The organism is Pseudoalteromonas rubra, assembly GCF_005887095.1.
GTDB lineage: Bacteria > Pseudomonadota > Gammaproteobacteria > Enterobacterales > Alteromonadaceae > Pseudoalteromonas > Pseudoalteromonas rubra_E.
In genome coordinates this window covers 173,015-230,685 of sequence record NZ_PNCI01000001.1, presented here as the reverse complement: position 1 = coordinate 230,685, position 57,671 = coordinate 173,015, and the positions used below count along the sequence as shown (strand labels likewise).

The window sequence follows — 57,671 nt, the reverse complement described above, 5'->3', positions numbered from 1 at the left end:
AGCACTTTCTCCTGAGCCAAGTGAGGCAAATACGTGATGTGCTCCATACATTTGATCGATTGGCAGAAAATGGCCATCAAATTGTTCAGCCGCTTGCTGCTGTGTTAATTCGTAATGGAGTATGTCGAAAGACAATTTGGCCTGCCCAAAAAGCCCTTCCCTGTCTATCTTATCAAGCAGGCCAAGGTATTTAGCGGTAAATGCTTGCTGTTTTTTCAGAGTTTCAGGCCCAAGTGTCGATTCAAATTTGTCATTGTACTCAGACATGCCAAAGAAGGTGGCTGACAGTGGGCTCAATGTAACGCTCTCATTGAAGTATGCCTCTGCAAGCTCCATCATCTGTGCGTTTGCATCCACCTTTTCAGCGCTGACCTGATGGGAATGGGCATGTTGGGAAGTCACTTCACATCCGCTCAATGTTAAACCGACTACGAGCGCGACCAGTGTTTTTCTTATCATGTCTGTAACCTTACTCTTTAATAATTCGCGCGCAGTCTGACAGACATCATACAGATTACAACTGTTTTCTATGCCAATGCCAGATCGACTTCAGCTGTAGGCAGGATAATTTCGATGCACAGGCCGCCAAGCAGGCTATTATGTGAATCAATTTTTCCACCATGGCATTCTATTATTTTTTTGCACACGGCCAGTCCCATTCCTTTGCCACCACTAAGAGAACTGCGCGATGCTTCCTCTCTGAACAAAGGTTGGAACAGTTGTCGATGGGCATCATATGACAGCGGCATGCCCGAATCTTCAATACGCAAAACCAGGTTTCGCTCATTAACCAGTGCACTCATTTTGATATCTACGCCGTCGCCGCCATATTTGAGCGCATTTTTAACCACTTCTAAGATCGCGTTGCCAATAGAGCGTCTGTCAAACTGCATCGTAAAATGAGGGTCCAGTCGATTGATGATTTCGAGTCTGGCCTTCTTTGGATCGACATAGGTCATGCACGTCTGAAATGTTTCATTCATAAAATGTGCAACTTTAACCTCTTCTTTTTTCAAAATATTGGCAACCTCTTTATCGCCGGTTACCAACATTAGCTGGTCAATGAATTTGTGTAACTCATCAATCTTGGCCATCAGTTTGGCGTAAGAATCTTCTACGTTTTCAACAATGTTATACTGCAATGATTCAACCTGAATCTTCATCACGGTAAGTGGTGTACGTAATTCGTGCGACAGGTCAGTAAATAGCTGCTCTTCTTTTGCTTTAAGCTGATTAACCTGCTCGTTTACCACCTGACGTTCGCTGTCCACGGTGCGATTGAGTGCATTCACCTGCTGCTCGAGATGTCTAACCAGCTGGCCCTGAAGTGACTTATGTTGCAATGCCAGTGCAACAGTAAACAGCAACACTTCAATAAGATAACCCACCTTGATAAACGAAGTGATGTCAAAAACATCAATAAGATTACCATAGCTGGCACCCACTATGGTTAACAGGTTTAGAAACACCAGGTGGTTAATCAGACTGTAAGTAAACGTTCTCATGCCCGGCCCCCTTTGCCTGAAACTCCAAATACAGGTATAGACGAACAGCGGGATAACGAACGTACTGGCCAGTAAGTTGTAATAAACGCTTTCCAGATACAATGCGGTAGGGACCAGACCGATGTAAAGCCAGGTTGCTGCTATATAGACAGAGTTCAGTGTAGGGTGATAGTGCTTAAGTTGTAAAAAGCCACGAACGAATAACAAATGAAATATCGGCACTGTCGCCATCAGAGCGATTGAGAACTGACCGCTGAAGAAACCATGATTAGGCCAGAAATACTGAAAAGAAAAACCGGCCATATCGATTACGATAAGTAAGAAGAGTAAGGTCCATAACGCGTAAAAGACATTGGTTGTGTTGCGGTTAAAAGCCAGGTTCACGATGACAATGAGCAAAATGGCTGCAACCACTCCAGCCAGGCTGGCGTTAGTTAAAATGCTAAGTTGCGAAGTCGACAAGTAATGTGCGTGGGAATGCAGACGTAAGTTGGCTGGCGCATTTGCAAAAGTCTGGTACTCAATCAGGAATTCACTTTTGCCAGATTTAATGTCAAGGGGCAGGTACATTTGCGGGTCCTGAATAGGACGCTGGTTAAAGCTCGCATGCGCATCCTGCCAGTGCACCTGTCGAAGAATACCTTCGTCAAGCTGATAGACTGCGAGTTTAGGTAGTCTTGCAAAGCCAAATGACAGCACCCAGTCAGTGTTGCGACTTCTGTTATCGAACGTCAATCTTACCCATTTTGAATAAAGTGCATGCTGTGGTCGCTTCTCTATCCTGTCTAAAGGTACAAACTGCTCTGAATATCTGTATACATCTTCAGCTGTGTTAATTTGGTTATCATAGTCAAAGAAAAAAACGGCATCGTTCAGCGATCGCTGCGTTGTGCTGTCTCCCAACAGAATACTTTGCTGTTGATTTGCGCTGACAACTTTACCAGCGAACAAAAAATACCCCATTAAAAGCAATAAGATAAAACGCATGAACAAGACTCGGTAACCATTTGTAACTATCATAGGTCTAAATCGTGTAGGAAATGTGGATTCCGGACGAAATAACTTTCTCGCTCCTCATGAATGTAAACCAATGTAACACTGTTGCGAATTTCAAAATAGCACCATTTATTAGAAACTTAAAAAAACTTCCACAATTCCTTCATAGCCAAAATGCCAAACTTGCCCCTTAAACTTTGAGTACCTGGTTAAATGACAATCGCATTGAAATATTTCTGTCATATAACTTTGTTTTAATCCGCCCTGAAATAAAAACGTCATTAAAATGCCACATAACATGGCAAGACATAACTGAGTAAAATCATGAGTGAACAAAATCAAACCTCTCTTTTTGCAAAGATCTTAAACTGGACCGCGATTGCTTTACTGGTCTACCTCGTATTAGTTGCTGTTGGTACAGTCAGCGGTGGATTTAAGCTGGCTTCAGGCGGCACGGAAGGCGCAAAAGAAATTTTCGCATTTGCAACTAACCCGTTCGTCGCATTAATGCTGGGTGCATTTGCAACCGCTCTCGTTCAATCTTCATCTACAGTTACATCAGTTATTGTCGGCCTAGTGGCTGGTGGTCTGCCGCTGGGTATTGCTATTCCGATGATTATGGGCGCAAACATTGGTACTACCATTACCAATACCTTGGTATCGATTGGTCACATCCGTGATAAAGAAGAATTCCAGCGCGCTTTTGCCGCGTCAACGGTTCATGACTTCTTTAACCTGTTTGCAGTGGCTATTTTCCTGCCACTAGAGATTATGTTTGGCTTGCTGGAAAAATTCTCGGCGGCACTGTCTCACCTGTTCGTAGGCGATGCAGACTTGTCTCTTAAGAGCTACAACTTCATCAAACCGCTTGTCAAGCCAGCTGTCGGGGTAGTAAAAGATGCTGTCAGCTTCCTGGATGGTAAAGCCGTTGGTGTTGCTATGGTTGTCGTTGGTATAGCCATGATCCTGTTCGCGGTTACAACCCTTGGTAAACTACTTAAGAAAGCGCTGGTTGGACGCGCGAAAGAACTACTACATAGCGCAATTGGTCGTGGCCCTGTTGCTGGTATCAGTTCAGGTGCTGTAGTGACTGTCATGGTTCAATCTTCTTCTACCACGACCAGTTTGATGATCCCACTTGCAGGTAGCGGTGTGTTTAACACTCGTCAGATTTATCCTTTCACACTGGGCGCTAACATTGGTACTACTATCACAGCGCTACTGGCAGCGACCTCAATTACAGGTCCTAACGCTGAAGTTGCCCTGACGATTGCACTGGTACACGTTATGTTTAACGTATTTGCAGTTGGTCTGATATACGGTCTGCCATTACTGCGCGAAATCCCTCTGCAACTTGCTGAAAAGCTGGCTCAAATTGGTACGCGTAATAAATCAGCAGCATTTGGTTACGTGCTGGGCTCCTTCTTCGTCCTGCCAGGACTGTTGATGCTAGCCATCAAATAATGAGATTAATCTGACGTAATAACTCGTCAGAGTGTCATAAAAAGGGCTCAACTAAGAGCCCTTTTTAATAATTTTGACATATTGAACCTGCATAATTCGCCTAGTTTAATTTTTCGGCAAAATCATGAATACACGTAAACGGTCTTTGACTTTTGATATAAAGGACCAGGCACAGCAGTTGTTTTTTCTTGAGCATGGCTCACCGTTTGACCAGCTTGAGTTTTACATTGAGCAAGACGAACTGATTGTCTCTTGTCAGCTTCCAAAAGACGCTATAGCTGGGAATCAAATTAGGGCAGCAGCTAACCATCAGGACAACCGTAGCGTCGACTTTATCGGCCAAAGGCAATTGCAAGAGCAAGACATAATCAAAGGGACAATAGAGTTACGCCTTAGCGGTACAGGTAAATGCGGCCCATACAATTTACAATTAAGTTTACTGGGTCACAAAGAGCGCATTAAAAACAGTATGGACTATATGGCTTATTTGCCTCGTGAGATTCGCAGTTCCGATATAGACTGTAAATCGCACGCAGCGCCATCAGGTTCGACATCAGGTGTGTTATACATGGTTGCGAAATACATTCGCAACGAATTCAGCACCCTGTTTGGCTCATCCCGGCAGGCTTATCTTACCGAAAGAAAATAGTCCATCCCCAGCTACGCATTCATTTGCCAGGACCGCAAATAGTGCCGCTTCTTTGGAGTCTGCCTCTACCCCATCACTTGACAGTTTGGATACGTCAAACTCCTCGCAAAGCCGTGACTTTAACTTAGTTATCAGCAGCGTGTTATGGGCCCCCCCGCCACTTAACAATAACTCTGTGGGACCACGTAACCCCAAACGATTGATCTGTTCGATAACACACCAGGCCGTTAACTCATTCAGCGTTGCCAATACATCGTAATGAGACAAAGCTGAACCAAGACTCGTTATCTTGTCTTCCAGCATCGCTAAGCTGAACACTTCTGGCCCGGTTGTTTTGGGTGTAGCATAGTGAAAAAATGGAACAGACTTAAGTAACTCTAAGAGATCGTTCGACACTCTCCCTTGTGCAGCAAGCGCCCCGGCTTCGTCATAAGGTAGATTAAAATATCGCTGGCAGTATGCATCCATCAGAGTATTTCCGGGACCTAGGTCTGTACATTGCACATCCTCTATTTTTCCGCCAGCCGGCAGTACGGTATAATTGGCTATACCGCCTAAATTAAGCAAGATCCGGTGTAAATCTGATTTTTGATACAACAAATAGTCACCATATTGTGCAAGCGGCGCCCCCTCGCCTCCCCTGGCAATGTGCTTTTGCCTGAAATCAGAGATGGTAATGATCTGGGTTTGGGTCGCGACGTGATCGCCGTCCCCAAGTTGTAATGTCCCGTTTCCAAAGTCAGTATGCGAATGCTGATGCTGCGGACAGTGGTAAACAGTCTGCCCATGGCTGGCTATCAAATCAATATCCTGCGGCTCTAGCTGCCAGTGTGCCAGCGTTCGATTAATGATTTTCGCATGAAAGGATCCTATCCATGGATTCAGTAGCGTTAAATATTCAAAGTCGACATTGTCTTGAGCAAAGACCTTACGCACTTTTTCTTTGAACTCATTATCGTAAGGCACGGTTGTGAACTTGAGGAGCTTACAACGCGTCTGTGAACCTGCTCCACTCACCTGACACAAGGCCAGGTCCAGGCCGTCTAATGAGGTACCACTCATCAACCCCAAAATTATGCGAGAAGGTTTGTTTGCGATAGAACCCAGCTGATTTATTTGCTTAATGCCCATTGCCTAGTACCCGGAATTATTAGCGGCTACAACTGCCACAACAGGATAGTCATTCGCGCCGAGTTCTAGTGTGAAATTGCGCTTTTCATAGCCCTCTAACATTATCTTATGCGGTAAAGCACTGACTTGCTGTGCAGTGCCGTCGGCGTAGATGACCATAAGTTGCTCTGGCTCCAATATTCGCCGACCTGACGACAGATTTTCAAGGCTCAGAAGCACGGCCCTGTACCCATCGTCATTCGACATGGCAACACTGCGATTAATTTTAAAGTCACTTTTGGCGGGCCTTACTCTGTCGTTTCGGTCGAATAAAAATGTATCCAGCGTCATCTGCATGGTGTCAAAACGATATGGCTTTTGTTCTTTTGCTGCTGCACATGCCGAAACGACCATCAGGGTAGCTATCGCCAACCTTACTTTTCGCATTATTTGTACTCCGTAAAAAGATGTCAGGATCCAAGAAGTTAGCCTCTACCGGTTTCTAATCCATACTGCCTGACCAGCTCAGCTATCTCGTCTTGCAACGAATCTATGGCTGAGTTAATTTCTTCTATTTCTTGTTTATTAAAGGATTTACGACTTAACATAAAATGAATGGCGTTATCGTTGACAACATAGGGATGTATTTTCATCTCCCTAAACCCAAGCTTCTCTATGTAGTGATAACCGGAGAATTCATCTTCAATTAAAAAGTCGACTCGCCCGCGATTCACCAGCTGCATACGCTGACTGATACTGGGCACTTCAAGTAAGCGCTCTCTGTACCAGGCAATCTTGAGAATTTGTTCCAGCTCTCTGCCATAATAGGCACCAGGATTGGCAACAAATGTGCGCTCCGCCGCAAATAGCTCCGTCAGGCTTCTCACATCGCTTAGATCTTTACTTCTTGTAAATAAACGCATTCTTTCCCGCCGATAAGCTTGGCTAAAATAGGCCAGTTCGGCTCTTTGGGTGTTAAAACTTGCTGAAGGAAGGATATCGATAAAGCCTTTGGAAAGCTCTGTGATACCTCTGGCTGAAGAGGGCAGCTGAACAAAGTCTATACACAACTTAGCCTTACTGAACACCCTTCGGGTTATTTCAATATCCAGGCCATAGGGAACCGTCTCCCGATACATCACATAAGGGGGCCAGCTGGTGCCCACGCCAACTTTGTAGCGTGTATCACACTGGGTATTTGCAAACACCGTAGAAGGCAGAAGAAAAAACAGAAATAATAGTAAATGCACAACGTCTAGCAATCATTGATATTAGCTAGATTATGAAGTATATCGGCAAGAAAACAAAGGCGCGACAGCGCCTTTGTTCATTATTGTTGGCCAGTCCCTTGGTCAATCAGAAACAAAAACTTCCGCTTCTGATATCAACATTCATTAAAGTGCCTTCCACACCATCGCTTTTCCGGGCTCTTCACCACGAGTCCACCACTTAGCTTCGTATAACTTGCCTTGATAGCTAACACGGTCGCCACCGACATACACTTTACTACGGTCCCACGGATCAGCGCCTACTGTAGAATCCGTGACATTAACATCGAACGAAACTGTCGTAGTTGCAACACCGTCTGACACGGCAACAGTCACCTGGTAAGTCGTATCCTGAGTAACTTCTGGCGCAGTAATCGTCGCGCTGGCACCCTGGCCATTTACGCTCAAACCGTTGCTCGCCGTCCAGCTGTAAGTTAATGCATCGCCGTTAGGGTCTGTGGCATTAACCTGCACCGTTGTGCTGGTATTCTCGGCAAGTGTAACTGCAGAGACAGGTGTAACTACTGGAGCATCGTTACCAGTCGATGGGGCTTTAACCAGTACCTTTACATTGCGCGTTGTCGTCGCTTCTCCATCTGACACGGCAATAGTCAATGTATACTCAGTGTCTTGTGTTACAACTGGCGCGGCTACCGCCACAGTTGCACTGGTAGTATTCGTCAGGGTCAGTGCACTTGGCGCACTCCAGGCAAACGTCAATGGTTGGTTGTCGGGGTCAGACGCCGTTGCAGTCACGTTTACTGAACCGCCTGACTGAACAGTAACATTGCTGTCTACAGAGACAACCGGCGGCTTGTTAACTGGTACACCACCAGTCAAACCATCATACATAGCGTTCAGAATATCGCCATTATCAGCATCGATTTCCCAGGCAAATAATCCACCCAGGTCGTACAGGTTTACATAACGTCCTTTTGCTTCAACAGAGCGTGCACTATCGAAAGTCAGTAATTTTCCGTTGCTGCGGTTCCAGACATAAGCAGCTTCTGCCTGCTCGTCGTAACCAACCTCAAACCCGTTCAGACCTGTGCCATTCGGCCCAACCAAATTAGCAGCAATGGCTTTGTAATCCATGATACCCGGCTCCCATACCCCTTCTGAGGTAGAGCCTGAGTATTTACCATTACCTGGCGCTGTCATTGGATTGCCCGGGATAGTGGTATTCTGGTCCATCACACCTTCCCAGCCACGGCCATACATAGCTGCACCCATGACGATTTTCTTCGAGTTTACACCCTGTTGTAATAACAATTGTACTGCGTTATGTGCCGTGTAAGCTGGGCCTTTACGCGGTTCACCGTTGTCATCGACACCGGTACCATTACATTCGTCCTGACTTAGGTGAGAACCACAATACAAACCTGCCTGGTGGCCTGTTACATTGTTCCAGCCGCCATAAAAGTCATAGGTCATCGCGAAGATGTAGTCCATATATTGCTGTGCAGCCTGATAATCTACGTCTTCAATTTTATCGTAGCCAGAACCAATGGCTGACGTCAGCTCGTACGTACGACCCGTTTCGGCTTCAAGTTCATCTAGCATAGCTCTTAGCTCGGCCATGAGTGCAATATAAGCCGGACCATCATTGACTGGGTCGCCCAACCCCGGGTTTGGACCATCACCACCTGGGAATTCCCAGTCGATGTCTACCCCGTCATAGAACTTCCACGTTTTTAGGAACTTTTTCATCGAGGCGACAAACACATCACGATTTGCTTTGTTAGTGAACCCATGGAATGGGTCCGAGAGCGTCCAACCACCAACTGATGGTAAGATTTTCAGGTCCGGGTAGCGCTGCTTGAGTGCCATTAGCTGGGCATAAGTACCACGAATTGGGTCATTCTGACTTACACCTGGCAGTGTCTTCTGAATTGCAGCCCATGGATCGTGGATCACCACTTCATAATCAGGTGTTCCTGCACACGCTTTTTGCAATGCACGCCAGCTATTGCCATTTTCAATTTCTTTCAGTGATTCATTGGCTCCACAAATTGGAATGAAACCATATAACAGGTGGCTAAGGTTCTGTGCTGGGATGTTAGTCACGTCAAAGTCGCGACCATAAATGCCCCATTCTACAAAATAAGCACCCGTTACTTTGCCTGGGATAGTGCCGTTATTGCGGTTGTTAGGGTTAACATCCATAGGCAAAGGTTCTAAGTGACCACCATCTGTGTCTGCTATAACGATCTCTTTGCCTGCACTTCTCGCACAGCCGGTACTATCGCACAGTTCAACATACAAAGTATGGCGACCAGACTGAGTGTAAGGGAAAGTGATTGTGCCGCTTTTAGTTCCTGCTTCCAATACACCCTCATTAATCAGCTGATTATCGAAATACACTTTGTAGCTGTCACCACCGGTACCACTCCAGGCATTCCATTTTATCTGTATGTCTACCTTGTCTTTAGCAGTTACCAGGTCTTTGTATGATCCATTGCCATCAAGTAAAACATCTACAAAAGAATAGACCTGAGGTTCCCAGCTCAAGCTAGGTGTTGAAGGCGCAGCTAGAACTGAGCCACTCATTAGTGCAAGGCCTATTGCCGTACTGATCTGTTTAATCTTCATTACTTTCTCAACCTTATTTACATGTTATATCCAAACCCCAGAGGGTGATTTATTGTTACTGCTTAAAACTGACTGGCCTGGCTAAAGTGCTTTCCAGACCTGGGCTTTGCCGGGCTCTTCACCACGGGTCCACCACTTGGCTTCATAATTTTTGCCCTTGTGCGAGACTTTATCCCCACCTACATAGGTGTCAGAGGCTTGCCACTTTGGATACGTAGACACAGGAATATCTTTAACCGTTACGCTTAGATCTCTGGATGTGGTTAGCTCGCCATCAGATACTGCAATTGAAACCGTGTACTGAGTGTCTGCCGACACCTCACCACTTTGCAAAGTGACGGTTGCACCACTGCCTGTCATCGTAAGTCCGGATGGCAGTGACCAGTTGTAGGTCAGCTCAGTTTGCTCATCATCAAAGGCATGCACATGAACCTGAACTTGGCTATTTTCATCCAACACAATCGGATCTGGCTGATGAACCGTCGGCGGTGTATTCGGTGCTTTGGGCACGATTGTTAGGTTATAGGTAAAGGCAGCATCTGTTACGAATACTTCGTTACCCAGCAAATTAGCTTCATCAAATACCACATCACCGTTTGTTTGTTTCACTCCAACCTGAACATCACTGGCATACGTGGTATTAAGCTGACCTGCCAAAACGCTCGCCCAAGTTGCCTGGTTTTGCGCTGTCACAGCCAAAGAATGTTTTACTAACTCCTGGCCATTTTGGTCGAACACCCTTGCCCAGATCAGGTCGCCAACATTGGCTGACTGACCTCTGGTAACAAAGTAGCCAGCTGAAAACCAGTCGTTCGGTTGTGTATCAGTGACGATATTAATGTCGCTACAGTTATAGAATCCCTCGCCAACCACATCATTTCTCTGCCAGCGAGTATACAAAATCGCATTTCCACTTCGGCCCTGCGGGATCTGAATGGTCATCTCATATATGCGCTTTCCGTCTGGGTCTTTAACAAAATCGACGTTACCGACTTCAGTGATCAGATCCAGACTGCCCCAGGTCATCACGTCTGTCGCAGGATTAAATCCCGGCTTGGTCAGATAAAATTTCCAGAAGCTAGGGTTGTGAGGGGTAGTGGCATGGAATCGTATGGCCAGCTCCCCTGCTGCGTTTGGTCTGACTTGAGTCGTCTGCCAATCCGCAGACGGCAAGTTCATGCCCCGTTTTTCGTGCGAACCTGCTGCGCATAAGGTGCCATCAGGAATGTTTTTTTCGACCGCTTGTTGGTTGTTATAATCGGGTGTATTAACCGCGAATTCATGCTCCTGAATAAACTGGACATAACCAGACTCCAGGTAAGCTGCGCGACAAGCCGCATTGGGAATATTGGAACCATCTTCTGGCCACCAATAACCACCCTGGTCTTCACAGATAGCTTGTCTAGCCATAGGAAAATCCATATAGCCATGACTGGCAGCCAGTGCGCTGTAACCCAAAGCAGCCAACGCTAGAGCACCGATAGCGGTCTGTTTTGAAAAAGATGTACACGTCTTCATAGTTTGCCTCTTTCATAGGGGCCGAAGCCCCTTATCCTTGTTAGTTAGTCGGTTACAAACTACAAACCTTGGTGTAATCAGAGCTGGCTGATGGTTGCTTATTGCTCCACCACTTCGCTTTGTATACACCGTTACCATCGATGATGAGGTCTCCCTGAGCTGCGTGACTTCCCTTTGGAAACTCGGGGTAAACACTGATCTGTGAGATAGGCACGCCTTCACAGCTTGTGATTGGTCCACCGTTGCCGTCACCCGGTTTTGCATCCGGCAGTTTCGGATACTCAAACTTAAACGCGTAACGCTTACCATCTTTTTCCGCAACGAAGTTAACCGGACCTGTGATTGGCATGTAGTACATCACTTGTGCATTTACGGTTTCACCTGGTGCAAAAGACTTAGGAATATTCCCCCACTCATCTACCAGAGTGATTGAAAAGCGATGGAACTCGTTTTCAAATCCGCCGATGTTGTTACCAGCAGCGTTGGAGCGATTCACTTCAACTGCCATACCAAGTTTTTCCTGTGCATTCCAGTTAGACTTGAAGATTGCAGAAGTAGCAACTGGTACATCAAAGGTGATCTTAGCCCCTGACAGATCAATGGCCGAGTTATTGGTGAATGAGAACGTTGGCGCGATTGGATAGTTGTCATCGCCCAGCGGGAAGTCTTTTGCTGTAAAGCTAACGTCGACTGATTCCGCTGGCACCTGGAAGCTCACATCACCTGGGTGGATATCGTATGGCGCGCCAGATTGGTTAAACTTGTTATAGGCTAACGTGGTCAGGCTTGAACCCATAAAGTACTCACCCTTTGCCGCGTCGTAATCGAAATCCCCGGCCAGCTCCCAGAACATGATGCCGCCAAGTCCATTGTTGATGACATAATCAACCTTGGTACCCATAGACTCTTCATCTTCAATCGACAAAAATACTTTCTTCTCGGCATTCCACAACCAGGGGGCAACAGCTACAGAGTCATAATGACGGGCATAGGTACCAGTCAAGCGGTCTGCAGGATCGGTGTCTGGTGTCAGGCCGTAATCAGCCAGGTAGCTCGCAACAATACCTGATTGCAGGTTCTTAACATGCCACAACGGGTTAGAGCCAGCCGGCACTTCAAGGCCTACGTCATTTTTGTCATGCCAAAGATTGTCGATGCCGACAGCGCCGTTACCACATTTATTCTTTTCACCTTTTCCGGTGCCTGGTGGACAGTTCGCCTGGTCCGGGAATGCCGCCTGACCCCAAAGCCCGTTTGTACCGCCTTGTACATTTTGGAAACCACGGGTGTAGTAAGGAATACCGATATTGATACGACCACCAGACAAAGCACCACGGAAGTATTTTACTGCCCAGTCTGTGTTCAGATACCCAATACCTTCGAATTGCGCTGTGCCATAGACATTCCATGCTTTGAGCTCAGAGTCTTCCCCAGTGTCAAACAAAGAAGCATTGTGGCCTACATGCTGGTTCCATGCTCCATGTAAGTCGTAAGACATGATATTGACGTAATCCAGATATTTAGTGACCTGGAATGTCTCCATACCACGTAGTAAGTAGCCTGAAGAAGGTGACGCAATAGTTAACATGTAGTGCTTACCATCTTGTTGGCCTGCTTTATCAAGCTCTTCACGCAATCGCTTCATCAGCACCTGATATGAGGCATTCAATCCTGCGCGTAATGCGTTAGAGATTGGGAAGTCATCCGGATGGCCTGCATCGTTCATTGAAGTTGGGTATTCATAATCGATATCGACACCGTCAAAACCGTAAGTACGGATAAACTCCACAGCACTTGCCGCAAATGCGTCAATACCAGCCTGATTCACACTGCCATCGGCATTGGTCGTCATGGTGTAAAAACCACCACTGTTGACACGCTTACCATCGCTGCCGAAGTAGCCACCAGTTTCAGCCCAGCCGCCAACAGAGATCAGTGTTTTTACGTCAGGATATTGCTTTTTGTATTTGTTCAGCAGGTTAAAGTGACCTTTGTATGGCAGTGCAGGATCCATTTCTGCGCCAGCCTCTCCAGGCCATTCCATATTCGTTGCCGGATTACCAGCAGCCGTTGGGTCGCCAATGGATACCTTGTTGTTTGCATCAACGTGCGCAAAGGCGTAGTTAATATGCGTTATCTTGTCCCAAGGAATGTCATTAACCAGGTATGACGGTTGGCCATTTGCGCCATTTCTCCAACTGGTAAAGTAGCCGATCACGCGACGAGGATGGTCATTGCCCATCTTTTCTCGTCCGTTTACGTCGTAAATAGTACAGTAAGGCGTATTCACGCCCGGAGTCTGGAACAAGCCTTCTGGTTTACAGTCATCACGACCACCCTGCCCCTGCTCAACAACTGTCAGTGTCTGAGACACACTTGAAGTTGCCCCTTTGTCATCTGTCACAGTTAGTGTAAAGCTCACCGGACCAAGTTGTTGTGCGGTCCAGGTGTGATCGGTTGCGGTGCCATTTGTAGTAACAACGTCCACACCATCTACCGTAAACGTCAACTTAGTCACCTGACCGTCTACATCGCTTCCGGATAGACCAAAAACAACCTGTGAACCGACAACCAGTTCTGCTGGCTGGCTCTTTATTACTAACTGAGCTTCTGGAGCCTTGTTACCTGTATCAACCGGTTTAACAAGGATTTGGCTAGTCAATACATTAGAAGCAGCACCTTTGTCATCATATGCCGTTGCACTAATGTCGTGAGTACCGACACTGGCGCTCCACTGTGCGTCAAACATATCTGCGGTTCCGCTTACGTCAGTGGCAACCAAAGCACCATCGACAAAGAACTCAACTTTGCTCACAGTGCCATCAGGATCGACCGCTTTCACACTGATGGCAACGCTGTCATTTACGGCAAATTCAGAACCAGAAACCGGCTGTAAGTTACTGGCGACAGGTGGCTTATTTTCGACAACGCTGTCACACTGGCCCAACCAAGTCCATTCTTGCCAGTCACCTGAATTAGCTGCTGGCTCCGAGCGTGTCCACCAGTTTGCCTCATAAGCATTATTGTTCTGCTCAACTTGCTGACCGCCTGTGTATGCTTTGCCTGATTCCCATGGGTTAAGCCCGGTACAATCGTATGCGTTAGCCTGTGTTGAGCCGATCGCAATGGCGATTGCACTGAGCTGCATTGCCATCTTGAATTTGTTTCTCGTTTTCATACTTTCTTCAACCTTTACCGTTTTAGTGATTAACATTTTTAAAGTAAAGCTAACATAGAATTTGAGTACGTCAACGTAAGCATGACTACTTTTTAATCTGCCAAACGGTTGACCCCATCCTTTTTCACTAGCAATTATTCAAATGAATGGACTTTTTCTCAAGCAAACCCAAACTCAATTAAGTGAGTTAAATTCATATATGACAGTTCATATATTCACTACTATTGTTATAAGAACAACCAGTTAGATGCATAACAGAAACAAGCAAAAGATTTTCTTATGCATTCGGATAAGTTTTTTTAATTCGAAATGCATATTTCATAAATTTCAATTGGGGAATAACTTATACGTAATAGTTATATGAGAATCATCCGAGATCAGTATGTATATATCTAGTTAACGTAAAGGTTAACGATTGAAGGTATCACATAAATATACTTCTTTTAGGGACAAACTAACGCTAGAGCAAGGTCGCCGTACAGGTTGCGGGAACAAGGGGCTTTTTATTTGACGTGGTTTACAGGGATAGTAACGGTCACAGTGGTACCTTCACCCTCTGTGCTTGCAACATTGATCGTCCCACTGTGTTCAGAAACGATGCCATACGCAACAGCCAATCCCATGCCCGTTCCCTGACCCACAGGTTTGGTCGTAAAGAATGGTTCGAATATATGCGGTATCGTGTCTTGAGCTATACCGGTACCATTGTCCGTCACTTCTATAATAATGTGGGTACTAACCTTTTTGATATGAAGCTCAATCTCTGAGGAAGCATGCATGCCTTCGGACTTAGCCTGCTCACAAGCATATTTGGCATTCATTAACAGATTAATGACGACCTGATTAAGCGCAGCCAAATTGCAGTGGCTCATCGGAATGTCGGATTTCTTAACGCTTAACTCTATATGCTTGAGCTGATTTGCAAGCAAACCCAGAGCACTATCAATGGCCTCCGTCATATCAGCCATAACAAATTCGTTGTTCTTAGGTCTGGCAAAATCAAGCAAACTGGCAACTATAGTTGCTATACGCTGGCAACCATCCTGACAATCATCGATCAGATCCTGTGCATCTTCGGCAAAAAAACACAGCTGGTACTGAGATTCTAATTGCGCAAATGCTTCTTTAAAGTCGTCTTGATCTATAGCATCCTTTGAAAAAGACTGACTGGTCTTAATTAAATCAGAAACGCCTTTTGCAACTTGTCCAAGAGTACCTATATTACCGTTTATGTAAGCAAGCGGGTTATTAATTTCATGTGCGACGCCGGCAGACATCACACCCAGAGTGGCCATTTTCTCACTTTGTAAAATTGCAGCGTGTTGGCGCTTTAGCTGCGCCAGGTTTGCTTCCAGTTCTTGATTCGCGAGATACAGAGATCGAGTTTTGTCTTCGAGCAGGGTTTCCAGTTCGTCGCGGGCCTGCTTCTCTCTGAGATATGCTTTGTAGTACTCGTTGCTTTCGTTCGACATACCAAACCCTCCGACTCACTTATAGACCCATATACACATATTTAACTGATATTCCGTCTCTTCTATTTAATCTCTTACCCTGAGCGTTCCTATTGTTCACGGGTTAGGACAATATACTGACTACAAAACGACAGTGTTCATCCCCTTCGTGCATGCAATTGGAGTGAGATATTTCAATTTGCTTGTTGTAGTGATCCGCAGCTCCATAAATGAGCCCTTCGGCACAAAAGCATAGTTTTCGCGGTGATCGATAATCAACGAGAATTTTACCTTCGTCGATGACCTTTGCATCTATTTTGGGTAGGTTAGGTTCATCGTAGAGCTTTGCAACTTCAACGTGAATAACGCTGTCTATGGCAAGAATTAACTTCTCAAATGTATTCAATGGTTCAAGCACGGCATGGTGCTTGGCAGCTAACGAGCCAAACAAAAACCGACCAAATACGCCGAGCACATCCGGTAAAGGCAAAGCCATTTTCTCTGCAACACCATTTGCCAACGCAAAAAGCTCTTCATCTGGATAGGATACAGCTGAAACATAGCTGCGGTGCGCCGGGCTATGTTTATCCAATAAGGCATTCCATTCACTCATACCCAGATTTTCGACCACCAACTCCTCTAAACTACGAAATATTATGCCTTTCATTGTTTGCTCCTTAGCTGACGTAATTTAACAGCAAACTCGCTGCAGCAATTGTTATAAAACAAAGTTTAGACTAGTTTTTATATTATCTATTGCTTTAGCTTATTGATTTATGGTTGAACACGATCCCGAGCAAGTAACGATTATCCCACCCGCAGGTCCTATTCGGGTATTATGCCTGGATGATGAGCCTAGCGTTTTAAAAGTACTCAGAAGAACACTGGGATTTGCTGGCATGGAGGTTTCTTTGTTTGACTGTGGCGAACAAGCGTTACAGACGCTTGCTCAGCAGGACTATGAAGTCATTATTTCGGACATGCGTATGCCAGAAATGGATGGCGTGGAGTTTCTCACAAAAGCAAGACAAATTGCTCCGCAATCACAGCGCATATTATTGTCCGGCTATGCGGATATGGATTCTACTATCGCAGCCATCAATGAAGGTGGAATACACAACTTTCTGCAGAAACCCTGGCAAAATGAGGCGCTCATTCATGTTATCAAAGACGCAGCTGAAAAGTATCGCCTTAAACAATACAACTCCGAGCTTCAGACAGCGATAAGCAGCCAGAATGAACAGTTAAAAGTTTTAAACGGAAACCTGGAAGAATTAGTCGAAAAGCGAACCGCTCAGATCCGCACCGTACTTCGCCAATTAGAAACAGCCAACAAACGCGAGCAGGATGAGCACAAGGCAACCGTAGAACTACTGTACAACTTCATTAATGCAAACCCTTACATTGATGCGGATATGGCTAAGCAGATTGCTAATCTAAGTGGCTTAATCGCACAAAAGCTGGGTCTGGGCGATAAAGTGGTGCAACTGACCAAAATGGCTGGTTACCTTGCCCAGGTCGGATTGCTTGCAATGGATCCGGTACTGTACGATAAGCCGCTTGAACAACTCAGTTCTGAACAACGAAAGCTGTTCTTTACACATCCTGCCACCGCCCAGCTAATGCTGATGCCAGCTCAGCATCTGAGCGATGTCGGCGAAGCGATATATCACCAGTTTGAAAAGTATAATGGTCAGGGGATCCCGAAAGGGCTTAAGGGCAAACAAATTCCAATTGGCGCACAAATCCTCGCTGCGGCAAGAGATTATGTTGAAAACCTTTTAAAAAACCAGGGAGACAAAGAGACCAGGCGTGGGCATGCACTTGAAATTATCAAAATGTATAGCGGGTCGTTTTACCATCCAAAAGTGGTCTTAGCGCTGGAACAAGCGATACACGCGGATATGTCAACAACAAACCAAGTTGGCTCTATGAACATCATCAATGCTCAAGCACTCAAATCGGGTATGGAACTTGGACTGGCTATTCATAGCCACAAAGGGATCATGCTGTTACCTAAGGGGCACATTTTCACTGACGCAACAGTTGCCAAATTACAACAGTTGGAAATGCAAAAACCTACCCCTTTTAGGATCCTGATTAAAACCTAACGCTTAAAACGCACCACCAGCTCATACATATCATTCGCCACTGTGGTTAGCTCCTCGCTGATCACATGCATTTCATTGGAGCTGCTGACACTGGTATTCGCCAGCGTTGCGATATTAACGACTTGCTGATTAATATCTTCAGAAACAGCAGCCTGCTCTTCTACTGAAGTGGCAATTTGCATGCTACTGGCACTGATTTTTTCTATCAATTGGTAAATGCCTTCCAGTTTCATGGAAGACTGAGAAAGCTGCTCTATCCCCTGACGAGATTCGTCTTCGCCGCGTTGCGCTATAAACTCGGCGTTTTGCGTACTTTGCGTCAATTGTTCAATTATTGCATGGATCTCTTTCGTGGATTCTTGTGTCCTTTGCGCCAGGTGACGTACTTCATCAGCAACAACGGCAAAGCCCCGCCCCTGCTCCCCGGCCCTGGCAGCTTCTATTGCCGCATTCAGCGCAAGTAGATTAGTTTGCTCGGCGATTTGTTCAATTATCTGCGCGGCTTCAGCTATTTTGGAGGTCTGTTTGGCAACGCCTAGCACCGAGTCTTTAATATCAACGACTGTTGCACCAAGGTTCTCGATTGAAGCTCGAGTTTCTTCAGAGCTTCGTGCACTTTCCTGCGCGAGAATAAGTACCCCTTTAGCATCTTCCGAACTAGCCTGAACGCTATGTGACACTTCATTGATTGTGGTGGCCATTTCATTCATGGCTGTGGCTACTTGCTCGGTTTCAAGCTGCTGCTTGGTCAGACATTCCGTAGTTTCAATACTCTTTGAGTTGCTAATTGTTGCACCACTGGCAACCCCTTTTGCAGCAAACTCGATACGTGTAATAATGGTATCCAGGTGGGCCCGCTCGCTCAGTAACTTGACGTGCAATTGAGCCATTTTGCCCGTCCAGGGTGAATAAACCTGAGTGGCTATGTCGTCACAAAAACTATGAGACATCACCTTATCAATTCGACTCAGCTGCTCGTTATCTCGATACGTGTTGTACGCAAATAATGCGAGTGTATTGACAACCAACCAGGCAAACCCGATTGCTTCCCCTGCAAATAGATAGAGAAAAATCGCAATAACCACAGCTAACGAGGACCAAATAGAACGCAGCTTAGGCAACTTAAAGCCATCACGCTGTCCCGATTTAACCCGTTTGTATAACGCTTCTGCTCGCTCAACAGATGCACGATCCGGACAGCTACGAACGGATTCGTAACCAACAATCTTACCACCCTCCGTCATCGGCGTGACATACGCATTTACCCAATAATGGTCACCGTTTTTGCAGCGGTTCTTTACTAAGCCCATCCAGGGCTTTCCAGCCTTGAGTTGATCCCACATGGTCTTAAATGCAAGTTCTGGCATATCTGGGTGACGAACGAGATTGTGAGGTTGTCCTATCAGTTCTTCTTTAGCGTAGCCACTGACTGAAACAAAATGTTCGTTACAATCGAGTATGGTCCCTTTCAGATCTGTCACTGAAATAAGTCGGGTGTCTGCGGAAAAGCGCTTTTCCTGATTCGTGACGGGGTGGTTTATTCGCATTTTTAACTCGAATTCGATGCTGTAAATTACTGGTGCGGAGCGAGAAAATACGACTAATGCGCTGTTTTTGCAACAACAAATCTATATTTCGCCGGTTTTTTAAGACAGAATACCTAGATCTAATGCAATGCCAAGCACGTATAAACGAAAATCGTTTTTTCACTCTAGCCTTTTATGTAAAATAGTGAGGCTAAAAGAACACACCAAAGGAGCCGTGAGTGCCAAAGCTTTCTGCAATAACTGATAATCCACACGAGAACAGATTTAATAAAAAAATCGGTGTTCTGGTAACCAACCTGGGTAGCCCTGACGCGCCGACTGCCCCTGCATTAAGAAATTACTTAAGAGAGTTTTTGTCAGATCCACGTATCGTCGAACTTCCCAGAGCACTTTGGTGGTTGATACTACACGGCGTGATCCTGAGGATCAGGCCAAGTCGTTCAGCAAAAGCCTACTCCAGTATCTGGACAGAAGATGGCTCACCACTTGTGCAGATCACTCAAGACCAGTGTAATAAGCTTAGCGCACTATTGAAAGAACAAAACTATGAGCATGTCGAAGTTGTGATGGCAATGCGCTATGGTAACCCATCTATAAAAAGTGGTCTCGAAGCACTCCGCGAGAAAGGGATCACTAATATCGTTGTCTTTCCCCTCTACCCTCAATATTCAAGTGCAACGACAGGCTCAACATTTGATGCAATCGCTAATGTCCTCAAAACATGGCGCTGGGTGCCAGGCCTGAGTTTTATAAACGGCTATCACAAACAGCCAAGTTATATCACTGCTTTAGCAAATTCAGTACAGGAACATATTGATAAGCATGGTTTACCTGAGAAGCTGCTTTTTTCTTATCATGGCACACCGAAACGCTTTTTAGATAGTGGTGACCCGTATCATTGCTTTTGCCACCAGACCACGCGCCTGGTTTGCGAACAGCTTAAGCTAGATAAAGACAGAATCATGACGACTTTTCAAAGCCGATTCGGACGTGAGGAGTGGCTTCAGCCCTATACCGACGTCACACTTAAAGAACTTGCAACTCAGGGCGTTAAAGAAGTCGCTATTCTGAGTCCTGCTTTTAGCGCAGACTGTCTTGAGACACTCGAAGAGCTGGAAGAGGAAAACCGCGAGTACTTCCTGGAAGCAGGTGGTGAAACCTACCATTATATCCCGGCACTCAACGACAGGGATGATCATCTCAACGCATTGTTGGATGTTCTAAAACCGTATTTAAGGTAAAAAAAGGGGCCGTTTTAGGCCCCTTGTTCATTAATGTTGCTGCGACGATTTACTGATATACATGAGTTCATCGTTAAACACCTGACCGGAGTTAAACTCTTGTAACAACCTCAGGCAAGCAGACAGTGGCTGAGCCGGGCTGTAGTAAAATCCCTGTATATGATGACAACCCAGTTGTTCAAGCATAGTCAGCTGACTCTGAGACTCCACCCCTTCTGCGATGACTTTAATACCCAACTCTTCAGCCAGGTTAAGCAAGCAGCTGATCATCACCTTTTTATTTCTGTCTGCCATCAGGCTGTCCACAAACGACTTATCTATTTTTAAGTAGTCAACCTGATTTTCAATCAGGTGGCTGAGAGAGGAATAACCCGTACAGAAATCATCGAGCGCGATTTTCACGCCCTGCTCTCTTAATTTAGAAAGGAGCTCCCAGGTGTAGCGGTTTGTTGCCATAGATTCAGTCACTTCAAGTGTCACTTTTTCAAAAGGAACCTCTGCCTTGGATATGGCTTCGGTAACTAACTTGAACTGATCATTACTCGTCTTAAACTCATTGACTGAACGGTTAATAGAAATACTCACATCGTCATAACCATGCAAATGTAACGCTTTAAGGTCCTGACAGGCTTTTTCCAGCACGAACTGGCCTATCATATGGATTAAGCCAAACTCCTCCGCAATGGGAATGAAGGTACCGGGCGACACCATACCTTGTTCGTCATCGAACCACCTCACCAGCGCTTCAAATTTGACGATTTTTCTGCGTTGCACATCGACTATAGGCTGATAGTAAACGGTCAGTAAGTTTGCTTTCAATGCCGCTTTAAGCTTGTCCTTGAGCTTGACCTTATTCAGATAAGCATTTTGGATAGCAGCATTATGCAAAGCAACATGTCCTCGATGGGTCTTCTTCGCACTCTCCAGTGCATGCGCAGCATTACGTATAAATTTTGCTGCGGTGATCCTGCCCCTATTTTCCAGTTGCGCGATCCCTGTGCTCGCACTGAGTTCAACCGTTAAATCATTAAAAACGTATGGTTGTTTAATCTTATCACTGAGCTTTTTGGCGACCTGCAGGGCACTTTTTACGTCTGTGTTATCAAGCAAGATAGCAAACTCATCGCCGCCATAACGGGATATAGTATCATTCTCTCTGACACCGTTTCTAAGCCTTTTCGCCACCGACACCAGAACTTTATCCCCTATTTCCGGGCCGTAAATATCATTCACTTCCTTAAAGTGATCAAGGCCTATAAATAACAATGAGCAAGGTGTATGCAGACTGCGACTGGCAGATATCTTTTCTTCAACTATATCGATGAAGCAGCGCCGATTCAGTAACGCGGTAAGAGGCTCATGGTTTGCGTAGAAGGTCAACTGTGCTTCATTACGCTTCCACTCGGTAATATCTCGAAAAATGGCAACATAATTCAGTATTTCGCCTTGTTCATCCTTTACCAGGCTTAGCGTTAACTCCTCCGGGAAAATCTGACCATTTTTACGACGGTTAAATATTTCACCTTTCCAGCAGCCAGCACTCATCAAGCTGTTCCACATTTGGTGATAAAAATCGTTGCTATGTTGACCTGAAGACAAAACTGAGGGGTCACGTCCCATCAACTCATGACCGGTATAACCTGTCAGACGCTCAAATGCCCTGTTCACCATGATAATTTTGTTATCACCATCAGTGATCATAATTGCTTCTGTGGCGTGCTCAAACACGACATTGGTCAGTTCCAGTTGTTTGTTTAAGGAGTAGATATAAGTAACGTCTTGTACCGTGGCACTGAATACACGTTCGTCGCGTTGTTCTTCGCATTGTTCTACACGACCAATGATTCTGTATAAGCCTCGCAAGTTAGTACGTTTCTTATGAGTGACATTAACATCAATATAATCTAAATGACCGGTCCTGAGCTTTTGGATAATGACTCTGAGCCGTTTTTGATCCGCCTCGGTTAAACACTCAGTAAAGTCGTTTAACGTCAGGGTTTCTTCTCTGTGTTGCAACAAGCGACGCATTTCGTGACTAAACACATGCTTGTCCCGGCTGATATTCCAGGTCCAGGAACTCAGCTTTGCAATACGCTCGCCTTTAGCTAATTGCTTAACCAGGATCTGCTGTGCTGCAATTTCTAAATTATGATTGAGCTCTGCGCCCACAAGTAAGCTCAATTCTCTGAACCAATGGCGGTCCTCGTCACTGACCTCTACTTTTTCATCAAATAGACAGACCATAATACCGATCGGTTTGTGGTCGAGTGCACGTAATGTAACACCCAGATAGCCATCTATATCAAATATTTTTAGGATTTCATCTTCCGCGTACATCTGCTGAAGGTTACAGCTAATCGCACACACGCCTTGGCTGGTTTTAGCATCGTTGCAAGGCGTTCCCTCTAGATCATAGATGATATCGTTCGACCTTTTCCCGTCTACAGAATAAGCAACCGTTTTAACACGCGTGTCGGCATCGATAAATTTGCCAATCAAGCAATGCGCCGGTTTGAATTTCTCATAGATCAAATCGAGCGCCAGTTCGTAGCGCGCCTCGCTGCTGCACAAATTGTAAAAAGTACTGAATGAAAAAGTCATTTTTCGGCTAAGTTCTTATATTTTATTGTTTTCAATATCAACAGGTATTTCAATAAATTGCAATGATAGAATTAAAAGCAAGTCTTATTCTCGATACAGATCAATAAATCGAACTTTTTTCTGAGCATCGTCAATCCCTGTGCTTATCCTGGACAGATTAAAGTAACAACGATAACATCTGACCAGCAATATGATATTATTCATATCACAACATAGTAGCTGGTTCAAACACTCCTTTATAAAACAGTACAATGTTTTTCACATACGCACTTTAAACGGCATGTTGTGCAACGTCATTGTTCGCAGCATCACAGTGGGCTTGTGCCTGGCAAGTTCTGTTGCGGCCGTTGCGCTTGGCCTGATAAAGTGCTCTGTCTGCCATCTCAAGCGTTTCCTTAATGCTTTTGCGATTCAGCGGCCAACTGGCAATGCCAATTGACACAGTTACCTGCCTCGGGATCGACATTGGGTGCTCACTGATTGCAACGCGCAAACGCTCAGCAATACTATAAGCCCGTTTTTCATCAACAAATGGCATAAAAATCAGAAACTCTTCTCCCCCGCTGCGACAGACAAAATCATGACACCTGGCATTTTTCTTCATAACACCTGCAAGTGCACATAACACGTCGTCGCCGACAGCATGACCAAACTCGTCATTGATTGACTTAAAGTGATCCACGTCTAAAGCAAGCACAGAAAACTGATATTGCATTGTTTTCACATTATCCAGCCACAGCTGCATAGCGAAACGGTTGTTAAGCTTGGTCAGCGGGTCCATTTTTCTGTCTTGTTCTAGTTCCTTTATCTCCTGACCCAGCAGCTCAGAGCTGTTGAGTATCGCCGATTTTAAGTTTTCAGCCTCAAAGTACCAGGCAGGCGTCTGATCAATACAACGTAAGTTGCGCGGGCTCAAAGAGCTAACGTTTTGCGCCAGCTGCGCAAGAGGCCTGGCAATAACAAACCCGGCCATTAATGTGACGCATAAGATCGCCAGTGCGAACGGCAACGTAGAATAAAGCACATCTTTATGCGTCATATCCAGTTCAGCGACTATACTGGTCAATGCACGTTGACTCACAATCCCCCAGCCTGTGCTTGATATTGGAGCAAAACCAGCCAGCATATTTTCGTCCTGACTGTTTAACGTTTCTGTCGCGCCTGACTCCCCTTTAAGCACCTTGTTCACCGCAAGATTACCGACAATTCGTTCGCCTACTCGGTTATTGTCTCTGTGGTAGATTAGCCGTTTATCTTTGTCTATTACATATACATATGAATGCTCAGATACGTGATGCGTACCCAAAAGCTGGTTTAAGATGGTATCACCCTGTAGGTAAATTCCGCCTGCAATAAAGCCAAGGTAAGTGCCATCAGTTGCAAAAATCGGAAAGGTCGGACTTACCATAAGGTTACCCGCCGGCGACACAAATGGATCGAGAATATAGGGTGTCTGTAGCTCAATAGGCAAAGCTAACGACGAGTCCAGGGTATGCCCTGTTAGCTCGAGGCTGGAAGGCTGGGCTGAGATCACTTTGCGCTGTGCATCTATGACAACCAAAGAGTCAAAGCTATTGGTTTGAGCCAGTAAACGTGCTAATTCTGCATCTATCGCATTACGATCTTCAAAATGAGTTGCAATATGGCCAGCACTTACCCTTAATTGACTATTTAAGGACTGCAAAAACAACTCGGTAACTTCCGCAAGCTTCTCAGCATAAGCCTGATTTGAAGCCAAAGTGTCTTTAATAAAAGCACGCTCATGTACACGATAGCTAGCCATGAGTGCACTAAAAACGGACAAAACAATCCCAGCACTGACCAGCAATAAGATAAGCTGTTTAAGATCCAGCTTTCTACGTTCGGTTACCTTCACTACATCCTCCCTATTTAAGCACAGTCGTTGCGACCTGTATCATTGTAAAATATTGCAGGATAAAGAACTTATTCTGGGTCAAACTCTCTGTGCCTAATTCTTTTCCAATTACAAGTATGAAATCTAAGTGTTCATATACAACCGAAGCTAATGAGGAAAAGGATGAGAAACGAGCCAAAAGGCAGCACTTTATGACCAAGTCAAATAATAAAAAACGGAAATTACTATCACATCTGAATAATGTGCTTTATAATATGTTCGATATTTAGCCAAACCAGTTTTACCGAAATGAAAAAGAAAGCCAGAATGAACCCACTCGTTACACACTTTACTTTTGCGAGTATCGCGTTAGCAATGTTATGGATGTTCGTTCAGGATAAAGAGACCTTACTCGCAGGTAGTGCACTCGTGCTTGTATACATTGCCTGCGCACTAGGATACCGCATGATTGCTGCTCGCGAAGCTTTTAGAAACGCGAGTAAACAAGCGCACAAAAAGCACTGAGGCAACTCACAATCCCACCTTGGCCCCTGATTAATTTTGTGTAATCATCCACATACACTTAATTAACAGAGGCCATACACATGTATCGTCTACTCCTGCCACTGCTATTTATTAGCGGTTGTGCGTCCTTCGACCGCCCAGCCGAAGAAAGCACGTGCAAAGCACTTGTCTATGCGTACCCGCAAATACGCGACACTGGCACATCCGCACAATATGCTAACCTGTTCACTGACGACGCCCGTTTTACAGTTGAGAAACTCAATATCGAACTGAATGGACAAACGCAAATAGTTGAGCGTTATGATAAAGCGCGTAACACCACGAACACCGTACATATGATGACATCATCCAGATTCTATCGTAGCAATGACCAACTTAAGGCAGAATCACATTTCATCCTGCTACTAAAGGACAAAGCTCAGCCGGCCACGACAAAAATCATCAACGGCCGATACCTAGACACCTTCAGTTATGACTCCGATCGTTGTTTATTTAGCCTTCGAGACGTCGTCATTGATCGTATGGATATACTCTAACTATCCTTGTCTGCTACGTTTATGCCAACGTAGCATTTCTTTATGGTCACGGGTCACCACTTGCCCTTGTGCCTCCATCTCAGTCACTTCATGGGCCAGTATTTCTTCTGCTGTGAGTTCGAGTTTAATCAACAGAGTCTCTAGTAACGATTTCTCGTCTGCAGTCATATGCGCAGTAAGCATCTGTTCCCTTTTACGCACATGCGCTGTTACGTCATGGTAAATATTTTCCCCTTCCGTGGTTAATACAACAGGTTTACTTTTACCTGTTATCTCAGTTGACTGAACCAGCTCAAGTTTCAATAAGGCATTCACCGCCCGAGTGACTGAATAAGGGTCAAGCCGAGACTGATAGCTAATTTCTGCAGCCGTGATTGGCCCGTAAGACCCCACGTTGAGCAACACACGTAGCTCCCGGGTGTTAAGCTCAGTTAACGAACGAATTACCGGGTCACGGTCTAGCGATAAAAGGTTGCTGACCACAGCAACCTGAAAAGGCACATGAGCTGCCAAATCGAGTGCGTCTTTTTCAAGGTTTGTTACCGCCAAAGCACGTTTTCTGTTGGCAATGGCAATTTTCATTTCATTGTCACTGGACAATTTGTACCTCTACACATATAGTTGTTGCATATGCAACATATAGACATTAACAGGAAAACAGTATGCCTTTAGTTAACCCATTGTCACAAGAGCATGATCAGGAAGTCGCAGAATTAGCCAAGTTTTTCAATGAGACACTTGGCTTTTGTCCCAACAGTGTGCTGACCATGCAAATTCGACCTGCCATTGCCCGGGCTTTCATTAACCTAAACAAAGCTGTTATGGAAAACCATGGCCGAGTTACATCAGAACTAAAAAGGCTGATCGGTTATATCACCAGTGCCAACACTGGATGTCGTTACTGTGAAGCACACACCATATTAGCTGCGCAACGATACGGCGGTACTGACGAAAGATTGGATCAAATCTGGCAGTTCCGTGAAAGTCAGGTATACACAGAAGCTGAAAAAGCGGCGTTTGAATTTGCTCTCGCCGCGTCAAGTGTACCCAATGCTGTAGATGCCCATATTGAAGCCGCAATGCAGGCGCACTGGGATGATGGCGAAATTGTTGAGATCCTTGGGGTGATCGCGTTATTTGGTTACTTAAACCGCTGGAATGATTCAATGGCGACCACGTTAGAGCCAGGTGCCATTGATGCGGGCGAAACTTTGCTGAATGAACGCTGGGAAACAGGTAAACACGCTTAGTACAGGCTTAACTGTCAGATAAGAACATCCTTCAACCGATGGGAAAGTAAACATCTGTGCTTTCCCATTTTTTATCTTTTCCATCTCACTTAATTAGTTTGATATTTGGCTTGATCCAAATCAATCAGCACTATATATTAAAGTTTCAATAATTACTGAAACTTTAAAAATGCAGCTATCACCTAAAATCGAAAACTTCGTTCTCCATTGTGGAGAAATGGGAAGCCGCTGGGGCTTCAATCGCACCATTGGCCAAATGGTTGGTCTGCTGGTTATCAATGAGAAGCCCTTAACGGCCAACGAGATTGCTGAAGCACTCAAGATCTCGCGAGGTAATGTCAGCATGGGGATCAAAGAGCTGCAATCATGGCAACTGGTTAAAGTTCATCATATTCCCGGTGACAGAAAAGAGTACTATTCGCCAAACGGCAGTATCTGGGACCTGGCAAACCGCGTTTTTGAAGAACGCCGTAAACGTGAAATTGACCCGACCCTGACCCTGTTACGCGATCAGATTCTCGACAGCGCGAATTCTCCAGAAGAAAAATACGCGCAAGAGCAAATGCAATCTATCCACGACTTGCTAGAAACAGTCACCAAGTGGTCTGCTGAACTGCAACGGTTAACACCTGAACAACTGCAATCCTTGATGAAACTCGGCTCGTCGGTCAGCAAAGTGATTGATTTGAAGGACAAGTTGCTCAGAAAGTCTTAACAGAGTGGCTTTTGAAAAGGATTTTTTCATTGTGCGCGGTTCGTGCCCGCGCATTCCAGTCGTATCAGTCAAACCATTTGGCCTGCTCCAGGCCCGGCTAAACTGATATAATATGCGAGGTGCGTCATGCTTGATACCCTACTGTTGTCGCGTATTCAATTTGCGGCAAATATAAGCTTTCATATTCTTTTTCCCACCATCACCATAGCTTTGGCCTGGTTTCTGGTGTTCTTCAAGTTTCGTTACGACCGAACCGGCGAAGCGGTTTGGCTTCGGGCCTATCGATTTTGGGTGAAAATATTTGCCCTCACTTTTGCGCTCGGCGTCGTCAGTGGTATCACCATGTCTTTTCAATTCGGTACCAACTGGCCCGGATTTATGGAGCGTGTCGGCAATATAGCAGGACCCTTACTTGGCTATGAAGTGCTAACCGCCTTTTTTATGGAAGCCACCTTTTTAGGCATTATGCTGTTTGGCATGAAACGGGTCAGTCCGCGCCTGCATACCTTTGCGACACTTATAGTTGCCATAGGCACTACCCTGTCGGCTTTTTGGATCTTGTCTTTGAACAGTTGGCTGCAAACCCCGACTGGCTACACCCTGGTAGATGGCGTGTTCTATCCCGAAGACTGGTTTGAGATCATCTTCAATCCGTCATTTGGTTATCGCTTTTTCCATATGTTACTGGCAAGCGGGCTCACCGCGTCTTTTCTGGTAGCCGGGATAAGCGCGTATCGCCTGCTTAAAGAGGACCATAAGCACGCTCCTAAACTAACCTTGAAAGTATCGCTTACGGTCGCAGCCCTGCTCGCCCCGATGCAAATGTTTGTCGGCGATCTCCATGGTCTGAACACCTTCGAGCACCAGCCTCAAAAAGTGGCCGCGATGGAAGGTGTCTGGGAAACCGAACAAGGTGCGCCTATGTTGCTCTTTGCCATACCGGATGAGCAAACCAGAACCAATCACTTTGAAATCGCCATTCCTAATTTGGCTAGCCTGATCCTGACACACGATGCACAAGGCGAAATCAAGGGGCTTAATGAATTTAAAGGGGAACATCCTCCGGTTAAACCTGTGTTTTTTGGCTTTAGGATCATGGTGGGTATGGGCGTTTTAATGATACTCGTCGCCTTGGTTACTCGATATACCTTGTGGAAGCGCTCGACTCTCCCGACCTGGCAACTTAAAGCTCTAGTAGTCATGACATTTTCAGGATGGATCGCCACGCTGGCGGGCTGGTATGTCACTGAGATTGGTCGCCAGCCGTTTATGGTCAATGGTCTGGTTAAAATTGAGGAGCTGGTTACAAACGTCCCCAGCGAACATGTCTTGTTGACCCTGATTGGTTATCTTACTTTATATGCCATTTTGCTGGCAGCATACATAAAAACGCTGTTCTACACTGCGCGCAATGCCGTGCAAGTTGAAGAGTATCAAACGCCTGCGGTCCAGGGAGGTCAATATGTTTAGCACCGAATATCTTGCTTTGCTCTATAGTGCGCTGATGGCACTGGCTATTATCGTTTACGCTGTGCTGGACGGCTATGATCTGGGGGTCGGTATTTTGTTGCCAGGCAAAAATAAGCCCGCAGCGGATACTATGATAGCGTCGATTGGCCCTTTCTGGGATGCTAATGAAACCTGGCTGGTGCTGGCTGTTGGCCTTGCGTTAATCGCATTTCCTACTGCACATTCAATTATCCTGCAGGCACTCTATTTACCCATCGCCTTTATGCTGCTTGGATTAATTTTAAGAGGCGTCGCTTTTGATTTTCGCGCCAAAGCGAAAACCCGCTATCGGCAAACCTGGGATCGCTGTTTCAAGCTGGGCAGTCTTATTACCGCATTTTCGCAAGGGTATATGCTGGGCCTGTATGTGATGTCATTTGAACACAGTGTTGCGAGTCACCTGTTTGCTGCGCTCAGCGGAGTCGGCGTTATTGCTGCTTACACCTTAATAGGGGCTGGCTGGTTAATTATGAAGTGCGAAGGTGAGATTCAGCGTTCTGCCATTCGCTGGTGCCGATTGAGTAATCTCATTGCTTTGCTGGGTGTATTGGCCGTTTCCATGGTTAACCCACTAATTAACGCCTACGTTCAGACGCGTTGGTTTGGGTCCGAGATAAGTCTGCTAATGCTGCCACTGCCATTGATCTGCATGGTGCTCTTTGTCATACAAGACAGAGTGTTGGTAAAACTCAATGACAACCCCAGCCATGGTTGCTGGTTACCTTTTGCCATCACGGTAATGATATTTTTACTGTGCTTCTTTGGCCTGGTATATAGCTTCTTCCCATATGTTGTGCCAGGTACGCTCACCATATTCGAGGCCCTTGCCGATCCTTCTGCCCTCACCTTTATGCTGTACGGCGTAGTGCTGGTGGTGCCGGCTATCATTGGCTACACCTTGTTTTCTTATCGGGTTTTCTGGGGAAAAACTCAGGACCTGAGTTACTACTGATTTTCACTTGCATTAGCCCAACCAAAAAGGCAGCCCGCACGCTGCCTTTTTTATTGTTGTTTTTTTATCTGAACGACTAGATTTTCGGATAGCCTATGCGATCAGATAAATACCCTACACTGGTTGCGAAATAGTAGCTGCGGTTCCAGTTCATCAGCGCTTTGTAGTTGTTGTAGGCCAGATACATACGACCATTCATATCGTCCGGCATTACCAATGCGGCACTAATATTTACCTTAGGTAAGTCAGTACCATCTGTACGCCTGACCCCCAGGTTTTGCCACTCTTCGAGTGAGCGCTCAGAATCGCGCCAGAACTCCAGCCATTGCTTGTGGTTTTTCGAGCCGCGCTTGAGCACGTACTGACTCGGGAAATCCTCAGGCAATTTTACCTGACGACCCCAGGTCAGATTATCATTCCAGCCCACGCTTTTCAGGTAATTTGCTATCGATGCCAAAGCATCTTCTTTACTTGTCCAGATGTCCTTTTTACCGTCATTATTATAATCAACGGCATAAGAGTTAAATGAAGTTGGCATAAACTGGGACTGACCCATGGCGCCGGCCCAGGAACCCTTGAAGTTGTCGATATTGACGTGACCATCTTTCAGAATATCGAGCGCAGCCCATAACTGACGCTTATACAAAGCTTCACGACGACCATCAAATGCCAAAGTAACGAGTGAGCTGATCACAGGGTAGCCGCCCTGTACACGACCAAAACTACTTTCAAGCCCCCACAAGGCAACAATAAAGCGACCCTGAACGCCAAAGTCTTGGCTGATCTTATCCAGCAGCTCTTTGTTTTCTTTATAGAGCTTTCTTGCTCGCTGAACTTTCCAGTCTGGTACGCGTTTAGGTAAATAAGTTTCCAGCGTCTCGACTATTTCGGGCTGGTTCTTATCCTGCTTAATCACTTTCTTTTTGAATTTAACCGTGCTGAATGCCCTGTCAATCAGAGCCTGTTCATAGCCTCTTTCGCGGGCTTCAGCTTTTAGCACTTCAACGTAGCTATCGAAGCGCGCCTGGTCATCCGCTTTTACGGTTTGCGATGCCAGACATAAAGATACGAATAATGCGGATAGTGTTTTAGTCACTTTTTACTCCGTTTTGTCTTTTTAATTCGTCCAGAAGATTTTCTTGTGGAGGCGGCAGCTGCAAATAAAACCCATCGTCGATTAATTTTTGCTTAACGTTACTTAAATCAGCAACCCCGAGTTTGGTGCGTTTTGCTAAATCCACAATGATTACGAATATAGGCGTGCCAAAAGTCGCCATTAAAGGGTCAGGAACTTTGCTAAAATCGTCTCGTTTTTCAATAAAAAGATAAGTATCGGCTTTTTTACTACTTTTATATACTGCGGCTAGCATTATAACCCTATAAAATCTTGCTAATCTGAGAGTAGCACTATACCATGACCTATATAATATTTGGAAAGTTTTGCGACTCTCAAACGTACAGAGTACGGGGTCAGAACAATATTAATCAGAGTTCGCACTGGTATTGAGCGCTTATGTCTACACAGTCTTTTGAATTGAAGGGAAACCTGTTTACACTCTCAGTTTTACACCTCTTCGATGCCGACCTTGGCAATGTAAAACAACAACTGAGTGATAAAATTTCCCAGGCTCCAAAATTTTTTAAAGGGGCACCTATCGTCATCAATCTTGCCGACGTCCAGGAACAGAGTATTGTCCTTAGCGATTTAAAACGTATTCTTACAGAGCTGGCTTTAAACCCGGTTGGTATATGTAATGGTACAGAACAGCACAATGCTGAGGCAAAAGAAATAGGCCTCTCCGTACTTAACTATACTAAAGACGTTAAGCCTGTGACTCAGGAGAGTGCTGACACGCAAGTGGTGGAAAGAGAAATCTATCTCGGCGCCCAGGTTATCAACAGCACAGTTCGCTCTGGGCAACAAATTTACGCAAAGGATCGGGACCTCATTGTACTGGGGGCTGTCAGTCATGGTGCTGAGGTCATTGCCGATGGCAATATTCACATCTATGGCACGCTCAGAGGACGTGCTATCGCTGGTGCGCAAGGAAATCATGAGGCAAGTATTTACTGCCAAAAGCTTGAAGCAGAGCTTGTTTCAGTCGGCGGCAGTTATTGGATCAGTGACTCTTTACAGGGAGAGCATTGGGGCAAAGCCTGCCAGATTTCACAAAATAACGAATCATTAGAATTAACAGCATTGGTCAAAGGATAATTCAGATGGCAAAGATTATTGTCGTAACTTCAGGTAAAGGTGGTGTAGGTAAAACCACATCGAGTGCAGCGATCGGCACAGGTCTGGCACTTAAAGGATACAAAACAGCCATTATCGACTTTGATATTGGCCTGCGTAACTTAGATCTCATCATGGGCTGTGAACGTCGCGTTGTCTATGATTTTGTCAACGTCATCAATGGCGAAGCCAATCTGAATCAGGCACTGATAAAAGATAAACGAGTGGAGAAGCTTTATATATTACCGGCTTCACAAACTCGCGATAAAGATGCCCTGACTAAAGAAGGCGTTGAACGCGTATTAAAAGACATGTCGGAAGACTTTGATTTTATCATCTGCGATTCACCAGCGGGCATAGAGGCCGGTGCAATGATGGCCCTATACTTCGCTGACGAAGCGATTGTCACCACTAACCCGGAAGTGTCTTCTGTACGTGACTCAGATCGCATCTTGGGTATTTTACAAAGCAAGTCAAAGCGTGCAGAAGACGGTCTTGAACCTGTCAAAGAGCATCTATTACTTACCCGTTACAACCCTGAGCGAGTCGAAAGTGGTGACATGCTATCGGTTGAAGATGTCCAGGAAATTCTGGCCATCGATTTACTCGGCGTGATCCCTGAGTCTAAAGCGGTATTGAATGCATCTAACTCAGGACAACCCGTTATCCTGGATACAGAGTCTGACGCAGGCCAGGCATACAGCGATGCCATCAATCGTTTGTTGGGTGAAATCGTCGACTTCAGGTTTTTGAATGTTGAAAAGAAAGGACTGCTAAAGCGGATTTTTGGAGGTTAATGTGTCTTTACTTGATTATTTTCGATCCGAGAAAAAGTCCAGCGCATCGCTGGCTAAAGAGCGGCTACAAATAATCGTTGCCCATGAACGCTCCAAGCGTGGCACCCCCGATTATCTGCCTCAATTAAAGCAGGATATACTGGAAGTGATCCGTAAGTATGTCAAAGTTGACTCTGACGCAGTCAATGTGCAGTTTGAGCAAAATGAAGATGATTTAGCGGTGCTGGAGCTCAACGTGACGCTACCGGATGACGAGCAAAAATAAAGCATCTATAAAAAGCCGCACACTGTGCGGCTTTTTATATTCGAGCTTTCTTCGAGTTAGGCAATATGCCACTTTGACAGCGCGTCTTTAAGTATCTCGTGACGCCAACCCTGGAATAAATCAGGTTTCAGGAAAGTCTTTCTCTGCTGTTCATCTAGCTTCCAGTTCCAGCCAATCACCTGATTGATCTGCTTTTTCGAGGCAAACACATCCACCGGAATGTCGTGTTCCCTGGCCACTTCTGCAATTGCTTGTTTTATTTCTTTCGCAGCCCCTTTATAACCGGGGTAATCAATCAGCCGTTGCACGCGCGCAGGTAATTCTGATTCAGGTATCGCTTTACCCGCTTCAATACAGGCGAGAATTTCTTTACCTGAGCGATTCACTTCCATTGGCTCAACACCCGGCACATTTCGCAAGCTGTTTAAAGAGCCCGGTCTGCGCTTTGCTATTTCGACCATATTATGTTCTTTTAGCACAAAATTGAGGGCCAAATTCTTTTTCTCGGCCTTGTTCTGTCGCCAACTGGCCAGTGTTCTTAAGACGGCAAGATCACGCGGCTTTAGCTGCCAGACATTTTTGATACCCAGGTAAAGGTAATGATCCGGGGTTCTGAATGCCCGTTTTTGGGCAATCAGCTGCGACTCACACGTTACTATATGCGAAAGTCCCTTTTCAGCAATCTTCTTGCTGATCGTCTGGTAGCAAGGTAAAAGGTAGAATACGTCTGCTGCGGCATACTCCAGCTGACTTGCCTGCAATGGACGCTTTAGCCAATCGGTTCTGGACATGCTCTTGTCGAGTTCAATATCCAGCATGTTCTTTACCATGTTGGCAAAGCCCACACAATTACCTTCACCAAGTAACTGCAGTGCAAACTGAGTGTCGAATAAAGGTGTTGGTACAAACCCCGCATACTTTTGAAAGACTTCTATGTCTTCAGAGGGCGAATGCAGCACTTTCACAATGCTTTCATCTCGAAGTAAATGCCATAACCCTGAAAAATCAAGCTCGCTTAATGGATCAATCAGCGCCAGGTGCTCGCCATCATAGACCTGGATTAAGGCAATTTCAGGATACAAGGTTCTGCGACGCATAAACTCTGTGTCTATCGCCAGGACCTTGCTGTCTGAAATGTTTACTACAAAGGCATCGAGCTCAGCTTGTAGCTGGATAAATTGATACTGCACATTTACTCCCTATAAAAAACCGGCTTTCGCCGGTTTCTTTTTACTTTAATGCCCTACGCAATATTTTGCCGACATTGGTCTTTGGCAACTCATCTCTGAATTCGACCAATTTAGGGACTTTATAATTGGTTAGCTTATCGCGACAATGTTTTATTATATCTTTTTCTGTCAAAGATGGATCCTTTCGCACGACAAAAACTTTAACCTGCTCGCCACTGACTTCATGTGGCACGCCTACGGCGGCGACTTCCAATACGCCATCATGCATCGCGACAACTTCTTCTATTTCGTTCGGGAACACGTTAAATCCAGACACTAAGATCATGTCTTTCTTACGGTCGACAATATAGAAGAAACCTTCTTCGTCATATATGGCAATATCACCGGTTGCGAACCAGCCGTCTTTCAGACATTCAGCCGTGGCATCTGGGCGGTTATAGTACCCAACCATGACTTGCGGGCCTTTAACACATAACTCCCCAGGCTCACCTAATGGAACTTCTTCTCCACTGTCATTGATCACTTTAAGTTCAGTACTTGGTGCTGGTAAACCGATTGAACCATTATAGCCATCAAGATCCCACGGACAAATGGTAACCAGAGGTGCGCATTCTGTCAGGCCATAACCTTCCATCAGCTTACTCTTAGTCACTGTCTGCCAGCGCTCAGCAACCGGACGCTGCACCGCCATACCGCCACCTAGCGACATTTTTAAGGTAGAGAAATCAAGCTCTGAAAATCCTGGAGTGTTTAATAAACCATTAAATAAGGTGTTAACACCTGTGATGGCCGTAAATGGATACTTTGAAAGCTCTTTGACAAAACCGGGCATATCACGGGGGTTGGTGATTAGAATATTGTGGCCACCATACTTCATAAAGGTAAGGCAGTTCGCTGTTAATGCGAAAATATGATAAAGCGGCAACGCTGTGATTACCACTTCACGCCCTTTATCAAGCACTTTATCAAGGCAACCGGATACCTGCTCAAGGTTTGCAACCATGTTTCCGTGAGTCAACATTGCCCCTTTAGATACACCCGTTGTGCCACCTGTGTACTGAAGGAACGCAAGGTCATTCAGAGTGACATCAGGTACTTTATACTGACCAGGGTCAGCACTGATTGCGTGTGCAAAAGGTATAGCATTTGGCAAAGTATAGTCTGGGACCATTTTCTTTAGCTTTTTAACGACAAAGTTGACTAAATGCTTTTTGAACCCACCCAGCATGTCTCCAATTTGTGTTACGACGATGTGCTTAACACCCGTGGTAGGCAATGCCTTTTCAAGTGTATGCGCAAAGTTAGCCAATATAAATATTGCTTTCGCTTCTGAATCATTGAGTTGATGTTCAAGCTCGCGCACAGTATACAACGGGTTTACGTTCACCACGGTACAACCGGCTCGTAGCACGCCCAAAATTGTTACAGGTGTTTGTAACAGATTTGGCATCATAACCGCTACTTTATCCCCTTTGCCTAGTTTAAGGGTATTTTGAATATAACTGGCTACGGCCTTAGTCGCTTCATCAACTTGTTGGTAAGTCATTGTTTTGCCCATGTTACTATAGGCTGGTAACTGGCCAAACTCTTTAAAACTGTTGTCGAATAATTCTAGCAGCGAGTTGTAGTGTTCTGGGTCGATTGTTTCCGGCATCCCTTCGGGGTAGCGCTTTAACCAGATTTTTTCCACTCTTAGCTCCTGTGTTCTCGTTATTTTTTATATTGAACCTACCTTAATATAATTAAGGTACATAAACAATTGAGTAAATACTCTAAAGCTGGGATAGTCCCACATTTGACATAAATATACAATCAAGAAAGGTTCGGATGTTTAATATGCGTTAAGATCTCTCCTAACACTTGCTCCGGGCTTTCCATATGACAATGATGCCCACCACTGACTTCAATACATCTAAACCTTTTAAAACAATCAGAAAATTGTGTCAAACTATGCTTCATCTGTGCAAAACCAGATGTCCCCATTATAGCTAAAGTGGATGTTTCTATGTCTTGCAGTAAACTCAGCGCCTGAGCACGCGAAAAACGCGTTGTCGAGGGAAGTTTCAGCTTCGGGTCCGTTGTTAACCAAGCCCCCTCTTCACTCTGTGCGATATTTCGCTCCATTAATATAGCAGCAATTTCTTCGCTGAAATCGCTAACTTTAAGTCTTGCCTTAACTATGGCTTGCTTATCTGCAAACAGTCGCCTCGTGGAATTAATGTTCTCATCGAATGCTTCGCGTGCCGTAAAAGCCTGCAACAACTGTTCTCTGGCGTTTTTGTCACTTTGGTACAAAAGCCCTATTCCGTCTATCAAGGTCAGAGACTCAACTTTGTCTTGGTATAAACTGGTAAACAACCCGCCAACCAAGGCACCCATTGAATGACCGACGATATCACAACGCTCAATATCCATATAACGAAAAAAACTCAAGATATCATAAACATACTCAACAAAGTAATAATGAGCATCTGAGCTTCGCCAGTTTGATTGACCATGTCCTGGAAAATCTAAGGCGATAAACCTGAATTGTTCAAGCTGTTCACCTGACACCTTAGATAGCAAAGGCCAAAAACTATTACTATTATCCTGCCAGCCGTGTAGCATCAACACCGTTCGCTTCCCCTCTCCAAGCTCCTGGTATGCGTACCCGGCAACTTTTCCCTGTTTTATCTTATTTTTATTAGCAATCAACATAAATTCATATTCTTATTGAACGGTATACATTAATATTCTACGCATTCTGGCTCGCGTGCAAAGCATTAATCACCCATCAGTAGTGATTGTTCCGGCACTGAGGCGAGCACACACACGGGAAATTAAGGACCACGAATGATACGAAAAATTAGCACTATTGCGTTCGCTCTGGGCTGTACCTTGTCTAACTCAGCCCTTGCAGCTCCAAAAAATGTCATTTACATGATTGGAGATGGTATGGGGCCGGCGTTTACGACTGCCTACCGTTATATGCAAGACAATAAAGCGACTAAAGTTGTTGAGCCCACCGTATTTGACTCAATCCTGGTCGGCATGGCGCACACCTATCCGGATGATGATACCGTCGTCACAGATAGTGCTGCGGGCGCGACCGCACTCAGCACAGCGTCAAAAAGTTACAATGGTGCGATCGCCGTAGACACCCACAAACATGCGCTTAAAACAATGCTCGAGATGGCAAAAGAGCGAGGAATGACGACTGCATTAGTTGCAACCTCACAGATAAACCACGCCACGCCAGCGAGTTTCGCAGCGCATAACGAGTCTCGCCGCAACTATGACGAAATCGCAGACGATTACATAGACAACAAGATTGCGGGCAAGCTCCCTGTCGATTTAATGCTCGGTGGAGGTACTAAGTACTTCATTCGTGACGACAGAAACCTGGTCAACGAGTTTAAGCAGGCAGGTTATCAATACACAGACTCATTTAACAATTTGAATTCACTCCAGCGCTTACCAGCATTGGGGTTGTTCGCAGAGGTAGCCTTTCCTCACGCCATAGATAGCGAACAGCCGAATCGCCTTACGACTATGACTGATAAAACCCTATCATTGCTGCACAAACACAATGAAGCGGGCTTTTTTGTCATGATCGAAGGCAGCCAAATTGACTGGTGCGGTCATGCCAATGACATAGCCTGTGCAATGAAAGAGATGGATGATTTCGCCGGTGCAGTGTCTCTTGCAAAAGCCTATGTAGATGCCAACCCAGACACTTTACTGGTTGTCACTGCGGACCACTCAACCGGTGGCCTGACCCTCGGAAGCAATGGCGTTTATGAATGGAAAACAGATGTTGTCGCAAAGGTTAAAGCCTCTGTTAAAGAATTGACTAATACCCTGTACGACATAAAGCCTGAACTCATGGCTAGCTCATGGAGTGAATTAACGGGCTTGCCTTTTGACAAAGAAACCAAAAAATTGCTTACACGCGCACAAAAGGAGTCAAAAGAAGCATTCTACAAGGCTGCCAATAAGCTGATCAATGATGCCAGCTATACGGGATGGACAACAAAAGGTCATACAGCCATTGATGTGCAAATCTTTGCTTACGGAGAAGGCCGCGACGCCTTTATTGGATCTTTGAACAATACCCAAATCGCAGATAAGCTCATCTCATATATTGCGAAGTAACCCGTCATTTTTATGGGCCTGGACAACAGGCCCATTGCCATCAAACCACTCGCTCTATCGTTTCCTGATTAGGCTTATACTGCGCTTTTAACAGGCTCATTGCCTCATCAATAGGCATGGCCTTGTAATACAAGAAGCCCTGTACACAGTCTACCTGTGATTGCTTCACCAGGTTCTCCTCTTCTTTGGTCTCTACACCTTCCGCCACTAAGCGAAACCCCAATTTGGCAATCATCTCTGACAGATTGGTATACAAGGACACAGACTTACTGTTATAGCTCTCAGGCAATAAGCTCCGGTCTAATTTAATGGTGTCTATGTTAAGTTTTGATAACACTGAAAGACATGAATAACCCGTACCGAAATCATCCATGGCACAGGCAATCTTATTTTCTCGAAGTAAATTAACTACATCGACAGTTCGATTAAAGTCTTCAATGTAACTCGATTCAAGCAGCTCGACTTCGACCTGCCCAGGGTAATCGGCAAACGCCTTGACGATGCGCTTATAGCCCCCGGTTAGCAAATTTTGCGGAGAGATATTAAAGCTTACTTTTGGCCTGAACCCGGCCCGCGCGAATTGCTCCAGGTCGACTTCCAGCTGGTCGATAACAAAGTTATCTATGATATGTAGCAGTGCATGATGCTCTAATGTTGCAAGGAACCAGGGACCTTGCACACGACAATCCGGGTCTTTAAGACGCAGCAAGGCTTCAAAGCCAACTACATCCTTAGTATAGGGGTTTATTTTGGGCTGATAAAACAACATCAACTCGCCTCGATTTAGCGCGTCGGTGACTTCTTTCAGGCTGTGAACATTGATCTGCTCTTCTCGTTGAGAGCGCGTATACGAACTTTCCGCTCCGGCTTCTATCAACCTTCCAGTCGTAAACCGCTTAAGCAATACATCCAACGCCTTACCAGACAAGTTATGATCGCGATTAAATTTTAAGAACGGAAAGTAAAGACATGCATTCAGCGCTATCAGCGCCACTTGCAGCGCAATGCCACTCAAACTCTGTGTCAGTAGCCAGCCACTGACAAACACAGGGGTGAACCAGGGAATATCCATTGCAGGGTTCAGGGAAATAAGCCCGGTAGAAATGCAAGTGTAAGCAATTAATGCATTGAGCAATGGGCTAAGTAAAAAAGGAATGAGCAAGTACGGATTGAACACAATTGGCAGCGCATAGAGCATCACCTCACTGATATTAAACAGAGCAAGCGGTGATGCTATCATGGCGATGCTTCGTTCATGGCGTGCATTTTTGAGTAGCAATGAGGCTATGATCAGCCCCCAAATACAGCCCGTTCCGCCAATAATCACAAAGCAGGTATAAAAGTCATAACTCGAAAGCTGAGGTAACACCAGGTAATCGGTGAGTTCACCTGAAACCAGCAAATGATAAGTGTTGTCACCATGGACTCCGATAAACCACAGTAAATGTGAAAAAATCAACTGAGCTGAAATCTTTTCGAATACATTCCAGGTGGGATTAAGCAGCTTTAAAGTATTGTGGATCTGTCCTGTAAAATGGTCAAACACAGGGAGCACCAATAGGATCAAAGCAGTGACCAGAATGTAGGGGATGATGAGATTCAGATGTTTACGTAAAAAAAGACTAATCGAGCTAATCCCTACCAACCTTAGCCAACGTACCCGCTCAATATGCGCAAGCAAATAGCAGCAAAGTACTGGCATCAGCAGCGAATACAGCATACCGTTTCTGTGCACTATCGTCAGGGTTCCCTGACTTATTTCGATGTACCCTGTTGTCGCGGTAAAACAAGCAAGCACCAACACCGGACCAGCAATAGTGTGAATTTTTAAGTTTTTTGATAGATAGTAACTAAATGATATCAGTGTCAGTAAAGGAAAGATCCCCCAAACCAAAGTATTGAAATCACCAAGTGCCTGATACTTAAGTTTACTCAGGTCATCACCAAGCCACTGATTTAAAAGAGTAATCACTGAGGCAACGATAAAAAACGGGATAAGAGCGATATAGCCTTCCCGCAGGGACAAAACAATCGTATTTGAAGAAAGCTTGAGTGCAAACTGGTTAAATCTGTTCAGCAAACTCGTAACCATAAATTGTTCTTTTCTTTTAACATTACTCCAAAAACAGATTAAAACAAATGAATTGACTAAATTTTTGCTGAAAAATATTCATGCTCAATTAACGCTGTTTGCATAGTTGAACGTGTAGTCAGTAATATTGTGAGTAACTATACCAGTCTAAAAGACAGGCCGCGTCAGGCGTATATATTCACACCGAGCAAAGACTGAACTTCACTACGTCGGTCCTGGTTTTGAATTGCACTGTAGGATTGGATTGCCACGCTGGTTTTGTAATTGGGTTGATCATAGATCACAGCGCGTTTTTCTTCATTGTACTGTTGAGCGAGTGCAACGCCAGCATCTGAAAACTTGAGCTTAGTCGTTGGTTGAACGGGTGGCTGCGTTTCGCTGGCAGTGGGTTTTGCAACCGACTGCCTTAGCTGATAAGTATCCTGATTTTGAACAAGCTGGTTGATTTTCATCAGTCTTTGTCACTCAAATACACAACGCACCAGTTTAAGATTAGCCTGTTATTCGCGCCCAGGCAACTTCTTCCAGGTCACCGTATCTCTGACATACTGAGGCTGAGCATCTGCTGCATTCACAACCTGTCCTGCTTCAAACTGTTCAGCGCCTGTGCTGAGCATGTACTTGGCATGAGGTAATGTTATCTCAGCATTCACGTCCAGTGACAGCTTCTCGGCAACGTCTGAGTATGTCTGCCAGCCGGTACCTACGGCCAATATACCTTGATAGTCACCTTCTATCAGCTCAGGCTTGATCACTGTTTCTTCTGCGAGTGCTACGGCCTGGTTATTCTCTCCTCTGGTGTAATTACACAGATAAACTTCACCCATTCGGGCATCAATTGCCACCAGTACCTGTTGAGCATTAGTCTGGGCAAATGCTTGCTGAGCCATCGCTTGCAATGTCGAGACGCCCACCAATTGCAGATTGCCCGAGTAAGCCAACCCCTGAGCGACAGCAACCCCTATACGTACCCCGGTAAAACTACCGGGTCCACGGCCAAACACAAGTCCATCCAGATCTTTTAGCTGGCAACCGGCGTCAGACAAAATCCGTTCTATCAGGGGCAGAATTTTCTGACTATGTTGCTGAGGACACTCTTCAAAATGACGATAGATCTTGTTGTTGTACGACAACGCCAGGCTCAGTGCTTCTGTTGAAGCATCCAGGGCAAGCAAATTATATTTCATGCTGGTCAATATTCTCTAAAAATGACAATGCCTTATCCAGATCACGAGTCCGTGACATGGCGGGCAAACTTTTAATAAAGGTTTCCCCGTATTTTCGCGTAACCAAGCGATTATCGCAAATAATTAGCACACCTTTGTCTTTTTTATCCCGGATCAGGCGCCCAACCCCCTGTTTTAGGGCGATTACAGCAAGAGGCAACTGAATTTCATCAAATGGTTCCTTGTCCTGCAATTGGGCATCTTTCATTCGGGCCTGTAATAACGGATCATCAGGTGAAGTAAAAGGCAGTTTATCGATCAATACGCAGCTCAATGTATCACCACGCACATCAACCCCTTCCCAAAATGAAGCCGTTCCCATGAGCACAGCGTTACCGTGGCGAACAAACTGCTCCAAAATGATGCGTTTAGAGGCTTGCCCTTGCATAAACACAGGATATTCTGTGGCTGTACTCAGTCCTTCATACACCAGATGCATGACCCGGTAACTGGTAAAGAGTAAAAACGTTCGCCCCTTGGCGGCATTGATCACTTGCTTGGCAATTTTTACCAGAGCATGGGGCATTAGTTCATCTTTGGTTTCTGGCAAATAACGAGGCAGGCAAAGCAGCGCCTGCGATTCGTAATCAAACGGACTATCGACGATGGCCTGATGATCAGGCTCCAGCCCCAGACTGGCATTAAAGTGTGCAAGACTATTGTCCACTGACAAAGTTGCTGAGGTAAATACAAAGCTGGCTTCGCTCTTGGCCATCATGTCTTTAAACCGACTGGAGACATCCAAAGGCGTGATATGAATTGTCAAAAAGCGTCGGGTCGTTTCGAACCAATAGCTAAAGCCCGACAAACTAACGTCAAAGGCTCTATCCAGTTGCCCTTTAAAAGATAAGACCCGCTCCAGGGGATGTTCAATTTTGTCTGAACGGTCGAGGCATAGCTTGAGTACTTGATACAAAAAGTCCAGATTGCTGATCACTCTGTGCAAGGCATCACAGATCGCCTTGTCCTGTAGCTTTTCTCGCCAATCTCCACGGGCTCCGTCGCTGCCAAACACCAACCGCAGATCTGCAACACTGGTCTCTAACTTGTTCAGCGTTTTGCCTAGTTGCAGCATATCGGGTATATCGCTGCGATAAATGAGTCTTAAATCATTGATCAGCGCCTGTAACTGTTTAGTGCTTATGGACTCCCCAAAGTAATCCGATGCAATTTCGCCCAGCTGGTGCGCCTCATCAAATATATAGGTATCTGCTGTTGGCATCAGCTCGGCAAAACCTGATTCTTTCACCGACATGTCGGCAAAAAACAAGTGGTGGTTGATCACCACCAGATCAGCCTCCGAGGCTTTCAACCTGGCCTTACGTATGTAACATTCTGCAAAGTCAGGACAATCCTTGCCTAAACAGTTATCTGCTGTGGAATTAACATAAGGCAGCACTTTGGCGTCTTCTTCGATACCGACACAGTCCGCAAGGTCTCCGCTTTGGGTTTCTGTGGCAAACTTTGCTACCATCGCCAGCTGGTGCATGACATCAGGGTCATCACTTGGCACATGCGCAACATGTTCATTCAGACGATAAGTACACAGATAATTCGCCCGGCCCTTGAGTAAGGCAACTTTGCGACCCTTACCAAGCGCTTTGAGTAGCTCGGGTAAATCTCTGTGGTAGAGTTGTTCCTGAAGTGCTTTAGAGCCAGTTGAAATGATGACCTTTTTATCATTCAAAAGCGCCGGAACCAGATAAGCAAATGTTTTACCTGTCCCAGTTCCCGCTTCTACCACACACTGACCGCCCTCTTTGACCACCTGATCAATGGCTTCAGCCATATCTATTTGAGGTTGTCTTGGCTGATAACCACTAAAATGGTGAGCCAGGGGACCGTTTTCTGAAAAAATCTGTGTGATAGACAAAATTAAAAGCACTGCATGATAACTGGGCGGGGCAATTTTATGGCATGTAAAGGGTAAGCGCAAATCGGTATGGCTTAGTCAAGTCAGTGTGGCTCTGCAAAGCGGTACATCAGAACCTTTTCAACATTCTTTGGTACACAGGGAGTGTTGTTGTACCACATTGCGAATACTTAAAGAAAAGAGGTGCCTGGCTTTGCCGCCCTGGCGCAGTTGGGCCCTGTCAATATAATGCGCCAATTCATTTTATAACCCAGGTGGCCTTTTGCTTGTGAGACAGCCAGCTTTACATAGGTTGGAGCAAGGCCTGATTCCTTAAAAGGAGAACTTTACCAGGCAAGCTTGATATCTCAGATTAGAAATCTAATGATTCTGGGGTAAAAAAGCCAGCTACTGCTGGCTTTAGGTAATACCTATTCCGAAATTTTAATTGGGATATAGTTCCGGATAAAAGAACAAATCAAGCGCTATAAGTTTCATTTAGAATTAGCCCAACCAATTACAACTTCTTTTAGCAAGACATTCGATTCAATAATGATAGTGTCATAACTTTTTCCTAATTCAGCGTTTTTAGGATACTTAAATGATAAATCCATTGAATTTTTACTTGTCGAATACCCCACATTCCTTAGCGTTATCTTATCTCCAGCACTACTTTCAATTAGGTGGACAACAACACTGCCTTTAGGAAACTTTTCAGACAAAATATCCAATTCTTCTACAACACCAGTTCCTAAGAATTCATCAACCATTGCTGTTACATCAATATTAATCCTCGCGTTGTAATTTAAAGCCTCAACAGACTCTGTTAACCTAAATTCATGCTGGCCATCAATAGTAATTGGCCCAGATGTTAACAACACAAACTCAGACAAGAAAAGTATCTTTAAAAACTCAATCATTGCTTGCACTCTCCTCTTTAATGCATTGTGATTCATTTAGGCAGGTCTAAAATTTAAAGCTGTTCCTACGATACTCTAGAAAGGGTTGAAAAAATTACTTTTTAACCTTAAGAATGGCTAAAGCCAAGTAAGCGAATAAATGTTTAACTCTTACTAGTGCCTACCTCGACCACACAACCCACACTTTTGGTCATCAGCTCTATTATTTGAGCTTGACATGGCTGATAATCGTTAAAGAGACCACCTAAGGGACCGTTTTCTGAAAAATACTGAGTGATGGACAAAATTAGCAGAACTAGATACCTAACTAAATCAAACCCGTGTTAATTTTTCGATGGTGGCAACTCTAACCCCTTTACAGGCAGGTTGACTCCAGTTATCGATTTCCAAATACCTTTTTATACCAGTATGACTGTTGATTGTGCTTAAACCATATTCTGTTGCTTTCACTCAGAAATGCCCTCAGCTGCTTCATATTGACCCCGTAGCGATAAAACAGGGCGATGATCTCTCTTAGTTCTTCATCATCAAGTGACTTGTCTGTATCAATGATTATCGAAAACCCTTGCCCATAGACATCATTAACGCCTGACAACGCATTTAACCGGTCAAAAAAGCTCTGCTCATCAGTCGGTGACAGAAACTTAACACTCTTTGCTTCTAACTTCATGTATTTTCTATTTTTTATGGCACATAGATATTAAAGGCCGTTTACAGTCAGCAGATAAGCTCATACACACATTAGCGCACTCTTCTCTTCTCGCAGGCTTCTAAAATAACTCTTTTTTGTTCATTGCTGGATGACTGCCAGTTCATGATTTCATTTAGCGTACGATAACAGCCAACACAGACATCGTTATCATCAAGACAACAATGGCGGATACAGGGCGATGCCACCTGTACCGCTACTTCACTCGTAGAGTCTGCTCCTTTGTTCATGTTCGTCACTTAACTCCGCAATGATTTTTACGACATTATACCCCATTAGACATAAGCTGAGATATTTTGCTTGCCAGCGGATAAAAAATGACTATGATGCGCGCAGTAAAGCAGGCAGCAAGCCATAAAGCCCAGAGCCACGAGGTTAAGACTACTTCTTCTCTTTTGCTTTAATGACACACTTTTCGATTTTGATACGACTTTTTATAGGAAATCAGGTTGGCCGCTTTAGTTCATTTTCGTGCAGCGCACGGCGATTCGCCCACAGACGAGACACTATTTTCACTCATTGCTGATGATTTACTGAGCCAGGGTTATAGCATTCGCCCTGGTGCGCTGCCTCACGATTTGGCAGACGATTTACTGGCTTATCAGCACAGTTTAAGTAACCAAAAGTATGAACATGCTGGCATTGGCCGTGGCGATGATTTCTTACATAACGGCTTTGTGCGTACAGACGAAATTTGCTGGATAAACGGCGAGTCAGAGCCCGGACAACGCTGGCTTGACTGGACCTGCCGGTTACAACAGTTTTTAAACCGTCGTCTATTCATGGGACTGTTTTCATTTGAAAGTCATTTTGCTCATTACGCCAGCGGCAGTTATTACAAACGCCATTACGACGCGTTTAGAGGTGAAACCAACCGTATCCTCTCGCTGGTTACCTATCTGAACCCTGGCTGGGGTCATAATGATGGGGGTGAAATGGTACTCTATCAGGATGACCATGACCTGGAAGGCATAAAAGTAGTCCCTTTGCATGGCACTGTTGCATTGTTTTTAAGTGAAGAGTTTCCTCATGAAGTACTTCCCGCTAAGCGGGACAGATACTCTGTTGCAGGCTGGTTCAGGGTCAACACCTCGATAGCAGGCAAAATAGACCCTCCAAGATAAAACCTGACACTAAGCCCGGACAAAATACCTTGTTCGCGGCTTAGGTGTTACTAGGCCCAAGTATCTAAGTGCTGCTCTTCGTCGTCGATCTCACAGCCATCTTCGTCTTTTTTGCGGGCATCTTCCTCTTTATGCTTTTGCTGCGCCATCTCCAGTAAGTGCTTTTTACGCTTAATCCTTTCTGTTCGATTGTCGAGCACTCCCGCAACTTTAAACGGGCCATCATGGCTCACCTGCAACCGAACTATTGGCGCCAGGAATGGCTTAAATGCATCCATAACCCACCTCATTTCGTGGTATTTCATGCCTTTATTATCGACAGTTATAATTTATTCTTTAATTTATGCAAAAAAGTACTTGCACGCAATTCCTCTCCTGTGTTTATCTATAAATACATTTTGAGCGCCTGATGCGCGTCACGTTTTAGATAAACAACAAGAGAATCTGACATGCTTATTACACTGACAGCTATCCATCATCACCATCATACACCGGGATAACCTGTCAGGTATTTCGCTGGTGGGTTATTCCTTCAAGGAACCTCCGGCGAACTAGCACTCAACATAATTTATTTTCGCCCTGAGGTTCCCTCGGGGCTTTTAGTTTTTAAACTTAGGAAATAAATTATGAACACCAACAACCGTTTACGAATTGCAATTCAAAAATCTGGCCGCCTTTCTAAGGATTGTCAGTCACTGCTCAAACAGCTTGGAATTAAATTAAATCTGCGTGAACAGCGCCTGATTGCCCACTCTACCAATATGCCAATCGATGTCCTGAGAGTCCGTGATGACGATATCCCGGGTTTGGTCATGGATGGTGTGTGCGACCTGGGCATTGTTGGTGAAAACGTGCTCGTTGAAACGCAGGCAGAACGTCAGCGTAACGGGCAACCCAGCGAAGTCAGCAAGCTCGCAAAACTTGACTTTGGTTATTGTCGTCTGGCACTGGCCTGGCCTCAGGAGCTGGGTATGCAGGACAAGAGCTGGTTCAGCGGCAAACGCATCGCCACCACATACCCAGAGATTTTAAAGCAGTACCTCGAACAAGAGCAGATTGATGCCAGTGTCGTTATGCTAACGGGCTCGGTAGAAGTAGCACCTCGTGCTGGCCTTGCCGATGCAATCTGCGATTTGGTATCAACCGGCGCAACGCTCGAAGCAAACGGCCTGATGCAGGGCGACACCATTTTGGAATCGAACGCTTGCCTTATCCAAAACGCGAACCTCAGTGACGACAATAAACTCTCGCTTATCAATAAGCTGATGCCTCGTTTGCGTGGCGTTAAACAGGCAAAAGAAAGCAAATACATTATGTTGCACGCGCCAAAAGCCAAGCTTGACGAGATCTGTGCGTTGTTGCCGGGGACAGGTCAACCAACCCTGCTTGCTCTGGCCGGAAGCGAAGAATATGTTGCTCTGCACATGGTCAGCAGCGAAACCCTGTTCTGGGAAACCATGGAAGAGCTCAAAGCGCTTGGCGCAAACTCCATTCTTGTTATGCCAATCGAAAAAATGATGGAGTAACGACGCATGTTTATCTGGAATGAGGCGAACCGGGCTCAGCAAAAGGCAGCACTTGAACGCCCGGCCGTAACTATCAGTGATGAGCTGGAAAAAGTTGTTGCAAAAATCATTGCAGAAGTCGAGCTAAACGGTGATGAAGCATTGCTGGAATATGCCCGTAAGTTCGATAAACGTACTCAGCCTCGCTTACTGGTATCCGCAGAAGAAATACAGGCCAGTGAAGGTGTCATTTCAGCGGAACTAAAACAGGCCATCGATCAGGCTTACAGTAATATTCGCGCTTTTCACGCACTACAAGTGCCTGTAGAAAAACGTCTCGAAACACAACCTGGTGTAATATGCGAGCTTAAGTATCAAGCCATTGAAGCAGTTGGTCTATATGTCCCGGGAGGCAGTGCGCCACTGCCCTCCTCTGTACTAATGCAAGGGGTCTGTGCGCAACTGGCAGGGGCACAAACAATTGTATTGTGTACCCCGGTAAACGGCGAACAAGGTATCGATCCCGCCATCTTATATGCAGCGAAAAAATGCGGCATTACCACAATTGTTGAAAGCGGTGGCGCCGGTGCAATTGCTGCGATGGCACTGGGTACCCAAAGCGTGCCTAAAGTAGACAAAGTATTTGGACCGGGAAATGCCTTTGTGACCATGGCCAAACAGCTATTATCGCAATCGCTGCCAGGATTTGCAATTGATATGCCCGCAGGACCTTCAGAAGTATTGGTCATTGCCGACGAGCGCGCTAACCCAGCCTATGTTGCTGCTGATCTGCTCTCGCAAGCCGAACACGGCCCCGACTCTCAGGTACTGCTGCTCAGCAATAACAAACGGCTCATTAAGGAGGTCCAGGGCGAGCTGGACCGTCAATTGTTGCAACTAAGCCGCGCAGATATCGCCAAACAGGCGCTTGAAAATAGCACGCTTATTCTGGTCGAAGATATTGAACAGGCGTTTGCAGTTAGCGCGGAGTACGGACCGGAGCACCTGATTTTACAGCTCGGTGAACCAGAGCCCTATCTGCCTTTAGTGAAAAATGCCGGCTCAGTATTTGTTGGTGACTACACGCCAGAATCGGCAGGTGATTACGCGTCTGGCACTAACCATGTATTGCCAACCTATGGTTACAGTCGCTGCTATTCGAGCCTCAACCTGCTCGACTTTTATCGTACCTATACGCAACAGACAATCAGTAAAGGGGGTTTACAGTTGCTAAGCAAGGCCATTTTACCCCTGGCTGAGGCAGAAGGCCTGGATGCCCATGCCAATGCTGTCAAAATAAGGCTGGAGAACAACGCATGAGTCAAATTCAATTACCTGAAAACATCGCCTCACTGAACGCTTATAGTTCAGCAAAGAGCGAAAAGCTCACCGGCACAACCTGGCTTAATGCCAACGAAAGTCCTTATTCAAAGCGTGTGAGCCTCAATTTTGAAGCACTCAACCGCTACCCGGATCCGCAACCCGAAGCGGTGATCAACGCTTACGCAAGTTATGCGGGCCTTAACCCGGAACAGGTGTTGATGACGCGTGGCGCTGATGAAGGCATCGAGCTGTTAGTACGTACTTATTGTACACCCGGACAAGACAAGATTGCTTTGTTCCTGCCCACGTATGGCATGTATAAAGTAACGGCAGATACCCACAATGTCGGGATCACAGCACTTGAGCAGAACCTGTTGCAACAAGGCAGCGCCGCAGAAATAGCTGACGCTGTTGGCAACGCCAAGCTGGTATTTATCTGTAACCCCAATAACCCGACCGGCGCAACGGTAAATACAGACAAAATTGCTGCAATTGCAGCGGCCCTCAAAGGCAAGGCACTGGTCGTTGTCGATGAAGCTTATATTGAGTTTTGTGAACAACTCACCGCAGCGAGCCTGTTATCGGATTTCGATAACCTGGTGGTGCTGCGAACCTTGTCAAAAGCATTTGCCCTGGCCGGGCTCAGAACCGGGTTTACCCTGGCTTCTCCCGACGTGCTTGCACCAATCCGCAAGGTTATCGCCCCTTATCCGGTGTCTGCTGTAGTGGCGCAAATCGCACAAGAAGCGCTGACCCCGGATGCCATTACCCAGATGCGCCGTCAGGTCAGTATTCTCAATAAAGCAAAAGAAAAGCTCACTGAGGTACTTGGAGGATCCGAAAAAATAGCCAAAGTCATGATTGGCGAAGGCAACTTTATTACAGTCCAGGTACGACAGGTAAACGATATAAAACAGGCGATGCAATCAGGTCTTATCATGCGCCCCTTTACTCTCTTCGGTGAGGATAATTGGCTACGCATTTCAATTGGTAGCGAGCAGGAACTAGAACAAGTCAGACGCTGGCTGACACAACCACAGGCAGAACAATAACAATGAGCACACCTTATTTATTCATAGACCGGGATGGCACATTAATTGAAGAACCCATTTCGGACAAACAGGTAGACAGTCTGGAAAAACTGGCCTTGCTGCCCAACGTGATACCGGCTTTACTGTCGCTACAAGCCGCCGGCTACAAGCTGGTCATGGTTTCAAATCAGGACGGACTGGGCACCGATAGCTTTCCAGAGGAAGACTTCGCCCTGCCCCACAATCAAATGATGGCAATTTTTACCAGTCAGGGGATCCGTTTTGAAGAAGTGTTGATTTGTCCGCACTTTGACGAAGACAACTGTCAGTGCCGAAAACCTAAAACGGGTTTGCTGACCAACCTGATGCGCTCGGGTAAAGTTGATCTTGCAAACTCCTATGTGATTGGTGACAGACAAACCGATGTCGAACTGGCTAACAATCTGTGTATTGAAGGTATTCTTTACGATGACAACTGGCCAGAAATTGTCACCCGCTTGACGACCCAAAACCGTCAGGCATCAGTACAACGTAATACCAAAGAAACGCAGATCAGTCTGGCACTTAACCTGGACCAAAATAGCGTCGGGTCTATCAGCACAGGCCTTGGTTTTTTTGACCACATGCTGGATCAAATTCGCACTCACGCGAACATCGGCCTGACGATAGAAGCCCGTGGCGACCTGCATATTGATGAGCACCACCTGGTAGAGGACATTGGCATTGCCCTTGGCCAGGCACTGAAACGGGCGCTCGGTACTAAATCTCAGATCGCCCGTTATGGCTTCGCGCTGCCAATGGATGAATGCAAAGCCGAGTGTCAGCTGGACTTATCTGGCCGGGCATCATTTGTGCTGAACGCCGACTTTAGTCGTGAAAAAGTGGGCGATCTGGACGTACAAATGGTTGAGCACTTCTTTAAATCGCTGGCAGATAACGCCTGTATCAGTCTGATCCTGTCAGTCAGCGAAGGCAACTGCCACCACCAGGTCGAAGGCTTGTTTAAAGTTTTTGCGCGAGCGCTGCGTATGGCCATCGCCAAAGATACCAGTCAGCAAACTGCAAGCTCTAAGGGGTGCTTATGATTGCCATCATTAATACGGGCTGTGCCAATATCAACTCGGTGCGCTTTGCCTTTGAACGTCTGGGTGTCAACCCGGAAGTGATCCGCGACCCTGCAAAGCTAAAGCAATTTGACAGAGCGGTGTTACCTGGCGTCGGACACGCCTCTGTGGCAATGAAACGCCTGCGCGACCAGGGTTGGGACACCGCCATCGCTGAGTATCAGAATCCGCTCATGGGCATTTGCCTTGGCATGCAGCTGCTGTGCGACGAAACCGAAGAAGGGAAGGTTCAATGTCTGGGCCAAATTCCCGGCAAAGTCAGCTACCTTGAAACCGGTCAGTTAACCAGTCCACACATGGGCTGGAATACCTTGTCTGTGTGCAACGCACACCCCCTGACACAAGGGCTTAACCCAGACGATCAGGTGTATTTTGTCCATAGTTTTGCCCACGCCAGCAACGCCAGCACACTGGTCGAAAGTGAATATGGCACGCGTTTCTCCGCCGTGGTTGCCAAAGACAACTATGCCGGCATGCAGTTTCACCCGGAAAAAAGCGCCAAAGTGGGTGCAACCTTACTGAATAACTTCCTGAACTGGCAATTATAAGGACAAGATAATGATCATTCCTGCATTAGATGTATTACAAAACCAGATTGTACGCCTGTATCAGGGCAAGTATGACACCGCACAGTTCTACCCTTTCGAACTGGCAAGTCGCTTAAAAGCGTATCAGGATGCGGGCGCCGCAAAATTGCACCTGGTTGACCTAGAAGGCGCGCGCGATCCACAAAAGAAGCAATGGCAACAGATCCAGCAAGCCACTGCCGAACTGACGGCCCCTTATCAGGTTGGCGGCGGGATCCGTCGTTATGAAGACGTGAAGCAATGGCTTAAAGCGGGTGCACAACAAGTGGTGATTGGCTCCATGGCCGTAGATAGCAAAGAAGAAGTCGCCGCATGGATTGAAGAGTTTGGTGCCGAGCGCTTTGTCATAGCACTTGATGTAAAACGCAGCGCTTCGGGTTGGGCAGTTGCCACCCATGGCTGGCTCGAGGAGTCTCAGTTAAGCCTGTTTGAACTCATTGATTTTTATCTGGCGCTGGGCGTGTATGATTTCTTATGTACGGACATCAGTAAGGACGGCACCATGACAGGTCCTTCTTTTGCACTCTACCAGGAAATCGTCGCGCACAATCCAGGCGTCAGGGTTCAGGCTTCGGGTGGCGTAAGCAGTTTAGATGATATTCGTCAGTTGATCGAGCAGGGCGTAAGTGGAATTATTCTGGGTAAGTCGTTACTGGATGGCGCATTTACTGTTGAGGAGGCCATCGCATGTTATCAAAGCGCATAATCCCCTGCCTCGATGTTAAAAATGGCCAAGTTGTTAAAGGCGTTAAGTTTAAGCAACACGAAATCGTTGGCGAGATCCTTGAGCTTGCCGCGCTTTACAGTCAGGCCGGGGCAGATGAACTGGTGTTTTATGAGATCAGTGCCAGCGTTGAGAAACGCTTGCTGGATGTCAACTGGGTCAGGAACATAGCCCGCCATATTGATATTCCTTTTTGCGTCGCCGGTGGCATTAAATCAGTGGCAGATGCCGCAAAAGTACTCGAGCAAGGCGCCGATAAAATCTCCATTAACAGCCCGGCTATCGCGCGGCCCGAGCTGATAAAAGAGCTGCACGATGAATTTGGCAAACAATGCGTGGTCGTTGGTATAGACAGCTTTTTTGATGCCAACACCGGCGAATATCTGGTGTATCAGCTAACCGGCGACCCTAACAGCGCCAGCCAGACACGCTATAAAACCAGTGAATGGGTACAGCGTGTTCAGGAACTCGGAGCCGGGGAAATTGTCCTCAACTGCATGAACCAGGATGGCGTACGAAAAGGCTATGACATTGAACAGCTGAGCAACATTCGCAAACAATGTGACGTACCACTGATTGCCTCTGGCGGTGCGGGTACTATGCAGGATTTTGTTGATGTTTTTCAGCAAGCCGACGTCGATGGCGCGCTGGCAGCCAGTGTCTTTCACAAACAGCTCATTGAAATTGATGCGCTTAAACAATATTTAGCGGCAAAAAAGGTGCCTTGCAGACTATGAAACTTACTCCGGAAAACCTAACCAGTTTAGACTTTAATAAAATGGCATTGATCCCAGCCATAGTTCAGGATGCCCAGAGCGGTGTTATTCTGATGCAAGGGTTTATGGATCTTGCTGCATTAAAAACGACATTTGAAAAAGGGCTAGTCACTTTTTATTCACGCTCTAAACAGCGCCTGTGGACCAAAGGTGAAGAGTCAGGAAACGTCCTGAGATTAGTCTCAGCTTATACCGATTGTGACCGCGACAGTTTGTTACTGCTAGCGGACCCAGCTGGCCCCACCTGTCACCTTGGTACACAAAGCTGTTTTGGCGACGCTCGTCCGGCCATTTCCTTTTTGTCACAGCTTGAGCAGGTGATCTGTGAGCGTAAAGACGCAGACCCTGAAAAAAGCTATACCGCCTCTTTGTTCGCGAAAGACCTTAGCCGTAGTTGTCAAAAGGTGGGAGAGGAAGGCGTAGAAGTGGCGCTCGCGGCGATGAAACAGGACCAGGACGAACTATGTAATGAGTCTGCTGACTTATTATACCACCTGATTGTACTGCTGCAGCGCAGCGGTTTATCCCTGGAGCAAGTAACGCAAACGCTTAGTCGACGTCATAAATAGGCCCCGTTGCGCATTTTTATCTATAGTTTATTAAAGCCTATGCCAGTTGAACTACCTAGCTCAACTGGCGATTACCTTAAGATAAAGGACGTGACCATGCCCTCTCGCATAATTTTTACCTCTGCAGTCTTATTGTCGTTTGCAGCATGCCAGCAACTTCCACAAGACATACAACAACGCGTTGATACAATGAGTGACTGTGACAAAGTACTTGCCCTTACACAGGGCGTGCAGGATGGTTTTGAGCAGCTAAAAGGGGCAAAAGTGAGTTCATCATTGATGAGTGCCTGGCGCCCCAAAGCACATTTGATTGAGAACAGTTGCCAAATTAATCAATATAGCAATGGCCGTATTGCGTATGAGTGCACAAAGTCTCTTAGCTCAGAAGCTAAAACCAATAAAGAGTTTCAGTCAGTAAAAAATCAGTTAAACAGGTGTCTGGGATCGTCTTGGCAAAGCAACGAAACAACCACCAACAAGATACGTTATACCAGCTTAAACTACACTGGCAGTATTAATCTCAACCAGGGTAAAGGCTTAGACCGCCAACTTCCCTGGGTTATAACTTTAGAGATAACGAAATAAAGCTGTCTAAGCGAGGTGGCTATCATCCGTCCAGATTTTGCCTAATTTGACAACAAACGCACGTCATTGATTAATAAATCTTTACTCAGCTCTTAATTATTAGTACCTAAAGTGGCATAGTGTTGTTAGTCGTTAGGGTGAGTTTGACAACCTGCTTGTAACCGCCTAACTTCAGACATCACAATAAAAAATTAAAATCCTCAGGGAGAATCCAGTGTCAATTGAAATCAACTTTGAATTATCCGATGCCGATCTGGCGCATTTTCGTAGCATGATGAATGCAACCATCGAAAAAAGCCAAGGTTTAAGCGACGAAGAGATCATCAGCAAAGCTAAAGAGCTGGTCAACAACATGGAGAAGTCTAACTTACCTGAGTTTGTGCGCACCCGCATGATGTCACTTGCTGCGCTTATCGATGCAGTGCAAGATGAAGAATGGCAAATGCCTGAAGAGGAAAAGCGCGAAATCATGTTGTCTCTGGCCTACTTCAGTGAGCCTGAAGACATTGTACCAGATAACGTTCCTGTGCTTGGTTACATTGATGATGCCATTATGATTGAGCTGGTACTGCAAGAACTGTCTCTGGATCTGAGCGCTTACCGCCAATTCTGTGGCTTCCGGGCAACTGAAGAAGCACGTCGTGGTGATGCCGCTAAAGTCGACCGTGAAAGTTGGTTAGCGGGCACACGCTCACAAATCCGCTCTTCTATGCGCCGTAACCGCACGAGTACCAAAAAATCTCGCTTCTTTTCGCGGATTATGTAACTGATACGATTTTTCGTCGAGGGAGCTTATGCTCCCTTTTTTATGCTATTAGAGTTGCGGCGCATTCGGGTGTGCCACCCCCATCCAGGCCTGATATAAACGCTGTTGTCTTTCAGTTGGGTTTGCAACTGCGCTTATCTGCTTTGGTTTAGATTGTACATCGCTCAGTGTGAGCTCAGTTGACATTAGTTTGTCACGGCGAATAAAGTCGATGGTTACCTGCTGTCCTGGCTTAAATAGCGCCAGCGTTTTATCAATAGAGTCACGAACATGGTGCCGGTTGATTGCCACCAGCTTATCGCCACTGGTTAATCCGCTCTGCCATGCGTTGCCATTACGCGCAACATGCGTGAGCTCTAAAACCTCGCCTTTTGCTGTCGCTTGTCCGTCAAAACCAGCAACAACCTTGCTACCTGATGGGTAATCATAACTCAGCCCCACTTTTTCCAGCAAGGCATCAGCGTCCAAAACAAAGGGCTTATCTATATTCTGCGCCCACCACTGGGTGTAATCTTTGCCACTGATTTCGTTGAGGATCTTTAGCACGTCTTGGCTGTTAAACGACTCTGGCAGGCTATGGCGTTGTGCCAATATGTTGTGAACATCGCGATAACTCACCTTGCCATCACTGTCATCCAGCAGCTTGATATCCAGCATCATGGAAACTAAAGCCCCCTCTGAGTAGATATTAGTACTGAAATTTTTACCGTGATCGCCGCCCTGATTAATCCATTTATCAAAGCTGGTTTGCGCAACACTTTGTATTTCTCTACCCGGTGTCTTCATATGGCGATTAAGTCGCTTAGTCAACCCTTTATAGTACTCTTCATGAGTAATGATCCCCGCACTTAGCAGCAAAAAGTCTTCGAGGTAACTGGTAGACCCCTCTGACAACCAAAGCAAGTCAGTGTAATTTGGGTTAACATAGTCATAGGGTACAAGTCCGGCTGGACGGTAATTTTTGACGTTCCAGGTATGGATGAATTCATGGGCTGCAGTTGAAATAAACCCGATGTAATCATCACGTTTGGCAAAGGCATCTCTGTGGCGTTGAATAATGGTTGAGTTCAGATGTTCCGTTGCGCCCCTGGCGCCGCTGGTCGCGTGAACCATGAAAACATAGCGCTCATAAGGATAATCCTGCCAGATAAGACTGCCCGTTTGAACGAGCTTCTTTAGGTCACTGAGCATCAGCTCAACGTCATAGTTACCTTCACCCCAGATCACCAATTCATAGTCACGGCCATCAACACGAAACGTGTGAAGTTGATTAATCCCTGACTCGATTGGAGAATCAACCAGAACATCAAAGTTAGCCGCGGAAAAACGATGTTTGTTACCAGCAAAATCCATACCTGAGACGGAACGCCACTGCTCTGGTACCTTCATTTGAACCAGAACCGGCTCGTGACGAAATGATTCGCTGAACATGAAAAAGCCTGAGGCATCAACAAAAGCATGGCTGTCATCAATATGCCTCGCTCTGAGGCCGAGTTCATTTGCGTATACCTGATAGTTCACAGTCACCTCGGTAGGGCTATCAAGATGAACACGCCAGGTGCTTTT

53 protein-coding genes (2 of these 53 running past the window's edge) are annotated in these 57,671 nt (G+C 45.8%); 25 read left to right on the top strand and 28 right to left on the bottom strand.

What is annotated here, in order from left to right; translation table 11 throughout:
- Together CWB99_RS00945 and CWB99_RS00940 are read right to left on the bottom strand one after the other, a co-directional pair.
- Window positions 1-459, bottom strand: partial view of a DUF885 domain-containing protein gene (locus CWB99_RS00945; RefSeq protein WP_138551859.1) — the 5' end (the start) only. 1,344 nt of this gene lie to the left of the window's left edge; the window shows 459 of its 1,803 coding nt (coding positions 1-459); it begins with the start codon at window positions 457-459; the stop codon falls past the left edge of the window.
- A 68-nt stretch (window positions 460-527) separates the two neighbouring features.
- On the bottom strand, window positions 528-2,492 hold the full coding sequence (locus CWB99_RS00940; RefSeq protein ID WP_138551860.1) for a sensor histidine kinase: 1,965 nt from the start codon (window positions 2,490-2,492) through the stop codon (window positions 528-530).
- Between the two features lie 333 nt (window positions 2,493-2,825).
- Here CWB99_RS00940 and CWB99_RS00935 point away from each other — a divergent pair, with 333 nt between their 5' ends.
- Both CWB99_RS00935 and CWB99_RS00930 read left to right on the top strand, forming a co-directional pair.
- Window positions 2,826-3,965 (top strand): Na/Pi symporter, encoded by a 1,140-nt coding sequence (locus CWB99_RS00935; RefSeq protein ID WP_138551861.1) that lies wholly within the window; start codon window positions 2,826-2,828, stop codon window positions 3,963-3,965.
- A 124-nt stretch (window positions 3,966-4,089) separates the two neighbouring features.
- A complete protein-coding gene (locus tag CWB99_RS00930) occupies window positions 4,090-4,614 on the top strand; it encodes a hypothetical protein (RefSeq protein WP_138551862.1) in 525 nt (174 codons plus the stop codon).
- Here CWB99_RS00930 and CWB99_RS00925 read toward each other — a convergent pair.
- The 8 genes from CWB99_RS00925 to CWB99_RS00890 form a co-directional block, all read right to left on the bottom strand.
- Window positions 4,579-5,745, bottom strand: coding sequence for an anhydro-N-acetylmuramic acid kinase (locus CWB99_RS00925; RefSeq protein ID WP_138551863.1), 1,167 nt, complete (start codon window positions 5,743-5,745; stop codon window positions 4,579-4,581). The two genes, CWB99_RS00930 and CWB99_RS00925, sit on opposite strands and share 36 nt — an antisense overlap.
- A gap of 3 nt (window positions 5,746-5,748) precedes the next feature.
- The gene (locus CWB99_RS00920; RefSeq protein WP_138551864.1) at window positions 5,749-6,171 is read right to left on the bottom strand and encodes a hypothetical protein; all 423 of its coding nucleotides are present in this window, start codon (window positions 6,169-6,171) and stop codon (window positions 5,749-5,751) included.
- Window positions 6,172-6,209: 38 nt separating this feature from the next.
- Window positions 6,210-6,974, bottom strand: coding sequence for a substrate-binding periplasmic protein (locus CWB99_RS00915; RefSeq protein WP_249331576.1), 765 nt, complete (start codon window positions 6,972-6,974; stop codon window positions 6,210-6,212).
- 144 nt (window positions 6,975-7,118) lie between these two features.
- Entirely contained in the window at window positions 7,119-9,584 is a 2,466-nt protein-coding gene (locus tag CWB99_RS00910) for a glycosyl hydrolase family 18 protein (protein ID WP_138551866.1), read from the bottom strand.
- An 81-nt stretch (window positions 9,585-9,665) separates the two neighbouring features.
- The gene (locus tag CWB99_RS00905; protein ID WP_138551867.1) at window positions 9,666-11,102 is read right to left on the bottom strand and encodes a lytic polysaccharide monooxygenase; all 1,437 of its coding nucleotides are present in this window, start codon (window positions 11,100-11,102) and stop codon (window positions 9,666-9,668) included.
- Window positions 11,103-11,154: 52 nt separating this feature from the next.
- A complete protein-coding gene (locus CWB99_RS00900; RefSeq protein WP_138551868.1) occupies window positions 11,155-14,280 on the bottom strand; it encodes a glycosyl hydrolase family 18 protein in 3,126 nt (1,041 codons plus the stop codon).
- A gap of 503 nt (window positions 14,281-14,783) precedes the next feature.
- Window positions 14,784-15,752 (bottom strand): sensor histidine kinase, encoded by a 969-nt coding sequence (locus CWB99_RS00895; protein ID WP_138551869.1) that lies wholly within the window; start codon window positions 15,750-15,752, stop codon window positions 14,784-14,786.
- A gap of 103 nt (window positions 15,753-15,855) precedes the next feature.
- Complete coding sequence (locus tag CWB99_RS00890; protein ID WP_138551870.1) at window positions 15,856-16,398, bottom strand: heme NO-binding domain-containing protein; 543 nt, start codon at window positions 16,396-16,398, stop codon at window positions 15,856-15,858.
- A 109-nt stretch (window positions 16,399-16,507) separates the two neighbouring features.
- On the opposite strand from CWB99_RS00890, the gene CWB99_RS00885 reads away from it, so the two are divergent.
- Window positions 16,508-17,842, top strand: a complete 1,335-nt coding sequence (locus CWB99_RS00885) for an HD domain-containing phosphohydrolase (protein WP_138551871.1) — start codon at window positions 16,508-16,510, stop codon at window positions 17,840-17,842.
- Here CWB99_RS00885 and CWB99_RS00880 read toward each other — a convergent pair.
- Complete coding sequence (locus CWB99_RS00880) at window positions 17,839-19,389, bottom strand: methyl-accepting chemotaxis protein (protein ID WP_138551872.1); 1,551 nt, start codon at window positions 19,387-19,389, stop codon at window positions 17,839-17,841. The genes CWB99_RS00885 and CWB99_RS00880 overlap by 4 nt on opposite strands.
- A gap of 218 nt (window positions 19,390-19,607) precedes the next feature.
- Between CWB99_RS00880 and hemH the strand changes: the two genes are divergently transcribed.
- Window positions 19,608-20,630 carry a ferrochelatase gene (gene hemH, locus CWB99_RS00875; RefSeq protein ID WP_138551873.1) on the top strand — a complete coding sequence of 341 codons (1,023 nt, stop codon included), beginning with the start codon at window positions 19,608-19,610 and terminating at the stop codon, window positions 20,628-20,630.
- A gap of 30 nt (window positions 20,631-20,660) precedes the next feature.
- On the opposite strand, the gene CWB99_RS00870 is transcribed toward hemH, so the two are convergent.
- Both CWB99_RS00870 and CWB99_RS00865 read right to left on the bottom strand, forming a co-directional pair.
- Entirely contained in the window at window positions 20,661-23,231 is a 2,571-nt protein-coding gene (locus CWB99_RS00870) for a putative bifunctional diguanylate cyclase/phosphodiesterase (RefSeq protein ID WP_138551874.1), read from the bottom strand.
- A gap of 271 nt (window positions 23,232-23,502) precedes the next feature.
- The gene (locus tag CWB99_RS00865; protein ID WP_138551875.1) at window positions 23,503-25,107 is read right to left on the bottom strand and encodes a sensor domain-containing diguanylate cyclase; all 1,605 of its coding nucleotides are present in this window, start codon (window positions 25,105-25,107) and stop codon (window positions 23,503-23,505) included.
- Window positions 25,108-25,413: 306 nt separating this feature from the next.
- Between CWB99_RS00865 and CWB99_RS00860 the strand changes: the two genes are divergently transcribed.
- Window positions 25,414-25,611 carry a hypothetical protein gene (locus CWB99_RS00860; protein ID WP_171045226.1) on the top strand — a complete coding sequence of 66 codons (198 nt, stop codon included), beginning with the start codon at window positions 25,414-25,416 and terminating at the stop codon, window positions 25,609-25,611.
- 80 nt (window positions 25,612-25,691) lie between these two features.
- Window positions 25,692-26,147 (top strand): nuclear transport factor 2 family protein, encoded by a 456-nt coding sequence (locus tag CWB99_RS00855; RefSeq protein WP_138551877.1) that lies wholly within the window; start codon window positions 25,692-25,694, stop codon window positions 26,145-26,147.
- On the opposite strand, the gene CWB99_RS00850 is transcribed toward CWB99_RS00855, so the two are convergent.
- Entirely contained in the window at window positions 26,148-26,729 is a 582-nt protein-coding gene (locus CWB99_RS00850) for a MarR family winged helix-turn-helix transcriptional regulator (RefSeq protein ID WP_249331574.1), read from the bottom strand.
- Between the two features lie 80 nt (window positions 26,730-26,809).
- Between CWB99_RS00850 and CWB99_RS00845 the strand changes: the two genes are divergently transcribed.
- From CWB99_RS00845 to CWB99_RS00830, 4 genes are all read left to right on the top strand, one after another.
- Window positions 26,810-27,397, top strand: a complete 588-nt coding sequence (locus CWB99_RS00845; protein WP_138551879.1) for a carboxymuconolactone decarboxylase family protein — start codon at window positions 26,810-26,812, stop codon at window positions 27,395-27,397.
- 169 nt (window positions 27,398-27,566) lie between these two features.
- Entirely contained in the window at window positions 27,567-28,112 is a 546-nt protein-coding gene (locus CWB99_RS00840; protein ID WP_046005214.1) for a GbsR/MarR family transcriptional regulator, read from the top strand.
- Window positions 28,113-28,238: 126 nt separating this feature from the next.
- Window positions 28,239-29,582: a cytochrome ubiquinol oxidase subunit I gene (locus CWB99_RS00835; RefSeq protein ID WP_138551880.1), complete on the top strand. Its 1,344-nt coding sequence runs from the start codon at window positions 28,239-28,241 to the stop codon at window positions 29,580-29,582.
- Entirely contained in the window at window positions 29,575-30,573 is a 999-nt protein-coding gene (locus CWB99_RS00830; RefSeq protein ID WP_138551881.1) for a cytochrome d ubiquinol oxidase subunit II, read from the top strand. Before CWB99_RS00835 ends, CWB99_RS00830 begins: the two co-directional genes overlap by 8 nt.
- 76 nt (window positions 30,574-30,649) lie before the next feature.
- Here CWB99_RS00830 and CWB99_RS00825 read toward each other — a convergent pair whose 3' ends face one another.
- Together CWB99_RS00825 and CWB99_RS00820 are read right to left on the bottom strand one after the other, a co-directional pair.
- Window positions 30,650-31,669 carry a lytic murein transglycosylase gene (locus tag CWB99_RS00825; protein WP_138551882.1) on the bottom strand — a complete coding sequence of 340 codons (1,020 nt, stop codon included), beginning with the start codon at window positions 31,667-31,669 and terminating at the stop codon, window positions 30,650-30,652.
- Entirely contained in the window at window positions 31,662-31,943 is a 282-nt protein-coding gene (locus tag CWB99_RS00820) for a YcgL domain-containing protein (protein WP_054016620.1), read from the bottom strand. Before CWB99_RS00820 ends, CWB99_RS00825 begins: the two co-directional genes overlap by 8 nt.
- A gap of 143 nt (window positions 31,944-32,086) precedes the next feature.
- Between CWB99_RS00820 and minC the strand changes: the two genes are divergently transcribed.
- The 3 genes from minC to minE are packed head-to-tail and all read left to right on the top strand — an operon-like array spanning window position 32,087 to window position 33,868.
- On the top strand, window positions 32,087-32,788 hold the full coding sequence (gene minC / locus CWB99_RS00815; protein ID WP_138551883.1) for a septum site-determining protein MinC: 702 nt from the start codon (window positions 32,087-32,089) through the stop codon (window positions 32,786-32,788).
- Between the two features lie 5 nt (window positions 32,789-32,793).
- On the top strand, window positions 32,794-33,603 hold the full coding sequence (gene minD / locus CWB99_RS00810) for a septum site-determining protein MinD (protein ID WP_046005220.1): 810 nt from the start codon (window positions 32,794-32,796) through the stop codon (window positions 33,601-33,603).
- Window position 33,604: 1 nt separating this feature from the next.
- Entirely contained in the window at window positions 33,605-33,868 is a 264-nt protein-coding gene (minE, locus tag CWB99_RS00805; protein ID WP_010381216.1) for a cell division topological specificity factor MinE, read from the top strand.
- Window positions 33,869-33,924: 56 nt separating this feature from the next.
- Here the strand turns inward: minE and rnd are convergent, their stop codons facing one another.
- The 3 genes from rnd to CWB99_RS00790 form a co-directional block, all read right to left on the bottom strand.
- Window positions 33,925-35,058, bottom strand: a complete 1,134-nt coding sequence (gene rnd / locus CWB99_RS00800; RefSeq protein WP_138551884.1) for a ribonuclease D — start codon at window positions 35,056-35,058, stop codon at window positions 33,925-33,927.
- Between the two features lie 40 nt (window positions 35,059-35,098).
- Entirely contained in the window at window positions 35,099-36,748 is a 1,650-nt protein-coding gene (gene fadD / locus CWB99_RS00795) for a long-chain-fatty-acid--CoA ligase FadD (protein ID WP_138551885.1), read from the bottom strand.
- Window positions 36,749-36,870: 122 nt separating this feature from the next.
- Window positions 36,871-37,755 (bottom strand): alpha/beta fold hydrolase, encoded by an 885-nt coding sequence (locus CWB99_RS00790; protein ID WP_138551886.1) that lies wholly within the window; start codon window positions 37,753-37,755, stop codon window positions 36,871-36,873.
- Window positions 37,756-37,890: 135 nt separating this feature from the next.
- Between CWB99_RS00790 and CWB99_RS00785 the strand changes: the two genes are divergently transcribed.
- The gene (locus tag CWB99_RS00785) at window positions 37,891-39,192 is read left to right on the top strand and encodes an alkaline phosphatase (protein WP_138551887.1); all 1,302 of its coding nucleotides are present in this window, start codon (window positions 37,891-37,893) and stop codon (window positions 39,190-39,192) included.
- 40 nt (window positions 39,193-39,232) lie between these two features.
- Here the strand turns inward: CWB99_RS00785 and CWB99_RS00780 are convergent, their stop codons facing one another.
- The 7 genes from CWB99_RS00780 to CWB99_RS00750 all read right to left on the bottom strand — a co-directional run bounded on the left by CWB99_RS00780 (window position 39,233) and on the right by CWB99_RS00750 (window position 46,221).
- On the bottom strand, window positions 39,233-41,284 hold the full coding sequence (locus CWB99_RS00780; protein WP_138551888.1) for an EAL domain-containing protein: 2,052 nt from the start codon (window positions 41,282-41,284) through the stop codon (window positions 39,233-39,235).
- Window positions 41,285-41,448: 164 nt separating this feature from the next.
- Window positions 41,449-41,736, bottom strand: coding sequence for a hypothetical protein (locus tag CWB99_RS00775; RefSeq protein ID WP_138551889.1), 288 nt, complete (start codon window positions 41,734-41,736; stop codon window positions 41,449-41,451).
- Between the two features lie 48 nt (window positions 41,737-41,784).
- Window positions 41,785-42,471: a tRNA (adenosine(37)-N6)-threonylcarbamoyltransferase complex dimerization subunit type 1 TsaB gene (gene tsaB / locus CWB99_RS00770; protein ID WP_138551890.1), complete on the bottom strand. Its 687-nt coding sequence runs from the start codon at window positions 42,469-42,471 to the stop codon at window positions 41,785-41,787.
- On the bottom strand, window positions 42,461-44,383 hold the full coding sequence (locus CWB99_RS00765) for an ATP-dependent DNA helicase (protein ID WP_171045225.1): 1,923 nt from the start codon (window positions 44,381-44,383) through the stop codon (window positions 42,461-42,463). Before CWB99_RS00765 ends, tsaB begins: the two co-directional genes overlap by 11 nt.
- Before the next feature lie 473 nt (window positions 44,384-44,856).
- Window positions 44,857-45,282 (bottom strand): hypothetical protein, encoded by a 426-nt coding sequence (locus CWB99_RS00760; protein ID WP_138551892.1) that lies wholly within the window; start codon window positions 45,280-45,282, stop codon window positions 44,857-44,859.
- 376 nt (window positions 45,283-45,658) lie between these two features.
- A complete protein-coding gene (locus tag CWB99_RS00755) occupies window positions 45,659-45,952 on the bottom strand; it encodes a hypothetical protein (RefSeq protein ID WP_138551893.1) in 294 nt (97 codons plus the stop codon).
- Window positions 45,953-46,023: 71 nt separating this feature from the next.
- On the bottom strand, window positions 46,024-46,221 hold the full coding sequence (locus tag CWB99_RS00750) for a DUF1289 domain-containing protein (protein WP_138552028.1): 198 nt from the start codon (window positions 46,219-46,221) through the stop codon (window positions 46,024-46,026).
- Between the two features lie 219 nt (window positions 46,222-46,440).
- Here CWB99_RS00750 and CWB99_RS00745 point away from each other — a divergent pair, with 219 nt between their 5' ends.
- A complete protein-coding gene (locus CWB99_RS00745) occupies window positions 46,441-47,115 on the top strand; it encodes a 2OG-Fe(II) oxygenase (protein WP_138551894.1) in 675 nt (224 codons plus the stop codon).
- A 50-nt stretch (window positions 47,116-47,165) separates the two neighbouring features.
- Here the strand turns inward: CWB99_RS00745 and CWB99_RS00740 are convergent, their stop codons facing one another.
- Window positions 47,166-47,393 carry a hypothetical protein gene (locus CWB99_RS00740; RefSeq protein WP_138551895.1) on the bottom strand — a complete coding sequence of 76 codons (228 nt, stop codon included), beginning with the start codon at window positions 47,391-47,393 and terminating at the stop codon, window positions 47,166-47,168.
- Between the two features lie 348 nt (window positions 47,394-47,741).
- Between CWB99_RS00740 and hisG the strand changes: the two genes are divergently transcribed.
- The 10 genes from hisG (at window position 47,742) to CWB99_RS00690 (ending at window position 56,105) form a co-directional block, all read left to right on the top strand.
- Window positions 47,742-48,641: an ATP phosphoribosyltransferase gene (gene hisG, locus CWB99_RS00735; protein WP_138551896.1), complete on the top strand. Its 900-nt coding sequence runs from the start codon at window positions 47,742-47,744 to the stop codon at window positions 48,639-48,641.
- Window positions 48,642-48,647: 6 nt separating this feature from the next.
- Window positions 48,648-49,940 (top strand): histidinol dehydrogenase, encoded by a 1,293-nt coding sequence (hisD, locus tag CWB99_RS00730; protein ID WP_138551897.1) that lies wholly within the window; start codon window positions 48,648-48,650, stop codon window positions 49,938-49,940.
- Entirely contained in the window at window positions 49,937-50,995 is a 1,059-nt protein-coding gene (gene hisC, locus CWB99_RS00725; protein WP_138551898.1) for a histidinol-phosphate transaminase, read from the top strand. The genes hisD and hisC overlap by 4 nt, the downstream gene beginning before the upstream one ends.
- Window positions 50,996-50,997: 2 nt before the next feature.
- Entirely contained in the window at window positions 50,998-52,059 is a 1,062-nt protein-coding gene (gene hisB, locus CWB99_RS00720; protein WP_138551899.1) for a bifunctional histidinol-phosphatase/imidazoleglycerol-phosphate dehydratase HisB, read from the top strand.
- On the top strand, window positions 52,056-52,646 hold the full coding sequence (gene hisH, locus CWB99_RS00715; RefSeq protein ID WP_138551900.1) for an imidazole glycerol phosphate synthase subunit HisH: 591 nt from the start codon (window positions 52,056-52,058) through the stop codon (window positions 52,644-52,646). The genes hisB and hisH overlap by 4 nt, the downstream gene beginning before the upstream one ends.
- 10 nt (window positions 52,647-52,656) lie before the next feature.
- A complete protein-coding gene (gene hisA / locus CWB99_RS00710) occupies window positions 52,657-53,391 on the top strand; it encodes a 1-(5-phosphoribosyl)-5-[(5-phosphoribosylamino)methylideneamino]imidazole-4-carboxamide isomerase (protein ID WP_138551901.1) in 735 nt (244 codons plus the stop codon).
- Window positions 53,373-54,146 carry an imidazole glycerol phosphate synthase subunit HisF gene (hisF, locus tag CWB99_RS00705; protein ID WP_138551902.1) on the top strand — a complete coding sequence of 258 codons (774 nt, stop codon included), beginning with the start codon at window positions 53,373-53,375 and terminating at the stop codon, window positions 54,144-54,146. The genes hisA and hisF overlap by 19 nt, the downstream gene beginning before the upstream one ends.
- Complete coding sequence (gene hisIE, locus CWB99_RS00700; RefSeq protein WP_138551903.1) at window positions 54,143-54,754, top strand: bifunctional phosphoribosyl-AMP cyclohydrolase/phosphoribosyl-ATP diphosphatase HisIE; 612 nt, start codon at window positions 54,143-54,145, stop codon at window positions 54,752-54,754. The genes hisF and hisIE overlap by 4 nt, the downstream gene beginning before the upstream one ends.
- 96 nt (window positions 54,755-54,850) lie before the next feature.
- Entirely contained in the window at window positions 54,851-55,339 is a 489-nt protein-coding gene (locus tag CWB99_RS00695; RefSeq protein ID WP_138551904.1) for a hypothetical protein, read from the top strand.
- Between the two features lie 214 nt (window positions 55,340-55,553).
- Window positions 55,554-56,105: a YkvA family protein gene (locus CWB99_RS00690; RefSeq protein ID WP_138551905.1), complete on the top strand. Its 552-nt coding sequence runs from the start codon at window positions 55,554-55,556 to the stop codon at window positions 56,103-56,105.
- Between the two features lie 48 nt (window positions 56,106-56,153).
- Here the strand turns inward: CWB99_RS00690 and CWB99_RS00685 are convergent, their stop codons facing one another.
- Window positions 56,154-57,671, bottom strand: the 3' portion of a protein-coding gene (locus CWB99_RS00685) for a M61 family metallopeptidase (protein WP_138551906.1). Its footprint extends 264 nt past the window's final position; the window shows 1,518 of its 1,782 coding nt (coding positions 265-1,782); the start codon falls outside the window, past its right edge — the gene reads right to left on this strand; the stop codon is at window positions 56,154-56,156.

Bases quoted from the DNA above. Each gene is read 5' to 3' on its own strand.
- CWB99_RS00940 (WP_138551860.1), bottom strand. From the start codon at position 2,492: ATGCGTTTTATCTTATTGCTTTTAATGGGGTATTTTTTGTTCGCTGGT.
- CWB99_RS00935 (WP_138551861.1), top strand. From the start codon at position 2,826: ATGAGTGAACAAAATCAAACCTCTCTTTTTGCAAAGATCTTAAACTGG.
- CWB99_RS00930 (WP_138551862.1), top strand. From the start codon at position 4,090: ATGAATACACGTAAACGGTCTTTGACTTTTGATATAAAGGACCAGGCA.
- CWB99_RS00925 (WP_138551863.1), bottom strand. From the start codon at position 5,745: ATGGGCATTAAGCAAATAAATCAGCTGGGTTCTATCGCAAACAAACCT.
- CWB99_RS00920 (WP_138551864.1), bottom strand. From the start codon at position 6,171: ATGCGAAAAGTAAGGTTGGCGATAGCTACCCTGATGGTCGTTTCGGCA.
- CWB99_RS00910 (WP_138551866.1), bottom strand. From the start codon at position 9,584: ATGAAGATTAAACAGATCAGTACGGCAATAGGCCTTGCACTAATGAGT.
- CWB99_RS00905 (WP_138551867.1), bottom strand. From the start codon at position 11,102: ATGAAGACGTGTACATCTTTTTCAAAACAGACCGCTATCGGTGCTCTA.
- CWB99_RS00900 (WP_138551868.1), bottom strand. From the start codon at position 14,280: ATGAAAACGAGAAACAAATTCAAGATGGCAATGCAGCTCAGTGCAATC.
- CWB99_RS00895 (WP_138551869.1), bottom strand. From the start codon at position 15,752: ATGTCGAACGAAAGCAACGAGTACTACAAAGCATATCTCAGAGAGAAG.
- CWB99_RS00890 (WP_138551870.1), bottom strand. From the start codon at position 16,398: ATGAAAGGCATAATATTTCGTAGTTTAGAGGAGTTGGTGGTCGAAAAT.
- CWB99_RS00885 (WP_138551871.1), top strand. From the start codon at position 16,508: ATGGTTGAACACGATCCCGAGCAAGTAACGATTATCCCACCCGCAGGT.
- CWB99_RS00880 (WP_138551872.1), bottom strand. From the start codon at position 19,389: ATGCGAATAAACCACCCCGTCACGAATCAGGAAAAGCGCTTTTCCGCA.
- CWB99_RS00870 (WP_138551874.1), bottom strand. From the start codon at position 23,231: ATGACTTTTTCATTCAGTACTTTTTACAATTTGTGCAGCAGCGAGGCG.
- CWB99_RS00860 (WP_171045226.1), top strand. From the start codon at position 25,414: ATGAACCCACTCGTTACACACTTTACTTTTGCGAGTATCGCGTTAGCA.
- CWB99_RS00855 (WP_138551877.1), top strand. From the start codon at position 25,692: ATGTATCGTCTACTCCTGCCACTGCTATTTATTAGCGGTTGTGCGTCC.
- CWB99_RS00850 (WP_249331574.1), bottom strand. From the start codon at position 26,729: ATGAAAATTGCCATTGCCAACAGAAAACGTGCTTTGGCGGTAACAAAC.
- CWB99_RS00845 (WP_138551879.1), top strand. From the start codon at position 26,810: ATGCCTTTAGTTAACCCATTGTCACAAGAGCATGATCAGGAAGTCGCA.
- CWB99_RS00840 (WP_046005214.1), top strand. From the start codon at position 27,567: ATGCAGCTATCACCTAAAATCGAAAACTTCGTTCTCCATTGTGGAGAA.
- CWB99_RS00835 (WP_138551880.1), top strand. From the start codon at position 28,239: ATGCTTGATACCCTACTGTTGTCGCGTATTCAATTTGCGGCAAATATA.
- CWB99_RS00830 (WP_138551881.1), top strand. From the start codon at position 29,575: ATGTTTAGCACCGAATATCTTGCTTTGCTCTATAGTGCGCTGATGGCA.
- CWB99_RS00820 (WP_054016620.1), bottom strand. From the start codon at position 31,943: ATGCTAGCCGCAGTATATAAAAGTAGTAAAAAAGCCGATACTTATCTT.
- minC (WP_138551883.1), top strand. From the start codon at position 32,087: ATGTCTACACAGTCTTTTGAATTGAAGGGAAACCTGTTTACACTCTCA.
- minD (WP_046005220.1), top strand. From the start codon at position 32,794: ATGGCAAAGATTATTGTCGTAACTTCAGGTAAAGGTGGTGTAGGTAAA.
- CWB99_RS00790 (WP_138551886.1), bottom strand. From the start codon at position 37,755: ATGTTGATTGCTAATAAAAATAAGATAAAACAGGGAAAAGTTGCCGGG.
- CWB99_RS00785 (WP_138551887.1), top strand. From the start codon at position 37,891: ATGATACGAAAAATTAGCACTATTGCGTTCGCTCTGGGCTGTACCTTG.
- CWB99_RS00780 (WP_138551888.1), bottom strand. From the start codon at position 41,284: ATGGTTACGAGTTTGCTGAACAGATTTAACCAGTTTGCACTCAAGCTT.
- CWB99_RS00775 (WP_138551889.1), bottom strand. From the start codon at position 41,736: ATGAAAATCAACCAGCTTGTTCAAAATCAGGATACTTATCAGCTAAGG.
- tsaB (WP_138551890.1), bottom strand. From the start codon at position 42,471: ATGAAATATAATTTGCTTGCCCTGGATGCTTCAACAGAAGCACTGAGC.
- CWB99_RS00760 (WP_138551892.1), bottom strand. From the start codon at position 45,282: ATGATTGAGTTTTTAAAGATACTTTTCTTGTCTGAGTTTGTGTTGTTA.
- CWB99_RS00755 (WP_138551893.1), bottom strand. From the start codon at position 45,952: ATGAAGTTAGAAGCAAAGAGTGTTAAGTTTCTGTCACCGACTGATGAG.
- CWB99_RS00750 (WP_138552028.1), bottom strand. From the start codon at position 46,221: ATGAACAAAGGAGCAGACTCTACGAGTGAAGTAGCGGTACAGGTGGCA.
- CWB99_RS00740 (WP_138551895.1), bottom strand. From the start codon at position 47,393: ATGGATGCATTTAAGCCATTCCTGGCGCCAATAGTTCGGTTGCAGGTG.
- hisG (WP_138551896.1), top strand. From the start codon at position 47,742: ATGAACACCAACAACCGTTTACGAATTGCAATTCAAAAATCTGGCCGC.
- hisD (WP_138551897.1), top strand. From the start codon at position 48,648: ATGTTTATCTGGAATGAGGCGAACCGGGCTCAGCAAAAGGCAGCACTT.
- hisC (WP_138551898.1), top strand. From the start codon at position 49,937: ATGAGTCAAATTCAATTACCTGAAAACATCGCCTCACTGAACGCTTAT.
- hisB (WP_138551899.1), top strand. From the start codon at position 50,998: ATGAGCACACCTTATTTATTCATAGACCGGGATGGCACATTAATTGAA.
- hisH (WP_138551900.1), top strand. From the start codon at position 52,056: ATGATTGCCATCATTAATACGGGCTGTGCCAATATCAACTCGGTGCGC.
- hisA (WP_138551901.1), top strand. From the start codon at position 52,657: ATGATCATTCCTGCATTAGATGTATTACAAAACCAGATTGTACGCCTG.
- hisF (WP_138551902.1), top strand. From the start codon at position 53,373: ATGTTATCAAAGCGCATAATCCCCTGCCTCGATGTTAAAAATGGCCAA.
- hisIE (WP_138551903.1), top strand. From the start codon at position 54,143: ATGAAACTTACTCCGGAAAACCTAACCAGTTTAGACTTTAATAAAATG.
- CWB99_RS00695 (WP_138551904.1), top strand. From the start codon at position 54,851: ATGCCCTCTCGCATAATTTTTACCTCTGCAGTCTTATTGTCGTTTGCA.